The 57,671-nt window shown below is 40.6% G+C and carries 51 protein-coding genes (1 of these 51 running past the window's edge); 8 read left to right on the top strand and 43 right to left on the bottom strand.

The features are described 5' to 3' along the window. A protein-coding gene (locus PGP85_RS16690) for a LytR/AlgR family response regulator transcription factor (RefSeq protein WP_270328512.1) crosses the window boundary here: on the top strand, positions 1–403 show its 3' portion. 290 nt of this gene lie to the left of the window's left edge; only the last 403 of its 693 coding nucleotides appear in the window; the start codon falls outside the window, past its left edge; the stop codon is at positions 401–403. A gap of 8 nt (positions 404–411) precedes the next feature. Then, positions 412–1,671, top strand: a complete 1,260-nt coding sequence (locus PGP85_RS16685) for a sensor histidine kinase (protein WP_270328511.1) — start codon at positions 412–414, stop codon at positions 1,669–1,671. Positions 1,672–1,714: 43 nt separating this feature from the next. Here the strand turns inward: PGP85_RS16685 and PGP85_RS16680 are convergent, their stop codons facing one another. The 12 genes from PGP85_RS16680 to PGP85_RS16625 form a co-directional block, all read right to left on the bottom strand. After that, complete coding sequence (locus PGP85_RS16680; RefSeq protein ID WP_270328510.1) at positions 1,715–2,686, bottom strand: diaminopimelate dehydrogenase; 972 nt, start codon at positions 2,684–2,686, stop codon at positions 1,715–1,717. A gap of 149 nt (positions 2,687–2,835) precedes the next feature. Continuing rightward, on the bottom strand, positions 2,836–3,864 hold the full coding sequence (locus PGP85_RS16675) for an NAD-dependent epimerase/dehydratase family protein (RefSeq protein ID WP_270328509.1): 1,029 nt from the start codon (positions 3,862–3,864) through the stop codon (positions 2,836–2,838). A gap of 116 nt (positions 3,865–3,980) precedes the next feature. Further along, positions 3,981–5,753, bottom strand: coding sequence for an oleate hydratase (locus tag PGP85_RS16670; protein WP_270328507.1), 1,773 nt, complete (start codon positions 5,751–5,753; stop codon positions 3,981–3,983). A 296-nt stretch (positions 5,754–6,049) separates the two neighbouring features. Further along, entirely contained in the window at positions 6,050–7,207 is a 1,158-nt protein-coding gene (locus PGP85_RS16665) for a hypothetical protein (protein ID WP_270328506.1), read from the bottom strand. Between the two features lie 227 nt (positions 7,208–7,434). Then, on the bottom strand, positions 7,435–8,187 hold the full coding sequence (gene map / locus PGP85_RS16660; protein ID WP_010743008.1) for a type I methionyl aminopeptidase: 753 nt from the start codon (positions 8,185–8,187) through the stop codon (positions 7,435–7,437). 264 nt (positions 8,188–8,451) lie between these two features. Next, positions 8,452–9,105, bottom strand: a complete 654-nt coding sequence (locus tag PGP85_RS16655) for an endonuclease III domain-containing protein (RefSeq protein WP_270328505.1) — start codon at positions 9,103–9,105, stop codon at positions 8,452–8,454. Positions 9,106–9,152: 47 nt separating this feature from the next. Beyond that, positions 9,153–9,662: a hypothetical protein gene (locus tag PGP85_RS16650; protein WP_270328504.1), complete on the bottom strand. Its 510-nt coding sequence runs from the start codon at positions 9,660–9,662 to the stop codon at positions 9,153–9,155. A 346-nt stretch (positions 9,663–10,008) separates the two neighbouring features. Next, positions 10,009–10,866, bottom strand: a complete 858-nt coding sequence (locus tag PGP85_RS16645) for a PTS system mannose/fructose/sorbose family transporter subunit IID (RefSeq protein WP_010743004.1) — start codon at positions 10,864–10,866, stop codon at positions 10,009–10,011. Then, positions 10,866–11,633 (bottom strand): PTS mannose/fructose/sorbose/N-acetylgalactosamine transporter subunit IIC, encoded by a 768-nt coding sequence (locus PGP85_RS16640; RefSeq protein ID WP_010743003.1) that lies wholly within the window; start codon positions 11,631–11,633, stop codon positions 10,866–10,868. The genes PGP85_RS16645 and PGP85_RS16640 overlap by 1 nt, the downstream gene beginning before the upstream one ends. A gap of 29 nt (positions 11,634–11,662) precedes the next feature. After that, positions 11,663–12,136 (bottom strand): PTS sugar transporter subunit IIB, encoded by a 474-nt coding sequence (locus PGP85_RS16635; protein ID WP_010743002.1) that lies wholly within the window; start codon positions 12,134–12,136, stop codon positions 11,663–11,665. Positions 12,137–12,155: 19 nt separating this feature from the next. Beyond that, positions 12,156–12,587, bottom strand: coding sequence for a PTS sugar transporter subunit IIA (locus PGP85_RS16630; protein WP_034708493.1), 432 nt, complete (start codon positions 12,585–12,587; stop codon positions 12,156–12,158). A 38-nt stretch (positions 12,588–12,625) separates the two neighbouring features. Beyond that, positions 12,626–13,699, bottom strand: coding sequence for an alcohol dehydrogenase catalytic domain-containing protein (locus tag PGP85_RS16625; RefSeq protein WP_010743000.1), 1,074 nt, complete (start codon positions 13,697–13,699; stop codon positions 12,626–12,628). 380 nt (positions 13,700–14,079) lie between these two features. Here PGP85_RS16625 and PGP85_RS16620 point away from each other — a divergent pair, with 380 nt between their 5' ends. Beyond that, complete coding sequence (locus PGP85_RS16620) at positions 14,080–14,853, top strand: DeoR/GlpR family DNA-binding transcription regulator (RefSeq protein ID WP_010742999.1); 774 nt, start codon at positions 14,080–14,082, stop codon at positions 14,851–14,853. Positions 14,854–14,938: 85 nt separating this feature from the next. On the opposite strand, the gene PGP85_RS16615 is transcribed toward PGP85_RS16620, so the two are convergent. From PGP85_RS16615 to PGP85_RS16605, 3 genes are all read right to left on the bottom strand, one after another. Continuing rightward, on the bottom strand, positions 14,939–17,080 hold the full coding sequence (locus PGP85_RS16615) for a MucBP domain-containing protein (protein ID WP_270328501.1): 2,142 nt from the start codon (positions 17,078–17,080) through the stop codon (positions 14,939–14,941). A gap of 270 nt (positions 17,081–17,350) precedes the next feature. After that, positions 17,351–17,863: a DNA-3-methyladenine glycosylase I gene (locus PGP85_RS16610; protein WP_010742997.1), complete on the bottom strand. Its 513-nt coding sequence runs from the start codon at positions 17,861–17,863 to the stop codon at positions 17,351–17,353. Between the two features lie 69 nt (positions 17,864–17,932). Continuing rightward, a complete protein-coding gene (locus PGP85_RS16605) occupies positions 17,933–18,289 on the bottom strand; it encodes a VOC family protein (protein WP_010742996.1) in 357 nt (118 codons plus the stop codon). Between the two features lie 614 nt (positions 18,290–18,903). Here PGP85_RS16605 and PGP85_RS16600 point away from each other — a divergent pair. Further along, complete coding sequence (locus tag PGP85_RS16600) at positions 18,904–20,370, top strand: helix-turn-helix domain-containing protein (RefSeq protein WP_010742995.1); 1,467 nt, start codon at positions 18,904–18,906, stop codon at positions 20,368–20,370. A 39-nt stretch (positions 20,371–20,409) separates the two neighbouring features. Here PGP85_RS16600 and PGP85_RS16595 read toward each other — a convergent pair whose 3' ends face one another. After that, positions 20,410–21,111 carry a DUF975 family protein gene (locus PGP85_RS16595; protein WP_010742994.1) on the bottom strand — a complete coding sequence of 234 codons (702 nt, stop codon included), beginning with the start codon at positions 21,109–21,111 and terminating at the stop codon, positions 20,410–20,412. 82 nt (positions 21,112–21,193) lie between these two features. Next, the gene (locus PGP85_RS16590) at positions 21,194–22,060 is read right to left on the bottom strand and encodes a LysR family transcriptional regulator (RefSeq protein WP_010742993.1); all 867 of its coding nucleotides are present in this window, start codon (positions 22,058–22,060) and stop codon (positions 21,194–21,196) included. 111 nt (positions 22,061–22,171) lie between these two features. Here PGP85_RS16590 and PGP85_RS16585 point away from each other — a divergent pair, with 111 nt between their 5' ends. Continuing rightward, entirely contained in the window at positions 22,172–22,732 is a 561-nt protein-coding gene (locus PGP85_RS16585) for a chromate transporter (protein WP_270328499.1), read from the top strand. Between the two features lie 2 nt (positions 22,733–22,734). Continuing rightward, complete coding sequence (locus PGP85_RS16580; protein ID WP_270328498.1) at positions 22,735–23,283, top strand: chromate transporter; 549 nt, start codon at positions 22,735–22,737, stop codon at positions 23,281–23,283. Positions 23,284–23,337: 54 nt separating this feature from the next. Here the strand turns inward: PGP85_RS16580 and PGP85_RS16575 are convergent, their stop codons facing one another. The 10 genes from PGP85_RS16575 to PGP85_RS16530 all read right to left on the bottom strand — a co-directional run bounded on the left by PGP85_RS16575 (position 23,338) and on the right by PGP85_RS16530 (position 37,208). Beyond that, a complete protein-coding gene (locus PGP85_RS16575; protein WP_010742990.1) occupies positions 23,338–24,048 on the bottom strand; it encodes a winged helix-turn-helix domain-containing protein in 711 nt (236 codons plus the stop codon). A 43-nt stretch (positions 24,049–24,091) separates the two neighbouring features. Beyond that, positions 24,092–24,511 (bottom strand): hypothetical protein, encoded by a 420-nt coding sequence (locus PGP85_RS16570; RefSeq protein WP_010742989.1) that lies wholly within the window; start codon positions 24,509–24,511, stop codon positions 24,092–24,094. A gap of 35 nt (positions 24,512–24,546) precedes the next feature. Beyond that, positions 24,547–24,900, bottom strand: a complete 354-nt coding sequence (locus tag PGP85_RS16565) for a LytTR family DNA-binding domain-containing protein (protein WP_270328496.1) — start codon at positions 24,898–24,900, stop codon at positions 24,547–24,549. A 120-nt stretch (positions 24,901–25,020) separates the two neighbouring features. Next, positions 25,021–26,112, bottom strand: a complete 1,092-nt coding sequence (locus PGP85_RS16560) for a class C sortase (RefSeq protein ID WP_270328495.1) — start codon at positions 26,110–26,112, stop codon at positions 25,021–25,023. An 88-nt stretch (positions 26,113–26,200) separates the two neighbouring features. Continuing rightward, the gene (locus PGP85_RS16555; protein ID WP_270328494.1) at positions 26,201–27,910 is read right to left on the bottom strand and encodes a SpaH/EbpB family LPXTG-anchored major pilin; all 1,710 of its coding nucleotides are present in this window, start codon (positions 27,908–27,910) and stop codon (positions 26,201–26,203) included. A 180-nt stretch (positions 27,911–28,090) separates the two neighbouring features. Next, complete coding sequence (locus tag PGP85_RS16550; protein WP_270328493.1) at positions 28,091–29,644, bottom strand: SpaA isopeptide-forming pilin-related protein; 1,554 nt, start codon at positions 29,642–29,644, stop codon at positions 28,091–28,093. Beyond that, positions 29,641–33,030, bottom strand: coding sequence for a SpaA isopeptide-forming pilin-related protein (locus tag PGP85_RS16545; RefSeq protein ID WP_270328492.1), 3,390 nt, complete (start codon positions 33,028–33,030; stop codon positions 29,641–29,643). The genes PGP85_RS16550 and PGP85_RS16545 overlap by 4 nt, the downstream gene beginning before the upstream one ends. A gap of 478 nt (positions 33,031–33,508) precedes the next feature. Continuing rightward, entirely contained in the window at positions 33,509–35,167 is a 1,659-nt protein-coding gene (locus PGP85_RS16540) for a MutS-related protein (protein ID WP_270328491.1), read from the bottom strand. Between the two features lie 122 nt (positions 35,168–35,289). Continuing rightward, positions 35,290–36,231, bottom strand: coding sequence for an NAD(P)H-binding protein (locus PGP85_RS16535; protein ID WP_270328490.1), 942 nt, complete (start codon positions 36,229–36,231; stop codon positions 35,290–35,292). Between the two features lie 101 nt (positions 36,232–36,332). Continuing rightward, the gene (locus PGP85_RS16530; RefSeq protein WP_270328489.1) at positions 36,333–37,208 is read right to left on the bottom strand and encodes a LysR family transcriptional regulator; all 876 of its coding nucleotides are present in this window, start codon (positions 37,206–37,208) and stop codon (positions 36,333–36,335) included. Between the two features lie 278 nt (positions 37,209–37,486). Here PGP85_RS16530 and PGP85_RS16525 point away from each other — a divergent pair, with 278 nt between their 5' ends. Continuing rightward, positions 37,487–38,404: an ABC transporter ATP-binding protein gene (locus PGP85_RS16525; protein WP_010742979.1), complete on the top strand. Its 918-nt coding sequence runs from the start codon at positions 37,487–37,489 to the stop codon at positions 38,402–38,404. Beyond that, the gene (locus PGP85_RS16520) at positions 38,397–39,167 is read left to right on the top strand and encodes an ABC transporter permease (RefSeq protein WP_270328488.1); all 771 of its coding nucleotides are present in this window, start codon (positions 38,397–38,399) and stop codon (positions 39,165–39,167) included. The genes PGP85_RS16525 and PGP85_RS16520 overlap by 8 nt, the downstream gene beginning before the upstream one ends. Before the next feature lie 55 nt (positions 39,168–39,222). Here the strand turns inward: PGP85_RS16520 and dagF are convergent, their stop codons facing one another. The 16 genes from dagF to PGP85_RS16440 form a co-directional block, all read right to left on the bottom strand. Beyond that, positions 39,223–39,963, bottom strand: coding sequence for a 2-dehydro-3-deoxy-phosphogluconate aldolase (gene dagF / locus PGP85_RS16515; protein ID WP_010742977.1), 741 nt, complete (start codon positions 39,961–39,963; stop codon positions 39,223–39,225). A 12-nt stretch (positions 39,964–39,975) separates the two neighbouring features. Next, a complete protein-coding gene (locus PGP85_RS16510; protein WP_010742976.1) occupies positions 39,976–41,067 on the bottom strand; it encodes a DgaE family pyridoxal phosphate-dependent ammonia lyase in 1,092 nt (363 codons plus the stop codon). Positions 41,068–41,087: 20 nt separating this feature from the next. Next, positions 41,088–41,939: a PTS system mannose/fructose/sorbose family transporter subunit IID gene (locus tag PGP85_RS16505; protein ID WP_010742975.1), complete on the bottom strand. Its 852-nt coding sequence runs from the start codon at positions 41,937–41,939 to the stop codon at positions 41,088–41,090. Next, entirely contained in the window at positions 41,939–42,688 is a 750-nt protein-coding gene (locus PGP85_RS16500) for a PTS mannose/fructose/sorbose/N-acetylgalactosamine transporter subunit IIC (protein WP_090406762.1), read from the bottom strand. The genes PGP85_RS16505 and PGP85_RS16500 overlap by 1 nt, the downstream gene beginning before the upstream one ends. Before the next feature lie 347 nt (positions 42,689–43,035). Further along, a complete protein-coding gene (locus tag PGP85_RS16495; RefSeq protein WP_270328487.1) occupies positions 43,036–43,533 on the bottom strand; it encodes a PTS system mannose/fructose/N-acetylgalactosamine-transporter subunit IIB in 498 nt (165 codons plus the stop codon). A gap of 12 nt (positions 43,534–43,545) precedes the next feature. Continuing rightward, complete coding sequence (locus tag PGP85_RS16490; protein WP_090406758.1) at positions 43,546–43,953, bottom strand: PTS sugar transporter subunit IIA; 408 nt, start codon at positions 43,951–43,953, stop codon at positions 43,546–43,548. Between the two features lie 90 nt (positions 43,954–44,043). Then, positions 44,044–46,863, bottom strand: a complete 2,820-nt coding sequence (locus PGP85_RS16485) for a sigma 54-interacting transcriptional regulator (protein ID WP_010742971.1) — start codon at positions 46,861–46,863, stop codon at positions 44,044–44,046. 135 nt (positions 46,864–46,998) lie between these two features. Next, complete coding sequence (locus PGP85_RS16480; protein WP_270328486.1) at positions 46,999–47,610, bottom strand: Type 1 glutamine amidotransferase-like domain-containing protein; 612 nt, start codon at positions 47,608–47,610, stop codon at positions 46,999–47,001. A gap of 122 nt (positions 47,611–47,732) precedes the next feature. Further along, positions 47,733–48,470 carry a tRNA pseudouridine(38-40) synthase TruA gene (gene truA / locus PGP85_RS16475; protein WP_270328484.1) on the bottom strand — a complete coding sequence of 246 codons (738 nt, stop codon included), beginning with the start codon at positions 48,468–48,470 and terminating at the stop codon, positions 47,733–47,735. Between the two features lie 147 nt (positions 48,471–48,617). Beyond that, on the bottom strand, positions 48,618–49,778 hold the full coding sequence (locus tag PGP85_RS16470) for a MalY/PatB family protein (protein ID WP_270328482.1): 1,161 nt from the start codon (positions 49,776–49,778) through the stop codon (positions 48,618–48,620). After that, entirely contained in the window at positions 49,771–50,838 is a 1,068-nt protein-coding gene (locus tag PGP85_RS16465) for a M24 family metallopeptidase (RefSeq protein ID WP_010742967.1), read from the bottom strand. Before PGP85_RS16465 ends, PGP85_RS16470 begins: the two co-directional genes overlap by 8 nt. A gap of 16 nt (positions 50,839–50,854) precedes the next feature. Further along, positions 50,855–52,180: a PTS sugar transporter subunit IIC gene (locus tag PGP85_RS16460; RefSeq protein WP_178982959.1), complete on the bottom strand. Its 1,326-nt coding sequence runs from the start codon at positions 52,178–52,180 to the stop codon at positions 50,855–50,857. A 419-nt stretch (positions 52,181–52,599) separates the two neighbouring features. Further along, entirely contained in the window at positions 52,600–52,986 is a 387-nt protein-coding gene (locus PGP85_RS16455) for a C-GCAxxG-C-C family protein (RefSeq protein ID WP_270328480.1), read from the bottom strand. A gap of 20 nt (positions 52,987–53,006) precedes the next feature. After that, positions 53,007–53,444, bottom strand: a complete 438-nt coding sequence (locus PGP85_RS16450; RefSeq protein ID WP_010742955.1) for a GNAT family N-acetyltransferase — start codon at positions 53,442–53,444, stop codon at positions 53,007–53,009. 58 nt (positions 53,445–53,502) lie between these two features. Continuing rightward, on the bottom strand, positions 53,503–55,647 hold the full coding sequence (locus PGP85_RS16445) for an ATP-dependent helicase (RefSeq protein WP_270328478.1): 2,145 nt from the start codon (positions 55,645–55,647) through the stop codon (positions 53,503–53,505). 123 nt (positions 55,648–55,770) lie between these two features. Then, positions 55,771–57,354 carry a carboxylesterase/lipase family protein gene (locus PGP85_RS16440; RefSeq protein WP_270328476.1) on the bottom strand — a complete coding sequence of 528 codons (1,584 nt, stop codon included), beginning with the start codon at positions 57,352–57,354 and terminating at the stop codon, positions 55,771–55,773. Positions 57,355–57,671 lie beyond the last annotated feature (317 nt).

The raw sequence follows: 57,671 nt of genomic DNA, 5'->3' as shown, positions 1-57,671 counted from the left end.
GAAAGCCTTAAATTATATCTTGAAGCCTTATGGTGAGAAAAAAATCGTTGAGGTCCTACATAAAGCATTAGATGAGCTGGAAACGGCTCAACCGAAGTATTTTGTGATTGAACAAAAATCAGGCATCACTCGAGTGGCGCTAAAAGAGATTTGCTATTTTACCAGTGATCGCCGCATAGTAACGATTGTGACTGCCAAAGATCCCATCACCTTTTATGAAAAATTGAATGACTTGGTTCTGCCGGACCACTTTCTTCGCATCCATAATCGCTATGTCGTCAATCTGCATTATGTGGATCAAGTAGAAGCAGGGTCTCTGACCTGCAACCAAGAGCAATTGCCCATCAGTCGAAAATATCGCCAGTCGCTCATGGTCAGCTTTGCTAAAAATATGTTAGGTTAGGTGGTTCAATGAATTTTGTAGTGGGCGTACTCAACCAGCTCTTCGGTGTAATCGGCACGTACTTTTTGTACCAATTAATCAGACAATTCATTGCTGTTAAAAAGAATTCTTTTTTTAAGCTGATCTTTATCTTCATACTTTTTTGCTCCATCGCGCTGCCGATTTACCCAAATGATTTGTCAAATGTGACTTTTCTTTTTCTCTTTTTTTTGGTGTCTAACCTGCTCTTTTTGCAAGGTCCGTTCATTCATAAAGCCTCCTTGACCCTTATTCTATTTCCCTTTATCATCGCACTCAATTTTTTGGTGGAAGATATCGGCTTAAGACTTTGGCAGGCTGGCGGCGAGGGATTTGCGCTAGACTTCTTTCTACACGGCAGCATGCATTTGCTGCGCGGGCTTATTTGGTTTGGAATGTATCAGCTCTTTCGCTTTGCCGTTCCATATTCAAAGACCCAGATCACTACGAAGCTGTGGGTGGTCATTGACTTAATTTGTTTGACCCCGTTATTTGCTATGATTAGTTTCATCATTTTTACCCCAGCGGAGACACGAATCGTGTATCCTACTGCATTTGCTTGTATCCTAACAAGTATTTGCAGTCTCTACATGACCGGTCATATTGCGAAAAGTTTTCGTTATAAACTAGAAAATCAAAACTTGCAGCTGCAAAAGGATTATTATCAGGAGCTGGAAGGCAATCAAAAGCAATTGCGAAAAGTTCACCATGATATGAATAATCACTTTGGTGTCATGTTGAATTTGATTCGTGAAAAGCAGCCGGAGCAAGTAGAGAATTATCTGACAAACTTAACCGAGCAGCACATTCTCTCGAATCACATTTTCTGTAAAAATACGATCGTCAACGCTGTTTTGAATGCCAAATACCAAGTGATGCAGGACTATCAGATCGACTGCTCGATGCAGTTAGACATCGACACCCTGATCACGATCGATGACATCGATTTGTGTTCCCTCTTTGGCAATACCCTAGACAATGCGATCGAGGCCGCCAAACAAGCGCCGATAAAAGAAATCACAATGAAGGCTAGATATTATAACGGGTTTCTGAGTTATGAGATTACAAATACGAAAAAACATCAGATAAAAAAGAATGGTTCCCGTTTCTTCTCAACGAAAGCAAAACCGCAGGAGCATGGCATCGGCTTGCAGGCTGTCCGTTCCATAGTTGAAAGCTACAATGGAACCTTAGATATTCATTATGATGACGAGCTGTTTTCACTAGTCGTATTAATCAGTGATATTTAAAAAGCGAAGCACCTCTGTTAAAAGAGGTTACTTCGCTTTTTGCTTACAATAATTCTTTTCTCAAGGTCGCATCATCGACGGGAGATAGATATTTTGGTGCAATATCTAATACCGTAAATGCCCCGAATTGTTTTTCTGCGGCCAAACGAGCGCAGGCTCTAGCATAGGCTACAAGAACACTGGCAGTGAATTCAGGATTGCTTTCTAATTGTAAATTGTATTCAATCACTTGTTTCGTATTTTCGTGGGTAGTTCCCGTACGCAACACGGTTCCGCCGTGAGGCATCGCGTGATGATCCCGCTTTAATTCTTCAGCTGAAATAAAATGAACGATCGTATCGTATTCATCAAAGTAGTTCGGCATCGTCACGATTTCTTCTTTGATCGCCGCTTCATCAGCGTTTTCTTCTAAGACTACAAAGCATTCCCACAGATGTTTGTCTCGAGTCGTCAACGTCATTTTTTCGCCGGCCTTCAATTTCTCGATCACTTCACTTTTAGGAATCGTGTATTGGATCGCATCGGCGACGCCATCGATTCTTCGCAACGCATCTGAATGTCCTTGGCTGACACCCTTGCCCCAAAATGTATAGGTCTCGCCTTCCGGCAAAATACTTTGCGCGTATAAACGATTCAAGCTGAATAAGCCTGGGTCCCAACCGGTCGAGATAATCGAAACCGTCTGATTTTCTTTAGCTGCTTGATCGACATTGGCGAAATGTTCTGGGATTTTCGCATGGGTATCAAAACTATCGATCGTATTAAAATTCTTGGTAATCGCAGGCGTTTGAACCGGTAAATCCGTCGCTGAACCACCGCATAAAATACACACATCGATGTTTTCCTTTTGCGCTTCTAACTCATCTAATACATAAACGGACGCGCCATCGGTTTGAACCGTTGCCGGGTCTCTTCTAGAGAAGACTCCCACCAATTCCATATCCGCATTTTGTTTCAATGCTCGTTCAACGCCGCGTCCCAAATTTCCATAACCTACAATCGCAATTTTGATCATCCGCAATTCCTCCTAATACTATTTATTAAAATTATACTACAAAAAAATAGCGAATATTAAGAAAATCTCATTCTAATATTTTTACAGCTTGATAACTTAGAACCGACAATGAAAAAGACCAAGAAACTCTTTGTTTCTTGGTCCGCCTTTTAAATTAGGTTGTATTCAATCAAACTGTCAACGGCTGCCAATACAGCCTCTTCTTTGGTTCCAATCGGTTTCCAGCCTAAGATTTCTCTCGCTTTGGCGTTGCTGACATTACGGTTCATCTCAGCCATGAATTGTCCCTCTTTGGCCGTTGCATTTACGTAAGATGCCGTTTTTAACATCCAATTGGGCATGACTCTTTTCGACAAAGCAGCTGCTAATTGAGGACGTTCTCTACGCAACAGCTCCGCGATTTCCGGCATTGAGATCATTCCATCCGTTGAGGCGATAAAACGCTGGCCCGCAGCTTCTGGTATGCTCATTGCTCGAATATGCAGATCAACGACATCCCGCACATCCACCACATTCAACTGAATATTCGGTATTACTTTCATCGAACCGCTGGCAATCCCCTTCAATAAATCAAAACTGCCGGAAACGTGACTATCTAAGGAAGGGCCAAAAATAGCTACTGGATTGATTGTCGCAAATTCCAAGCCCTTACCTTCCGTTTCAATAAACCGCCATGCGGCTTTTTCGGCCAGCAGTTTAGATTTTTCATAGGCGGAAAGACCCTTGGCATTTTCATCAGTCCAATCTTTTTCAGTCGTTACCGAATGCCAATCCTGATTAGTAAATCCTACTGCACCAAAGTTTGATGTCATAACGACTCGTTTAACTTTCGTACGACTAGCCGCTTTCAAGATGCGAAGGATTCCTTCGACTGCGGGACGAATCACTTCTGCTTCATCCTTAGGAATTTCAAAGAACACGGGAGAAGCGACACTCAATACGTAATCGCGATCCACCATCGCCTCAGTCCAATTGTCATCCTTTGAAAGGTCTGCTTCGATAAATGAGAGCTGTTCAAAATTTGTGACACCGTTTTTGCGTAAGGTATTGATTACCTTGTCCTTGCTTTTCAATGAACGGACCGTTGTTCGAACATCATAGCCTTTATTTAATAGTTGTAAGAGCATTTGCATGCCTAAAAAACCTGTTCCGCCTGTTACCAATACTTTGTCTGCCATAGTGAAGACCTCCATCAATTTTTCTTTACTTTAAACCCTAAACTATGGTTTAGGGCAAGAGGTTTGATAAAAAAAGAACGGACCAAAATTAATTGATCCGCTCTTATCAGAAGCTATTACAACAAATGATTCTCTTTCAATACATCACCAATATACGTATCTTCGACTTTCTTCACAAAGTGTTCCAACACTTTTTTCTCAACAAAAGGCAGATCCATTTCGGAAAGTTTTTTGCGATCGCTTAAATAGTAGACCGAGTTAGCTAAAGTTCTTAGATCATAGGCGGAAGCATAAACTTCTGGTACGCCTCGTTCAATATCCAAGAATGAGTAAACAGCTTCCATCGCTGTCCGAACAGAATATTCTGTGGTGAAGACCGTATCACGTTCTGTCTCGGCAAAGTTTCCGATGAAGGCTAGATTTTCTGAACCATTCGGAATCACTAAAGGACGATCGCCAGGTTCGCGTAGCATAAAGTACGATGTGATAAATGGCATGTAGACAGGAACCACTACACAAGATTCTTCAGAGAATTTCTTAATGTCGTCTTCTGGGACACCTAAGTGATACATCAATTCTTGAACGATTTCTTGTCCGCTGCATTGTTCGATCGGTTTCTTGATATAGTTTCCGGGTGTGTTAGACAAAAGTCCGTAAACCCAAGTTACTGTTTGTTGGTCTTTTTGTTCTTTGAAATGCGGTTGACGATGTGTCGCGAAGCTCATCATCCAATTGGAATCCTTGATCGTAATGATCCCGCCGGTCACAACTTTACCTGTCCGTAGTTTCCGTTTAGTTAAGCGTGAGATATACGGTTCAATGTCAAAGTTTTCCCAAGTTACAGTCGCTGAAACAAACCAGCTTTCGTCTGGCAAATTATCGCAAAAGACTTCTGGATGACCAAACTCAGCTGATTGTTTCGCTAAATTTTTCCATAGGTTCCAGCTGCCGCCCAATTCATGAGTGATCGGTGCTGGTGTATGATGGTCGCCTTCAGTAGAACTTTCCGTGATTGAGCCGTTTGTAACAAAGACCAAATCCTTTTCTGTCAACGCGATTTCTTCTGCTTTGCCTGCACGCGTCAGCAAGATCTTTTGCGCAACCTTTTTATCTGGTGTTGCTTCAACTTGAATATTGTTGATCTTCGTTTCGTATTGGAAATCCACTCCGTGATCATTTAAGAATGATAATAGTGGTTTTACTAAGGATTCATATTGATTGTAACGAGTGAACTTCAATGCCGTGAAGTCTGGCAGCCCTTTGATGTGATGGATAAAACGCATCACATAACGGCGCATTTCGATCGCTGAATGCCATTTTTCAAAGGCAAACATCGAGCACCAATACAACCAAAAGTTTGAGGCAAAGAATTCATCGCCAAAAACGTCTTCGATTTTCTTGCCGATCAATTGATCTTCCGAAGTCATAAAGAGTTCGACTAGTTCTTTTTGCGCTTTTTTCGATAACGTGAAGTCGCCATCATCCGCCGCACGTTCACCGCGGTTATGAATGATCCGACAATTTGATGAGTTGGGATCATCATGGTCCAACCAATAAAATTCATCTAAGACTGAGGCATCTTCGACTTCCAGTGATGGCACAGAGCGGAACAAGTCCCATAGACACTCAAAATGATTTTCCATTTCACGTCCGCCGCGTGTAACAAAGCCATCGTGAGGAATAAATTTTCCATCCAATGATCCGCCGGATAAAGATAGTTCCTCAAAAATGTGGATATTTTCACCCTTCATTTGGCCATCTCTGATCAGAAAAACTGCTGCCGCTAATCCAGCTAAGCCTGCACCCACGATATAAGCGCTCTTCTCATCAACGCCCGCTGGTTTTCTCGGTCTAGCAAATGCTTCGTAATTTCCATTCGTATATCTCATGATGTTTCCCCCTTCAATTTACTATCTTCAGCTTACCAATTCAAAAAAATAATTGAAAACAAGACGCCTCCTGCCGGTGCAAAAGTTAGACTATTTAAGTGATTTGTCTAAAAACCCTGACTATTACGCGCAATAGCATATTTTTTCCGAAAAAAAAATACTAAATGCTGGATTCCTCCTAACATTTAGTATTCATCATGCCGTATTCAGTTCACCTCAAAGAAACTCTTTTGTTTCCCTCGATTCGTTTCCACGCTAAAGAAGCCTGACTATATCCGTGTTTCGTCATGCCTTACTTAAGAGCTCTTATCCCAAAAAGGACAGCTACTTCTTTTTTTCTTTTTCTTCTTTTTACCGTTCAGCCTGTCCACTTCTCGCTTAATCCGTTTATCTTCCCTCCCTTTCGCTATTTGTTCCGCCGTTTTCCCTATACGTTTATAAGCAGTATCTGGCTTTTGGATCAATGTGGCTGCGTTAGTCGATTTTTTCTTTGAGTCGCCCTTGATTGATTGGGGCTTAGGCAAATTGCTATTATCAGATAAATCATCTTTACTTGAAGAAGTAGATTTATTGCGGGTTCGTTTTGTATCTTGACTTGTTGGTGATGCGACGCATTCAGTCAAAGGAGTCTCTGGCAGCCCTTCATTTACAGGAGTTATTTCAGCATTTTGTTTCTTGTCAGGATCACGCTCAGCTAATAATGTTTGACCCGCTCCGCTTTTCGCTGGTCCGTTTTGAACGGCTTGTTTCTCTATTATTTTTCGTTGTGAAACTTTTGGTGAAGCCTCAATAGAGTCCTTTTCATCTAAGGAAGCTTGAGCCGCTGCCTTCTCTTCTTTTCGGCAATTGTATGCAGTTGCGATGACCACTTCTGGTGTTTTATAGCTGATCAATTCGACAAATTTTCTTACTCCGGTATTTTCAAAAATGGTCAGTGTCGTCAAGGTTCGCAAAATATTCGCAGTCAGCTCCTCGTCTTTTGTCGGATCCGTATCACGAAGGGTTAATTTATGCTTTTTACCGCTGGCATCCTCAAAGATAGATTCCACATGATAAACAAGACCCTCTCTGCGATTATCGAGCGTCCCTTGTTTTTCTAAATAATTATTATAAAAACGCGCTTCCTCTGTAGCAGCGTAATAATTTGACTCTTTCTTGAATAATCTTTTAATGATTGTCTTCCATTCGCCTCCGTTAAAGCAAGTCTTGAAAAATGGACTATACTGACGCATCGTGTCATTAGGCTCCGTTGTAAGATACACTTCACGAATTAGATCCTTCAGCTGCTCAGTAAATGTACCTTGACTAAGTGCGTTGCGTACAAGAATAGCCACCATATACTGAATCAAATGCTCACTATTTTTATTCGTTTCATAAAAATTCTGCACCCTTTTAGCTAAATTCTCCTTTTTCATCAAGAATATCTGTCTTTGCCCTAAGTCCGATCCACCCATATTTCCCATCCTCACCTTTTCTGGAAATCGCTTCCATAAATTTATATGCTTATAATATAACTAAAATAACTAGAATGTAAATAGTTTATCGAAATACCTTTATTTTTAATAAGTTATTAACGCTTTGAATAAACCAGATGATTCATCTAGCTAATTTTCCTCGATCTCAAAAAAAATAACAAAAAAGAGGATTCAGATTTTTTCTGAATCCTCACTGATAAAAAATACTAGGCGTCTTGTTCCGTCATGATGATCGGACCTTCTTTAGTGATCGCAATCGAGTGTTCATATTGTGCACAGAAGCTGCCATCTAAGGTACGAGCAGTCCATCCATTGCCATCGATTCCAGCTTCCCATGTTCCTGTGGTGATCATCGGCTCGATCGTGATTGTCATGCCTTCTTTCAGTCGCGGACCTTTGCCTGCTGTCCCAAAATGCGGGAAAAAGGGTTCTTCGTGGATCGTTGGTCCAATGCCATGTGCTAGAAAATCTTGTACGACGCCATAGCCTTTGCCTTCCGCATATACTTGGATAGCGTGACCGATATCTCCTACTCGGTTGCCGACTTGAGCTTGTGCGATCCCGATCATCAACGCTTCTTTGGTGACATCCATCAAAGCTTGATGTTCAGGGGTAATCTCTCCGACTGCATAGGTCCAGCAGCTGTCAGAAATTGCTCCATGATAATCAACACAAAAATCAACCTTCAAGACATCCCCTGATTTTAAACGATAGTTTGACGGAAAGCCGTGACAAATCTCATCATTAACACTTGTGCAAGTCGCAAATTCATAGCCCTCAAAACCAATTTGTGCGGCAGTTGCTCCGGCCGCTTCAACCTTTTCTTGAACGAATTGATTGATTTCCTTCGTCGTGATTCCCGGAACGATAATATCCCGTAATTGCTTATGGATACCAGCTAAAATAGCGCCGGACTCCTTCATTTGATCAATTTCTCTGCTTGATTTCAATGTGACCATTTAATCGCTCCTTGTTCGTTTCAATGTATTTATTTTTCTTCAAGAAAAATAAGTTAGATTCTCACGCCGTATATCATTCCTCTAAACTTTTCTGGCTTCGGTTCTGAAAATCTTTATGTGTCAACTTTGAGCCAAAATATCTGCGAAAAGAGGGACTGACATCTTTTTTTGTTTCATTTTTTCTTCTATCTATTATTCACTCACAACACTGAAATGTTATACCACGAAATGTTTTTGAAGGAAAGTGTAGACACTTTTAGGTCATTAATCGCTCGTCGTTCTTAATTTCAGCTTAAAATCTTTCAAAGGTCCGCTCTGCCAAAGCTCGTCATTTTTTAAATAGACTTGACCATATTCGATGATCCAGCCGTGAAGATTTTGCGCTTTGAGTGTATCCATCGTCTCGGGCCACATTATCTGACTCTTTAATTGCTTATAGCCTGCAGCAGCAAAGCCAAATCTTTCAAACATTCGCTGGGCGTACTTATCGGCGATAAAGGTCGAGTGGTCAAAAACATAGACTAATAATGCATCGGCGGTCTCTTCACCGATACCCTTGATTGCCAACAGTTCCTTCCGCAGCGCTGAAAATTCTTTGCGCGCTACCTGCACCAAATCAAAGTGATAGCCCTCCAGCCAAGTTAATAAGGCCATAATCGTATTGGCTTTTCCTTTGTAAAAACCGCTTGGTCGAATTAAGTCCTGCAGCTGTTCCTTATCCAATGCCAAAACCTTTTCCGGCAGAAATTGGGTTGCTTCCTCTAAATTGACCAACGCGTAATCAACATTGCGCCAATTGGTATTTTGAACCAGCACCGCACCAAGCAGAATCTCCCATTTATTATCTGTATCCCACCAGCGTTTATGTGTCATTATCTGACTAAACGCTGTATATAATTCTTCAATGTTTATGATCATTTTTTCCTCACCAGTAGTTGATTTGCTTTTCATCGCTATCAATTATATTAGAAATCATTCAAATAAGCTTGTAGAGCATCCGCCAATTTCCCGATATGCAGACCATCGACAAATTGAGTAGTAAAGGTATCACCAGTCTGATAATCCTTATTTGAGAAAGAGAACTTCAGTGCTAATTTTACCCCTGTCATATTCGGCAGAGTATCATTCGGCTGTACTTCATCGCCATTGATTTTATACATTTTTACTGAACTGAAAATATTGTCAGCAATTGCCCCGCGTGCTTGTCGTTTCGGTGTTTCTTTCTTTTCCGTCTCTGTTGTCGCCTTCGCAGATTCACTAGAGGCTGTCGTTTGCGTCTCCTCCGTTGCTTTTTTCTCGCTGCTTGAAGAAGAGATCGCTGGTACTAACGGTTTTGCTGAAGAAGACACTGCTTCTTTGGCCTCCGTAGAATTTATTGTCGAGTCTGTCGTGCCTTCTGCATAGACAAAAGCAGGACTGAGAATTTGTAAAACAAGTAACGCAACCAACCCAAGAACTACTAATTTGTTTTTCATAACCACTAACACCTTTCCTGATTTCTTAATGAACGAAAGCGATCACAGCAACACCGATGAACACCTTCTCGTTATAACAGTTATTTATGGCTTAATTTTATTTATATAAATAATTAAAATATAACTGTTATCAATCAATACATTATAAATTAATGTTAATTATAAAACAACATTAAAAAAGAAAATTTATTTTTAAACCTCGCAATCCTACTCAAAAAGCTGCTAAACCCTTTGGTTAATTGATGTTTCTCGCACAAAAAAAGCTGACCGCAAAGTCAGCCTTCTTCCTATCTATTAGCGAATACACAAAAAAGCGACGCCAGAATTTCTCTAGCGTCGACTGCTTTTATATCGAATTGACGATCAGCCCAAATGCAGCTAAAATCGCGCCACCGACAATTTGAATGACCAATACTTTGGTCGGTGTATATTTTTTATGCTTCAGCAAATAGTACGTTAACAGGGTTACGCCTAGTGGTAAGATTCCTTTTACCAAAGCATCCAGCACATCCGTCTGAATTGACAAACTTTCTTTTCCGCTCAGATGGACACTCAGTGGCGTGGCAATCTTAACGAAATTCGCGGCTAACGAACCAATGACGATCGCACCCAGCGTTTGCGAAAACGTCATGATATACGACAACCGTCCGCCGGCCATCATTTTCTGAATGCCTTCTTTGCCTTGCTCGTACCCTTGAATCCATAAGAAGTACGCGATAACAGTCATAATGATCCAGTGAAGCGCAAAGAATAAAACGGGCCCCATAAAAATATTTCCTTTAGCCCCGAATGGCAGAGTAAACGACAGCAGGATCGGAATTAATGTTCCTTGCCACAAGGTATCCCCGATTCCGGCCAACGGACCCATCAGACCTGTTTTTAAACCGTTGATAGTTTGGTCATTAATATCCGCACCCGACGCCCGCTCTTCTTCCATCGCAATCGTCATAGATAAGATCGGACCGCCAAATGAGGGTTCGGTATTGAAAAACTGCATATGCCTTTCCAACGCGGCCTTCATCTCAGCCTCGTCTTTGCCGTACAGCTTTTTCAAGATTGGACTGAAGGCATGGACGACCCCCGTAGCCTGCAGCCGTTCGTAGTTGTAGTTTGCATGAGAAAAGAAGGTCCAGCGCCAAAACGCTTTGACGATATCCTTTTTAGTCAACAGCTTATCTTGTTTTACTTCCGCAGTCTGCTCCATTAAATTAACCCTCCATTCTTGTCTTTCAAGTACAATTCAGTGAAGACATACCCGATAATTAGGGCAAATACAGCGATCGGCACAGATGGCAGACCGGAATAGATAGCGAACATGAAGCCAAAGGTAAAGAATAATAATGTCCCCTTGCCATTCATTGCGCGTAAGTTCATTGCGATCCCTAACGCGGGCAGAATCCCTCCGATTGCTGAAAGAACATCCAGCGGACGACCGCTCAAAGCATCAACGATTCCTTCGACTGCATCGGCGCCTAAATAAGCAGCCAATGCAACAGGCACAACTGTAATTAATAGTAAAAATAATTGCGGCGGTACGATGTGCAGCCAATTGATCCGATCAATTTTTCCTTCTTCAGCAGCTTTATCCGCCATATGAACAAAGGTGATATCGACCGTCATATGAGCTACCCAGATTAATGTTCCCAACAAACCGATCGGCACGGCCAACGTTACAGCAACCGCTGGTTCAACCTTCGCAGCCATTGCTAAAGCGGTTCCAAGAGTTCCCGCAAGTGCCGGATCCATTGCGACTGTTCCTCCGGCTGAAATAAATGCTAAATACGGTAAATTGATTGCTGCACCAATGATACATCCTTGCACCGGATCTCCCAAGATCAACCCTACAACAGTCCCATTCACTAACGGACGCATCCAACCATGTGTCCCGACTAACGAAAGCCAAGGCGTTCCATTGATCCCAAGATAGTAAACGACACCGATTAAAATTGCTTGGATTAGGCTTATTTTCATTCCTACACTTCCTTTGCTAAACTATTTTTTTAAAGCAATCCTTCAATTGCTTGCGAACCTTGGTCAGGAATTACATGGATCTTCATTTTGACATTTTGACCAACAATTTTTCGGAAGGTCTCTTTTTCTTCTTCTGAGGCCGAGATATTTTTATGGAAGGTTTTACGATCCTTTCGTGCACCCATTCCGCCAATAATGATCTCATCAAACCTCACACCTTTTTCAATCAGCTGCCAATATGTCTGCGGCTCCTTTGCTAGCACTATGATCTTATGCCGCTCTGGAATATCAGCAAGCAGTTTCGCGCCATCATCAATCCCTAAAATAGACAATTTGATCCCATTCGGCACTGCCATCGACATAATTGATTTAGTGAATTCATCCCCCGCTGTCGCATCATCCACAATCACGATATGATTGCCTCCAGTAAATTGCAGCCAAGCCGTCATGACCTGACCATGAATCAAACGATCATCGATTCTTGCTAAAACGATTTGTCCCATCTCTGCACACTCCTAATTTTTATCTGTTCGAATTATTTTGCAGCTTTGCCATTTCTTCTAAAAATTCTTTGATGCCTTCTTTTCCAGCAGCCATTGCCGCTTGGTACATCGTCTCCAAATCCGCACCGATCATCCGCTGATTAAACGCTTCGATCAGCATTGGCAGATTCACGCCTGAAATCAAACGATAGCTATGATCCTTCAATTTGTTAAACGATAATGCCGTTTGGTTATAAGGACTTGCCGAAAATAGATCGACTAAAACCAAGACCCCATCACCCTTATCCAATTGACAAATACCCGCCTGAATCTTTTCACTAAATTCAACGATATCGTCGCCATGCTTCAACCCTAATGTTTGATAATCTTCCTGCTCACCCATAATAAGACTCAAACTGTCCATCAAGCCCGTCGCCATTTCACCATGAGTGACCACTAGAATTCCTGTCACATTCTCCACCTCTTTCTGTAATTTGAACATTCCGACCCTTACCAATGAAAATGCATTACGGTCTTATTCCAGCCAGGATTCTCTACAAATTTTTCCATAACTGCTCTAAAATCATCACCAGTCGCGATCTCCACGATTTGTTCCGGCAAGATTTTGCTCAATGCTGCTCGATATTCTGGTTTCTCCATCCCAGCGACAACGGCTTCAAAATCAACGGTTGATGAACGACTGCTTCCATGGGCAGTGATTCCCTTTTCCAAAATATCGCGTGTATCGATTGGAACCAGCTCTTCTGTCACACCCATGAAAATAATATCTGCTAACGAATCCGCACTGTTGATCGCCTGATTTAATGCACTCTCGCTGAATTTTCCGCCCGTACATTCGATCAAGACATCAAATTTTTCCTGTGAATGATCAAAATCATAAGTCAATACATTCTCGGTTCGAGCAAAATCAAAATGAGCTAGCTTGTCATCCGCCGCACCAAAAACGACGAAACGTTCTGCATCGACACCATACAAATATTTCAACATAACTGCGGTAAAGTAACCGACAGGTCCATCGCCAAAAAGAGCGACCCGAGTATCCGCTTGTTTCAACTTGTCTTCCACATGACTAAGCGCGTGATGGGAAACGGAAGAAAGTTCTGCCAAAACAGCGATCTCATTCGGAATCTCATCCGGGATCTTCACCAAACATTCCTCTGGATGAACCAGACGGCTCTGAGCCAGTCCATCATACCCGCTGCCTAAGAAGGCATTTCCTTTTGAATAGTTCACGGGAACATCCGGTTTCTGATCAATCTCTGGATGTAAGATTTGCCCGGGGATATTCGGAACAACGACAACCCGATCGCCTACCGAAAATTTTTCTGAACGCGTCTCTTTTACAATTCCGATCCCTTCATGTAAGAGTGCCATTGGTAATTTTTTAGCCAATGCTTCTGGACGCCGCAAGCCAGCGAAATATCTTAAATCAGCGTGGCAGATACTTGCATACGTCGACTCTACCGCTACCCATCTATCTGGAATCGTTCTGGTTTTATGAACTTCTTCAATGACACCTGGCTTAACAAGACTAAAAACTCTTGATTCAACCGAATTATTCATTTCATTTTCCTCCTCATTTTCGAGCGCTCGTTTACACTCTTTGTTGCTCGTTTACGAGTATATCACCACGAAACACTTTTGTAAACGCTTTATTTTTAAAATAGCATTCGATTCTGTTTTATATCGCTAGACATGATACCTTTAACTAGATTAAAAAAACAAAGTTCTTCATTTCTTCGAGTTTATTATGGTACTTTATACCTAATAAACCTTAACTATCGTTGCCCTTAAACAAAAGCTCGAAACAGCTCGTTTATGCACGAAACTTAGCTGTATATATTGACACTTCCAGCTATTTTCCCTAGACTAAAGGATGAGAACGCCTTTCAAGAATGTTGATATAGCTCTTATTAACTGAGAAAGTGAGAGGGTGAAATGAAATGTTAACCGAAGAACGAAGAATGAAATTATTAGAAGCCATTGAAAACAAACAATTTATCTCTGTAGCCCAGCTATCGGAGATCTTTCAAGTCCATGAAACAACGATCCGCAGAGACCTCGACGAATTAGAATCTCAAGGTTTAGTAGTTCGAATTCACGGTGGTGTTGTTCCAGCAAGTATTAAACATGACGAACCAGTCTTCGAAGATCGAGCCACTGAAAACATGCTTGAAAAAACTCGGATCGGTAAATACGCGACTAAATATATAAAGAGCGGCGAAGCGATCATTTTAGATTCGGGAACCACTACCTTGCAGATCGCTAAAACACTAAATGATATGCCGCAGCTTCAAGACATCACGATCATTACTAATGATGTTAATATCGCTTCTGTTCTGCGATCCAACCGAAATATCACGACAATCGTGACTGGCGGAACGCTTTTTCACGACAGCTACATGCTAAATGGGCAGATCGCCAATGAAACACTGCACCAGCTGAGTGTTGATAAGGCTTTTATCGCAACGCCGGCTCTTAATGTGGAAAAAGGGTTGACCCACTTCAATGAATTACTGATTGCGACCAAAAAAAATATGATCGATGCCTCCGTTAAAAAAATCGTCGTTTCCGATCATACAAAAATCGGGCGCCGAGCCTTGTACACCTTTCTTCCGATTGATCAAATCGACTTGCTTATTACGGATAATCAAACAGAGCAAAAATTGATTGATGAGATGTATAAAAATGGAATCAAACGGATCGAGAGTGTTTAATCCCGTTTTCTAAAATCAGCAAACGCAAAAAAGCAAAGAGTTCAGGACTAGTCCCAACTCTTTGCTTTTTATTTTTCGATCTATTTTAGACTTTGCGCCTTCTCACTAAAACCATCAAGGCTGAAACAAGAATAACGCTGCCTAGCAACACCAAGATATTTGCCAAGAAAGTTTCTTCACCTGTTTTTGGTAAATTTTTCTGACCGGCTGCATGTCCTCTCGCTGCTACTGAGCGTGTGCCATAAATAGAATATTTAGTCGATGTAATAGCTAACTTCCCAGTCTTTTGGTAAACATACGTCACTACCTGATCGGTTTCACTAAATTGACCTTTGCCATTGCTTGGTAATTTGTCTTCATTTAACTGATAATCCTCAATTTGAATTAGTTTATATTTCTCAGTCGTGGCATCATAAGCTTCGCCCGTTTGCCCTTTGATGGTTTGAGCATCCCGAATTTCTTTCCCTGCTTCATCAACATATTTCACAGTCACATTCTTCGCGGCTGGTACCACGTTCTTCTTATAATAATGGTAGGTCACGGTTTGATCGGCTGCGGCAAACGTTCCCTTTCCATTGGTCGGCAGCTTATTTTCATCTAAAATGTACTCTTTGATCGCGGCCAATTTGTATTCCGCGGTCGTCGCATCATAGGTTTCCCCTGCATTGCCGCTGATCGTTTTCGCTGCTTGAATTTCTTTTCCGGCTTCATCGATATAGACCACGCTGACTTTGCTGGTAACCGGCTTGCTCTCTTTCTTATAATGATAAACGATTGTTTTCGCTGTATCATCCAATGAACCTTGAGCATTTGCCGGTAGTTTACTTTCATCTAGGACATACGCATCGATTGTTCCCAATTTGTATTCGGCGGTCGCTGCATCATAGCTATCCCCAATTTTCCCGCTGATCGTTTTCGCTTCACGAATTTCTTTATCTGCTTCATCCACATATTTCACGGTAACGTCTGCAGCTGTTCTTTTTTTGTAATGATAGACAACCGCTTGGGCTTGAGCACTAAAATTTCCCGCAGCGTTCGTCGGTAATTTAGTCGTATCCAACTCATAGTCACCAATCACATCGAATTTGTACTCGGCGGTCGCTGCATCAAAACTGTCGCCTACATTTCCGCTAATGGTTTTCGCAGGACGAACTACCTCATTCTTTTCATTCAGATAGCTGACAGTTACATCTTCCGCTGGTGTCGCCCGCACAATCGGGATCATCGCACTCAATAAATAGCTTGTTTTTGGTATCGCTGATCTGATTGGCGGTGCTAAATAGTTAAACACAATATAGGCAACATTTTGAGGAAATTGAGCAAAGGTGATCCCTTCGTCCGTTAACTGCCATTGACTATCCCCGACAGATTGCATGTTTTCATCAACAAATCGCACATATAATGGATTACTCACACTCACTTGATTAGAAATAAGCGGTGCGCCATCATACGCTTTTAAAACATCCTGCGTATACGAAACTTCTCCCGTTTGTCCTTCAACGATAGTCAACGGCGGAAGCTGATACGGTGTTTGAGCATTGTAACTCAAACTGCTGAAAACCCCCGTCTCGGTCTCAGTTGTTATTCCCAAAGTCGAAAAATCCAGCATATCCGCCGAATAAACACGAATGACATCAGTCGGATTTAAACGATTGATATCTGCTGCAACCCCGGTCAGCTCAGCGGCAGGAATTCCAACACCATAAGCAGTTCCCAAGGATAATTGTTTCAACCGGCCATTCACTTTAAGATAAGGGAGCACATTGGGCTGCACAGTCGCCGTTCCGCCATCCATCATTTGAATAGTCGGGGTATTTTCAGCAACTATATTGCTGCTGTCAAAACTTTCAAGCGTCCCAGCATATTCCAGTCCGGTCAGATCGACCACCGTTCCACTATCAATATTCAATAAATACAAATTGAAATTCAAGTTTTTCAGCTTTGCCATGGACTCCTTCGTAATGTCCTCTGGATTGATGGTATTGACTTTATCGCTAAGATAATAAGCGACTGCCTTACGTAAATTAGCATCAGGCATCCAGGTTTCTACAGCCGCCGCTTGATACGAAGCCATAGTCTTCTGCTCTGAATAATTCGTTTCCTCACCGGTAGTAGTTGATTGACCTGCTGCAAGAACTTGTCCAGGAAAGACACTATTCAACACCATTCCTGCAACAAGTACTGGCAGCCAACGATTGATTTTTTTTACTCTTCCTAATTTATCCACTTTCTTCCTCCCAAAACAACTTTCTATAACATTTCATTATTATAGCAAGCATATTTTACTGGATGTATATTATTACGAGTGAAAATAATTAGAATATATAGTAAAAAGTTTTTTTGGTGAGGTTTATGACAAATAAAACGTTTATCATTCTGCCTACGCAGGATCATAAACGTTTTTTTTAATAGCTATTATTACTTATATTTTTAATCTCTATAGATAGAATTAAACTGCGAAAAAGTCCCTAAAAAGAACCACACTCGTAAATCCTTTTTAATTTTTACTCCATACTTGGTCTTGAATGATCCCGGCTGCTTTCAAAAACATACAGGTGACTACAGGACCAACGAAAGTAAAACCTCTTTTTTTCATATCTTTAGCAATCACAGTGGCCTCCGGCAATGTGTTCGGCACATCTTCCGCCAGCTCATAATCCCGAACAATAGGCACTCCGCCCACAAAGTCCCAGAGATAATCAGCAAAACTATCATAATCCTCAAGGAGAGTCACGATTGCGCGGGCATTTTGAACGACCGCTTTGATTTTCCGCGGATTGCGAATCATCTCAGGATCTTTAGCGATCCGTTCGATATCCTCCGGAAACAAAGCCGCCACTTTGCGAAAATCCATTCCGCAAAAATTTCTTTCAAAGGCTTCCCGTTTACTGGCTGCTGCTTGCCAGCTTAACCCCGCTTGAAATACTCCTACCGTCAGTAATAGGAACAGCATCTGATCATCCTGCGTTTTTGTCCCCCATTGATCGCTATACCATTGAGATTTACTCATTGTCCATATCACCTCCTTTTTTCCATTCCTATCATACAAATAAAGCTGGCTTTTCAGCCAGCATTTACTCTAACTTTCTTTGCGGCAAACCGCCTCAACATTGTAACCATCAGGATCGAAGACAAAAGCTCCATAATAATTTTCATGATACTGGGGTCGTAAGCCCGGCGCTCCATTGTCCACACCATCAGCCGCCATCGCTGCTTGATAAAATTGATCGACAATCGCTCGTTCCTCTGCGCGAAAAGCCAGATGGATCTTGCTTGGTTCACTTTTTATGATCCAAAGGTCACCATCGTCAGAACCAAAACAAACACCATGATCCATTTCAAATTTCACCTGATACCCCAGCGGTTTCAGTGCTGCTTCATAAAACTTTTTGCTCTTTGCTAAATCGCTGACACCAATACTCAAATGATCAATCACACACTGCACCATCCCTTCAATTAATTAGTTTTAGTATAGCCGAAAAAACGTTTGCATCCAAGGAAATTTAGGAGCGATTTCTCTTATATTACTTGTTCAAAAGAACCCCCCAGTCCTTTCTGGATGCTTTGAAAAATCCCTTGGCAGACAATACAGCCTATCCTGAAAAACATAACAAAAGAAACATCCATACTTATCATAATTATCAAATTATTATCATTTCCAGAAGCACAAATCGACTGACAAACACGCTGTTAGCCGTAATAAAGGCTGATATCATCACTTTTCCAATAAATCCCATATTTCGAACCGAACGTAATGTTTTTGGGTTCATTTTTCAAATCCGAACATTTAATGATTTAAAACGATTTTTTTATTGAAAAATGACTATTTAGCCCCAAACAAGTTTCGATATTTATAGATTATCGAGCCAATTACCGAATAATCACTGTTGGCATGACCATTTCCATGAAATTTCAATCATTAAAGCTATGCTAAAATCAACTTATAAATAACCTTTCTTTATTAAGAAATAGTCACTTTGTAAAAACAACGCCACTGAATCTCTCAGCAGCTTTCATCGGAAACCATCAAAATAGAAAGGTGTGGCTCGTATGTTTAGAGAACTTTTCTTGACTAAACGGCAACAGAAAAAAATCCATTTTTTTAAATTAATGGAAGGATACCCCGCAGGCGAATACTCAGTCCGTACTCTCAGTCAAAAACTAGATTGCAGCTATCAGTCTCTCTTGCAAATGCTACAGGAGATCAATGAAACGCTCATTAAACTGAACGAAACACCCCTGTTCGTCACCACCTCAGACATTTATTGGGAAAGTGATTCTAATCGGTCCAATAAATTTTTGATCACACAAGTGAAACGTTCCCTTCCTTATCGCTTCTTATTGACTACGCTATATCGGCCCGAGCAAGAATTAGCCGACTTTTGTAAAGAAACCTTCGTCAGTGAATCCACCGTTCTACGCAGAATGCGCCCAGTAATCGATTATTTAGCAGAGTGCAGTATTCGAGTCAACCTGTCAAAAATGGAACTCACCGGTCACGAAGCAGTCATTCGTTTATTCTATATCAAAGCACTTTGGTCAGCATCCTTAGGTGACGATCTGGTAAAATGCGAGTTGGATTTCACAGCTGAAGAGAATCTGCTCAGAGACTTGATGTCGGTTTTTCCTTTGCCAATCCACACAAAATTGATTCGCCTGATGCTTTGTGTCTGCAGATTGCGTAATGATCAAAAAAGATACCTCAATGAGGCACCTTTTGATGACCTGCTATTTTCGCAGACAACGCCGCTGCTTGAGGTTTATCTATCCAAGACCTTGGAGTCCTCTGTACAGGTTAAAAGGAATGTCGAATTTTTCAATTACCTGTTTTATTACTATCCATATTGTATCAAGAAAAATCCGCAAATGATCAATCCTTTGATGCTTTACTATTCCAAAAATGTCGAAGAACGCGACCCCCTATGCTTAGCGATCGACAGCTTCTATCGTTATTGTTCAAGGGAACTGCTGCAGAATATTTTAGGTGAGCAGGAGGAAAAAATATTACTGAATAATATTGCCCGAACCTTTTTAGGTTACTCGATTCAGAAGAAAAAAATCCCGCTGCTCTTTGAAACAGGCAATAAAGAAAAATTTTTGCAATCGGAATTATATAGTGAACTCTATCCGGCAGTTAAAAAGGCGGTCAAAAAATTGAGCCGGCGAAAACAGCTAGAGTGGTTGGCCCCTGTCAGTGATTCTCTCTCAAAAACACTCTGTTTGAATCTCTTACCTTTGTTTGTCGTCAACGATGAGAAGATTCGCGTCGGCTTATTATCCATACCCAACTACCTCTATTTGCAGCATATCGTCAAATTTTTACAAAGTTTGAAATTTATTGAAATTGTCTTTCAGCCTCAATCAAGCGATAAGATCGATTTATTCATCACGACTTTTAAAGAACTGCTGCCGACACAAAATACCTCCTATTATTTATTAAACATTCTAAATACTAACTATGAAACAGATCTCTTGCCGATACTGCTGTCTCTTCAAAACAAAAAGAAATTCTCCTAAAAAAAAGTCTGACTCAACATTGAATGAGTCAGACTTTTTTTAGATATTATTTTGCAGATCTTCATAGAATGCCGCTTTAGTAGCAGACGTATATGGTGCTACCCATAAGTAAGCAATTCCGAAGGTGATCGCCGTCAATAAATACCAGCCGATAAAGGTCAAGTCAAGCCAGAACAAACGTCCTTTATGACCGTCCATCAAACGGCGGCTCGCTGTGATCGTATCTAACACTTTAGGCTTTTCACCTGTTTTTTGAATTTGATCATAATAGATGAAATAGCTTTGAGAATAGGCATAAGCCTTTACGATCCCTGGAATGATAAATAGGATCATCCATAAAGAAGTGAAGATATTGGTAAGCAGCGACAGCAGAATGACTCCGCCGATAAATACACCTTGAAACCCGCGAAACGCATCCTTCAATGGATCAATTTCTGTCCGTTCTCCACGAATTAAATCCAAATAAGTCCAAGAGATCCCGCTCATAAATAAGGCACTGATAATGGAAGAAACGAGACTTGATCCGCTGCCGCCGGCATGATTTTGCTGATAGTCCGAAACGGAAGCAATCATTCCATCGCCTGACCCATTAATAAAGAACCAAATAATTCCAGATAATACGACAAAAAATAGCACAGCCATGGTCAATAACGTCGGGATAAGATTCATGATGACCGCTTGTCCCCATTTTCCTCTCAGCGCTTCCTTCGCCTCTGCTTTTAATTCAGCAGTTGTTTTCATAACTAATTAACCCCTTTCTATTGAATACTTTATTATATAGTATCTTTTTTCGAAAGTCTTTTAAAAGAGGCTTCCAAAATTGTCACTTCGACTGATTCAACATTTCCCAAAATTCTCTGAGCCAGCTGGCTTGGTAGCGGCTTTTTCGAACTAGAGCCGTAATATCGTTGGTTAACTGCAAATCCGTGATGGTGATTTCCTTTAACTTTCCCTGCACAATTTCTTCCTTTACTAAGCGATAGGGCTGCACGGAAAAGCCGAACCCGGCCTTGACTGCTGAAATCAGCGCCTGTGAATCGACACTTTCCCAAACTGGAAAAAGTTTGAATCCTTGTAAAACGGCGGCTGATTCAAAAGTTTCTCGCACCGCGCTGCCATGCTCTCGCAACAGGAGCGGGCGTTTCAATAGTTCTGGAAAGCTCAATTCTGATTCAACAACACTTGGAGCCGCTACAACACACAATCGATAATCAGTGATTTTTTTCGCGTTGAAGGAAGGCTGCAGAATATGACCTTCAATAAATGCTAAATCGACTTCCCCCGTTTCCAACCGCGCAATAGATTCTGCTGCTGGAAAAACCTGAACATTGAAATGGGCCTCTGGATAGTGATCGTTAAATTTTTGCAAAAGCTGGGGCAATTCCGTTTGCGCATAAGTAATACACGACGCAATTTTTAATGGCGGGCGCTTTTCTAAATTCGTCAAACGAGCCTCGACAGACTCAAACTCCTCCAACACTGGCTGGATCTCTCGTAAAAATAATTCGCCGGCAGGAGTCAGCCTTACACTGCGATGTAGCCGCTCAAAAAGCTGAGTACCTGCTTCAACTTCCAAATCCTTAACCGCATGAGAAACGGCCGATTGAGTTAAATACAAATTATTGGCTGCCTTCGTAAAATTTTTCGTTTTCGTGATTTCACGAAAGATCATACATTGTTTAAAGTTCATAATGGCTCCTTTCCTATGAATTGTATTCATGTCTATGGTTTAATATTATCATTTCACACATGCCAAACCAAACTTTATACTATAGATAGAATGGAAAGAAAGGTTGTTTTTATGACGAAAATCAGGTTTTATTTATGGTTGGCCATGATTAATTTATTCATCAGCACATTTACCTTTGGCGGTGGTTATGTCGTCGTCCCGATGATTCGTAAATACTATGTAGAAGGAAGATCCTTGTTCTCCAATGACGAGTTGATGGAAATGTCCGCAGTTGCTCAATCTTCACCCGGTGCTATCGCGATCAATTTGAGCGTCCTAGCGGGAAAAAGAGTCGCAGGAATACTGGGCATACTGATCAGTGTCGTTTGTTCGATCCTTCCACCTCTAATAATCTTAGGACTAATCTCTAACTGGTACGAAGCTTTTGCCGCAAACCAAACAGTGATGGCCGTTCTGAAAGGCATGCAGGCCTGTGTAACTGCCTTGATCATTGATCTTGTCATCGACATGTATCAGCTGATTCGGCAGGAAAACTCGAAATTATTAAGCATCCTCGTTCCAATCGCATTTATCGCTAATGCATTTTTTAATCTAAATGTGATCTACATTTTATTTTTTAGCGTTGGTGTCTGTCTTATTCAGACCTACTTTCGACACACAAGGGAGGTTTAAGGATGCAGCTATTTTGGACATTCCTAAAAATCGGACTATTTAGTATTGGCGGAGGCTATGCCATCATTCCTTTGATCCAAGAACAAGTCGTCTATCAGCAAGGCTGGCTGACTGAAAAGACCTTTACAGATATTATCACCATCTCACAAATGACTCCCGGACCACTGGCAGTTAATACCTCGACCTTTGTTGGTATGCAGATAAATGGGGTACCCGGTGCTATCGTTGCCACAATCGGTTGTATTCTAGGTGGCTGTGTTATTTCAATCAGTCTGTATCAATTCTTCCAAAAACATCACGAATCGCTTTATGTCTCAAGCGCTTTAAAAAGTTTAAAAGCTTCATCCGTCGGTTTAATCATGTCAGCCGGCTTCACGATCCTGCTGCTGACCTTTTTTGAATCATCCGATTTATCAACCATCGGACTTGCAGCCTTCGATTGGCAGGCCGCTATCTTATTCGCGATATCCTTAATACTCTTACGAAAATTCAAGCCCAATCCAATCTTATTAATGGTCATAACCGGTTTCATCGGCTTCTTTTTATACTAATAAAAGGTCACTCTCAACTGAGAATGACCTTTTAACTAATTCAGGAAATCTAGCTTACGAAAGAAGTCTTTCCTGCTCTTTCTCCTGTGCGTAATAATCCAGTGCCGTCGTGGTTAGTAGATATCCTTCTCCCCAAGAGGTCTGGACGGTCTCGCCGGCTACACCATCTTTTTTAAAGGCGATCCGCAGCTTCTTGATCAAGATCGACAGCTGTGCCAGACGAGATTTTGTTGCCCCATCCTTCCACAAATATTCACATAAATCCTCGCGGGAAATCACTTTTCCTTCAGCTTGATACAGTTTTTCTAGCGCTCGACGCTCTAGTTTTGACAAGGTCAGCGATCCAGTTGGAGTGCCTTCCCCTTCACTACCAATTCTGTTTCCTACAAGAGAGAGAATAACTTCTTGAGATATAGGACGTCTTTCCCATTGACAAAGTCCTTCTCGCAGCTCTTCAACCGTGGACTCTTCACTGATCCAGCCATGAATTCCCTCTAATTGCCTTTCTGGATCTTTCTCCAGTTTACGCAAAACAATTTTTGACTCCGGCAGAACGGCTAAGATTTGCCGCATCTCATTTTCAGTGATCGTCTCACTAAGAATGATGTAATCAAAATAATTGATCATCGGCAGCTTTCTTGTTTGCTGAGTCATTAAATAAAACATGTTTGAACAACAAAAAACTTCATAGTTTAATCGTTGTAATTTTTCTTGGAGTTTCTGTTCCACTAAAATATTCTTCGTTAAAAGTAGTACAGATATCATTCTTTCACCTCTTCTTTGGTGTATACCTTGAGTTCCCATTGATTTACTCATTATCCCGTTTTTGAAATTTCTTTTTTAGTTGTCTATTCATTTGCTCGGTCATTTTCACACTGACGCTGAACAAAATTGTTTTTCCGATAAAAAAGCCAACTACCATTACGACAAAAGCCAATCCTATGATCATCGGCGGAACATTCCAAACAAAAACCTGACTGCAAACGATGAATGCCGTGAAGATCAAAGAGAGATAGACTACTTGCACCCAAAAAATCCCTAAGAAATCCACTAAAGGATCAATATAAAAGATCGTGCAGCCGATACCTAATACTATTGAGAAAACCAGGATGGAAAAAACACTTTCGCTTGTTAGATTCGCACCGGTAAAGAGCGCAAATATGATACTCAAGCTAAATATGAAGGAGAAAATGATCGTTATTTCCCGAATAATTACCCATTTATTCATACTCACTCCTCCATCCCTAATTGACTTTTTAAGTTTCAAACATAGTTTCTTGAAATAGAAATTTTTTCATTGTTCTTCAACTTTACAATCAGTCGGCCATTAAATGTCGGACTGATCAGCTCAATTTTTTCAATATTAAGAATAACAGACTTAGAGACTCGGATATACTGCGTATCTTTATATTTTTCTTCTAGTTGATAGAGTTTTTCTTTGATTTCGAAGACTTCATCTTTCGTGTATAAAAAAACCTTTTTCTCTACAGCCTCAAAGTAATACACATCCTTCAATGTGATCTTATGCAGCTGTTCATCCTTATTTACCCATAAAAAAGCATTTTTCACCTGCAGAGAATTGATTAAGCGCAGCAAATCATCATCTAGTGATTTCACTTTTAGGATAAGTTCTTCCTCTCCTTGATCAATGATATCTACTTTAATTTTGATAGAAAAAACCTCCCAACCTTACCAGAATATTATACATAAAAAATAAATATTATTCTTTTAATTATTTTAGTTATTTATTTTATATGAAAAATCCGCTTGATTGATTTTGTCTATCCAGAGCAGATACTGTTGATTTTCGCCTTTTAATACGTACTTCCCGCCCCTTAAACCGGGCTTAATCAACATTGATTCAGAGTTTGATTGTAATATAACTGGTTCCTTATTTTCAAGAACTAATTTATTTCTTTTTTTATAATACAACTTATAATTATCATTTTTGGCATTATCAATTGAAACATCGTAGTAATGATGTGCAATAATGCGTCTTTTGATACGCCGCCAAAAAAGATACAAGATGGCTAAAAGAACAATAATCCCTGCAATCACAACCACAAGTAACAGCCACTTCTGCTTTTGCTTCAAGCCAGCAAGCTCTTGTTTCGCCTGATTTGGCAATTTCGTTCGCTCACCGGTCACCAATAAACGATGTGAGTTGACCATATATGGCGTGCAGGTAAGCAGCGTCACTAAATCTTTTCCCTCTTCGATCCGCAGCTGTTCGGTTTCTTCCGGTTTGACCACTTGAACATTCATGACCTTGTACGCGAAGGTATTCCCGCCAATCTCAATATAAAAAAGATCCTTCTTTTTAAGTTCGGGCAAATCCGTAAAAAACTTAGCCTTTGACAGGCCTCGATGTGCTGAAATCACCGAATGGGTATTTTTCCCGCCGATCGGATATGAGGTTCCTTCCAACAAGGAGGACCCCCGCTCAAGGAAAAAATCGCTGGTTCGATCAAAAATCGGCAGGCTGACATCAATCTTAGGAATCGAGATCGTACCAATCGTATGATCCGTTAAATAATCAGGATTTTTGGAAAAATCCTTTTCTTCCTCTTTTCCGGAAAATGGGTCGCCGCCCGCATTGATTCCCTCTAAGGCCAGCTTCGCATTTTTCTCCTGCATCTTCTTTTGAGCCGACGCCAAGTTTATTTGATCTTCCCGGTTTGCCTTATCCTGTGCCTCTTCAATGATTCGCTGATCAAGATAAGACATGACGGTATTTCCGACAAAAGGATACGCAATGGCTCCAATCCCAAAAATTAGAATCAACATCATAATGACGTCGATGATGATTTTTCTCTGCCATTTTTTCATTGAGCCATTCCACCTCTTTTAATACAAAGACCGAGATTCAAATCACAAGTGATTGATATCCCGGCCTATGACTAATCAGTTGTTCGTTTTAATCTTCAACTGTTTCTTTGTTGCGCAAGAAGTATGCACCAACTGCAAGCACGGCTACAGCGCCGACTGCGATAATCGCGTAAATGCCATTGCCCCCTGTACCTGGTAAAGTCCCTTTACGTTTATTTTCTACTTCAGTTTCATCGCCAACTTTGATTGTTGCGGTGTATGTTCCATAGTCAACAGTGAAAGGAATATCTCCGGTAATTTTTACATAGTTGTTATTCGGTGCTTTTGTTTCTTCTAACCAGTATTGAACCAATGGTTTTCCTACAGTTGCTGGATGTGATGGATCACCAACAGAAGAGCTGCCTGGTACTGTTTCTAATGGTAATGCTGTCCCTGCTGAGTCATGACTAACTGTTCCTTCAAGACCTTCAACTGTGAATAGACCGCCACCTGCAGAAGTTAATACTAAAGCATCTGTTTTCGTCGTAGACCAGCGAGATGGGCTTGTAGTTGTCGCTTTAGCGATCATGTATTCAGTCACGCCATTGTTTTTACGTTTTACGATAAATTCTGCGCCATCCAGTGAAGAGCCATTATCTTGATCAACCTTTTCAAAACGACGACCATAAGTGATCACGTCGTCACCAGTCCAAGGCAAAGTTTCTAAACCATTGGTTGGATTGTTTTCATATTGCAATGTTGCTTGGTTATCGATCCATTCATCCGGAGTTGTATTTTCATCTAAATACATACGGTATTTGAATACTAATTTTTTCCCAGCGTATTTACCAAGTTTTGCTACATCTGGTGTTTGGTTTGCCAAACTATCTTTATCATTGAAGAATACATGGAAAATATTGTCATAACCTGTTTTGATTGGTGTGCCGCTTGGATCAGCTACTACCGAGAAATCAACATCGCTGATTGCTGTCAACGATCCGTTTGTTTCAACAACATACAACCCTTGATTATCTAAATAGTGCAAGTTCGGCTGTGATTCATCGCGTAAGAAGAATTGCGTATAGCGATATACAGGATTCAAAGGATCATTATTTGCCAAACCATCGATTCCTACTGGTACATCAAACGTGATTTTGTATTCGATTGGTTCGCCGACAGTGAAATCATCTTTAATTTCTTTTTCTTTCTCTACATCGATATCATCTGTTTGAACGTTCTTTGGATACAAGAAAAGTTCAGAAAGTTTATCATTCGTAGGCGTTCCATCTGCATTCATCTTGTAGACTGGGAAAATCACTACCATATTATCCGCTTTTGTAGTGACATTGTTTGGTGCGGATGTTTCCACAAATAGATAAACCGCATCTTTTTCTACTGCTCCGACAGTCACTTTATCTGGTAATGTAAATTTCGTGTGACCGCTCGCATCTGTTGTTTGTTCCGCCTTCGCTTCAGTTAGCCCAGCAGAACCAGCTGTTGCAATTGCATCGCGCAATTGATTGACTGTCCAAGATGGATTTGCCGCAGCTAATGTATAGAAAGATTCAGTCGCATCATAAACCGTAAAGCCAACGTCTTTCAACGGACGACCACCTTGACTAGTATGCCAAGCTTCATTCTTTTCCCCGGTATTCTGAATATCCGTAGGTTTTGTATCATAAGCCCCTTTATAGATATTTACATCGACATTTGTTGGTGCCGCTTCTGCAACAAGCCCATTGCCTAATAATCCAGCAAAACTGCTTGCCATGAAGATAAGAACACCCAATAACCCCAAAACTTTTCTCTTAAAATTCATGCCTCATACTCCTTTTTCATTTTAATGTATTTATTTTTCCTTTCAGAAAAATAAGTCCGATTTTCAAGCCGTATACCATCCAACTAGGTTTCCTAGCTTTTTATACTCATTGTCTCTTTTGTTGCTTCTGTATAATATGAACTGGGAAAAGTTGGACTGGCATCCTTTTTCATTCATAAGTTAGATTCTTATTCTTTTTCTTATAACCATTACTGCGAGCACACAGATGAAACCGATAACTAGCAGATACATCGAATGTTTCATCCCAGTTTGCGGCAACCGTCGACTAGGCAGATGATAAGCAATCTGTTCACTTGTACGAGTAGTCGGCAATTCTCTATTTTCACCTTTTTTATTAACGATTTTCAGTGGTTCTTTGGTTCCGCCGCTGGCCTCATTAATCTCAAAATCAATAAAATGATTTTCTGGTAAAAAGTAGTCTTCTGGTGCCTTAACTTCTAATAAGGAATAACTGCCGTATTCCATGTCGGCTAATTCAAAAATTCCTAGGTCATTGGAAGTCAAAACTAACAACTCATCTGGATGCGCATTGCCATACTCGGCCGTGACCCATTGTTTTTGTTTCGTTAGATAATGCGTGTCTTTATTTGAGACGACAAAGTTCGCATCTTTTAACGCCTCGCCGGATTTTTCATCGACTTTTTGGAAGTTTTTCTTTCCTGCTGCGCGTTGGTTATATACGACTGGTAATTTGTCTTTTTGCGTCAGTGCCCCTACTTCGGTCCCATTGATCAAAATCAGTTGCCGCTGATCTTTAGGAATCTCGACCGTTATTTGACGCGCCTGCTCAGAAATTTCATACCCCTCTGCAGTGGCGACCTCTTCAAAGAGATAGCTGCCGCTTTTTAGTCCTAGATTGGTTCTAACGATACCTTCCTGATCAGAAACCATTTTTTTCACACGTGAATCTTTTAAGGGTGAATCGCTGATCTCTTTTTCGGAAAGCCAATCGCTGACTGAACCTGCCGTAGTTCTCAAATAGAATTTTTCACCATTCTCATTCTTCGATAAAACAAAGCTGGCACCAGCTAATGGTCTCGTGGACCCGTCACTTTCTTTTGCCATTTTGACGAAGTAAGGCTCACGAACATAACCTTTATTTTTGGTATAGACGTGCGTTGTTCCTGCTGTGAACAGTCCACTATCCAAAACCAGGTAATTGGACAACCCAGCTTGATCAACTGGTAAGCTGTCACCGCTGTCTAACTCAACAATGAGATAGATTTGCTGCTTATCCGTTTTTAAAGAAACCGTCAGCAAACCGTCTTCAGTCACCATATTGCCAGTACTATCATTAAAACTGCCAGTGGCTGTCTTTTTCGTTTGAACAAAATTGATGCCTTGATAACGTGCTTGCATGGCTGCAAGTTCCGCATGTCCAGGTGTTGCCAAAACCTCCAGCTCACTGCGTAAAACGGTTGCCTCATCAGCAAGCATTTCCTTCGCTTGATCCAAATTGGGGTTCAAACTCCGAAGATACTCGCCAACCTCAAAGATCGCAAAGGTTGAATCATTAACTCCATAAGAATCTTTCAACAAAGCGGCACTTCCTACTTCTCCACCTTGATTGATCTGACTCGGCGCTTCTTGATTCACAAACAAACGTTTATGGAGATGGACTTGTGTTTCCGCTCCTGCGGCGTCAGCTGTCTGTGTCCAGAAAATGCCGACCACACACACCAGCAGCAAGGAAAGAAGATGCTTCATTTTCATCGTCCATCACCCACCTTTTTTTGCTTAAATTGTTCGAGCGCAAAATAGATGATAATAATTAAGAAAGAAGCGACGGCTGAAGCGAAAATCAACGAATGACCATTGCCGCCTGTTTCTGGCAAGGTTCCTTTGGGATCATTTTTGACTGTTACTACATTGACAGCTGCCAATTGTCCGCCAGTGATCGTGAATTTGACTGTTGTTGAAGGTTTTACATAACCCGTTGGCGCTTGGGTCTCTACGAAATAGTAATCCCCTTCCGGCATACCAGTAATCACTAATTTTCCGGCAGGTGTCACGACGTTTTCAAGTTGGAAACTCCAATTGGCACCCGTTTTGACTGCTTTATAGGTTCCTTTGGCAGCTGTTCCATCGCCAACTTCCAATTCTTCGGGAGCAAACCAAGTAATTCCCGCGTTGTCCGTGGCTACTTTAAACTTCGCGCCTTTCAAATTCTTATCATTCGTGGCATCCTTTTTCTCCAGTGTCACGCCGCCTTCAGCTCGCTCATTGACAGCTTCATAAGTAATCGTTAAGCCCTCATCAGCAATTTCACCGACTGTCGTTTTGCCGTCACCGACAATTTTGTGACCATCTGGTGCTTTCGTTTCTAGCATGTAGTACTTTCCTAAAGGCAATCCGGTAATATTGATTTCTCCTTTAGTCCCTGAGCTTTCGATAAACTCATATTTCTTATTGGTGGTATTGTACTTATACTCATAATCCTTACCAGTAATAAATTTCGTGCCTAATTTGCTTTCTGAACTATCTGGATTAACTAAATAGAGCTCAAATTCCGCACCATCTAATTTTTCACCATTCGGATTTTTCTTGGTCAATTTTAGTTTTCCGACTTTTTGCCGGTTTTCTCTTGTTACACTGACCGTGTCCCCGTCTGCGGTAATTTCTGCAGGATCAGATTTTCCATTGTCGTCGTACAAATAGCCATCTGGCGCTGCTTCTTCTTGGAAATAATACTCTGCGATCGGCAGACCTGATACGGTGATTTTTCCTTTTTGCCCCGTTGATCCGGTGTCTTCTACCAACTCGTATTTCTTGTCTGTTGTATTGTATTGATAAAGATAATTTTTGCCTGTTTCCAATACGACTCGCGGCGTTACCAGCTCGTCCCCGTTTTTCTTACGCAAGGTGAACTTGGCACCGTTCAATTTCTCACCGGTATCTTCATCTTCTTTGATCAAAGTAATTTTCCCTTTGGCCAAATGATTGTAGGCACTGACTGCAACGCCTTCTTCCGCATTCTTGTTGATCGTGAAGTAATATTTCCCTGCTTCATTAATCCCATCTGGTGGAATGATCTCCAGCTTGTCTGTGTAGCGTGGATCAGGATTATTCAACTCGACCAAACAATATTTTCCATCGGTCAAGTTCTCATAGAGCAAGACTCCGTTACTATCCGTTTTCTTTTTTCCGCCTGAAATTGTGACATACGTATTTGAACCAGCGGGTGTTTCTTTCTTTAGCTCAAACTCAACATCTTTTAGCGCTACTTGGGTATCCTTATCCATCTTTTTCAAACGGAACGTGGTTGGCGGTACGCGGGTTGCACCGCCGCCCCAGTTGCTGACAGTGACTTTACTGATTTCACTATCTTCACCGGCCGTATTGGTCTCCCAGTATAGTGTCGCTTTGTTTTCGATGATCGAGCCCTCTCCTAAAGTGGTTCGCGCATAAATTCGCGTAACCAAGTTAAATGGATAATTATCATAGGTCTGTCCACTATCGTGACTAAAATATTTCTCGTAAGCTTCTTTGGTCTTATCCCCACGCGAAGCAGTCATTTTCCCTTGATCAACCGCCGCTTGGATAATATCCCAAATCCGCTCTTTCGCATCTTTCGTCCCATTACCGAATAAAAGCAGGCCGTTGCTTTTATCATTGGTTAAATTTGGCAGATCTCTAAAGTTCATAATTAATTTATTACCTGATGTTACCCCATAGCAAGGATAATTATGACTTTCAATTCGTGCTTCAAAATCATTATCAGATTCAGAATCACCTTGTTCCAGCAATTTTAAAGGCATCGTGCTTGGCGCATTGTCTTGGCCCATCATCTGCATTTGTCCGATGGGATCTTTTGTCATTTTCCCATCGTCATTCACCGCATAGATATTCATGTAAATACCATAATTGGATAATGTCAGCGATGGATCAAGCTGGTCTTTTAGGACGACTTTTTTGTACAACGCAGGTGTGTCGCCTTCAAGAGCCTTTTTGTAGTTGTCCATCATCAGCGGCATATTCCAATAGACTTCATTACTATTATTCGTAGCAGAGCCGTTTTTTGTGAACGTTTTTTGATCACCGATCGGTGTATCGGAAACCGATTCCGATGGTTTAGGTTCGATCTCGATTGGAAAACGCCCTGTTTCGGTATTTCCCGTAGATCCGCCGCTGCTTTCTAAATTCGCCGTTCCATAAGCAGTAGCAAAACAATCTTGCAGACCGTTCCAATTTTTTTCGACCGCGTTGTTAAAAGTGATTTTCAAAAATTTCTTTCCTGAAATCGTTTCTAACGTCATATCCCCAATCTTTTCGCCAGAATTCTCATAGAATGGGACCGAATTACTCACACTAGAAAAAGTGAAATATTCTTCCGGCAAAGCAATATAAATATAGTCGCCTTCTTTTAAGTTTGCGGCCGACGGAACGGAAAAGGTGTAATCAAAGTACACACCGTCTCCAACTTTTACGGTCGGTTGCGGATTTTGTTTTACGCCATTCTGCACAATGTAGGCTGGCGGATTACTTCCGTTCTTGATATAAATATCATTCAACTTCATATCATCGATTGCACTAGTTTTATCAGTGGCCGCAAAAGGTGTGATCTCACCATTTGACCCCTTCGACTGTTTTCCGCTCTCAGTTGAATTTTTTTTACTTACTGCGTCTTTTGCTGCAGTTGTCTGTTTATTGTTCAGCTTGAACTCAAACTCATCGAAAAAGTTCAACGTTACCTCAGCTAGCGAACGTGCCGGCTCAGCCAATTTAAACTCAAAATTCACTCCTTCAAGTGAAACTGGCTGGTCGCTGTCATTCACAATCTTTAACTGATTTTCTTCAATCGAAACGATGGTCTCGTTTTGGTGATACAGTTCTTGATTATTCGCTGTAATTTCTGCAGGAAGTCCGAATGTCGTCTTCTCATTTTCAGGAACTACTAAATCAAACTGTGCCACAATTGAAGCCTTTGGATCATTTTCTTGCGGAAGTGCTTTTCCCTCAAGCGTCGTTAGCTGCATATTATTGACGCGGCATTCCTCTGAACTTGATAAATTTTCAGCAATTGTTTGAAGCGGAAAACTGGATAACACAATCAGCAAGACTGAAAGAAGCGACCACCAATGTTTTTTGAACTTATTCATATTACCCTCCTTTCATTTATAGCTTTTTAAATCCTTCGATCAGCACTCCCCCCCACCCCATCTCCTAATGCATCCATTTCAAAGCCATTAACAATAAAATGATTTTGATTATTCATTAATAGGAATATTCAATTTTACGGCTTACGAAAATAAATACAGAAAATCATTTTAGAATCATTTTTATTATATTTCTACTATTTTTGTAAGACAATATTTTTGGAACAAGATGCGTCAGAACAGAATAAGAGGTTAAAATTAAGTCATAAAAACATTCTTTTTTGATTAAATTTAAGAATAAACTCTTAAAACATTTATTATGTTGATGAATATATTTCTATTCAAATTAATTTTTAATTATCTTGACGATGTAAAGATAATTATGTAGTTTGCTTAAAAATAAATAATAGTTCTTTGAAAATAAACTGTTTTTAAAAACAAAAAAAGCCGTATCCTTTTATTGGATACGGCTTTAGTATTTCTATAGAATTTTCCATTCTCCGGAAGCCCGATATTTTTCGGCGTATGCCTCAGCTTGAGACACAATTTCCTGATCGTAGTGACAATAAGCCAATAGTTTGATGGCGTTACTGCCGGTTGTCACACCTTCACGCAGCGTAAAATCGAATAGAATATCCTCCGCTGTAATCACTTCGCGAAAATGATAGTTTTCATAACGATCGCCTAAAATTCGACTTAATTCAACGTCATGTGTCGCTAAACAAATGAAACAATTTAAAGCGGCAAATTTTTGCAGGATAATTGATGCTGCAGCTATTCGTTCGATCATATTGGTGCCCTTAAACATTTCATCCATAAAAATCATGGCATATTCGGTCGATTCTGCTATTTTTAATAAACGCTTCAGTGATTTTATCTCCGCCATATAAAAGCTGTCACCTGTAACGATATCATCCTTAAGATTCATGGAACTATAAATGGCACAGGGCTTAAAAGAATATCTTTTTGCCAGACAAGTATTGAAAAGCTGTCCCAAAACGGCATTGACTGCCAAAGTTCGAGCAAAAGTCGACTTGCCGCTTGCATTTGAACCCGTGATCAAAATTTTATTATCCATGCGGTGCGTATTTGGGACGGCTTCTTTTAACAACGGATGAATGATCTCTTCAAACTCGATTTGATTCTGATCGGTAAAATCAGGCTGGCAATAATACGTCAGACTGTTTCGATAAGAAGCAATCGCAATGCACAGTTCGACATACCCGATAGTTTCATACAGTTCCAGCGCTTCACTTCGATATTTTCGAAACAGCTTGACCATCGCAAAATAAGCATACCCATACAAAGAAAAATAGGAAGTGATGATCATCATTAAACTGTTCGAAGATCCAGAAACTTGAATGATGTAGTCGGCTAAGGCGGTAATATTCTTAAACACATTAAGATTTTTACGCATCTGCTCCGTTTCTTTCTTAAAAACAGGAAGATCTAGTTTTACCATTAATTTTGCCGCGCGAACCATCCGGGTAAACATTCCCAGCGCTTCGAAAGCCTGATAAATTTTTCGCAATACGATAGAAAATAGAATCATGCCTAAACAAAAACTAAGACAAACAGCTAAAATTCCATAATCAATATTAATTGCCAGCCAGATTAGACTTCCAATACTTATGATCGTCGCTAAAAAAATCAGCAGCATCGATATTTTAGGAAACTTGCTTGGATCTACGAGTAAATCAATCAATTGATTATTTGTTTTGCGTCCAATTCGATAAAAGGCAAACTGCAGCCGTTCACGCGCTTCGGCCTTTTCATCCATACTTTGGATAGCTTCTTCAAAATGTTGCAAATCTGGATTTTTCTGTCTTCTAAAAAAATAATAACTATATTCGTCGCCAATACTGGACTGTGTGTTTTTCACCTGTTTGAAAATCTCGTCCATATTCAAATCTGTCCAGGTAATATCATCAAGCACTGCTCCTTCAAACTGCTTTTGATGATAGTACTTTTTCATACTGGCATAATCCCGTTCATCCAGTTTCCACTCCGGTACTTTCCCATACTCAGCTCTGATCTGAGCTTTGATTTTTTGATTTCGCCGATACACATAATAAAAATAGAACAGAAAAAAGAGCCCAACAATCCCAAAAACAATTCCATAAACCCCGATAACTCCCACCAGCTGACCCTCACAATCTACTTTATTTATAAAGTAATCTTACCATCGAAAAGGGGTAGTTAGAATATGCGTAAATAAAAAATACCTCACGACAATCACGCCGGAGGTACTCGCTTTACTAATTAAACATCTTTTGAATGTCTTTCGCCGATTTGAAATTCTTCGGCGTGTTCAAACATGTAGCGGACAGAGACTGGCAGATCTCCAGTCAATTCTTTAAAGTCATTCGTATGTTCGGCCATTTTATTTTCACGGATAGCCTGCGCAAAGGTGACCATTCCCTCGGAAGAGAACGGTGCTTCCGAATCTTCTTTGAATTTACCTTCGGTTGTTCGAGGCACGCCCATCGCATCGAATACAGCATAGTTTTCTTCGTCTGATATTTCTTTATAAGTCACATGGTTATTGGTTACTTCATTTCCGATAGCAACAAACTCGCTGATCGTCATCAAGTCTTTCCCATTGATATTCAAAATCTTGTGATGCAAGGTTTCATTGATCAATGCATAGGCGACTGCTTTGGCACAATCTTTTCTTGAAATATAGGCCATTTTCCCGGCACCTTGACTGTTAGTTAGGATACCGTCGCCTTTAACATAGGTGAAGTAATTAGTGATCATCGCTTCTGCATATTGAGAATTGCGTAAGAAAATATAGTCAAGTCCACTTGCTTCAATGTATTTTTCAGTATACGCATGATCGATTTTTTCAATACTGGGATTACTTGGGTCTGCCGCATTAACTAACGAGGTATAAATGATTTTCTTTACTCCGGCTGCTTTGGCCGCATCAACGACATTCTTATGGGCTCTTTGCCGTCTTTCTCCAACGAAGGGCATAGAGATCAGTGCCACTGTTTCGCCGCCAGTAAATTTTTCAGCTAAACCGTCTAAATGATTGAAATTGGTTTCGCGGGTTTCAATACCGCTAGCAGAAAACTTTTCTAAAGATGCTGCATCGTACCCGCAAAAGACTAAACGTTCTTTTTCCGCTATCGTTAATAGGTACTCAGCCGCTTGTCCGCCTAAGTTCCCATCTACACCAGTCAAAATTAACTTATTCATTGAATGAAACCTCCTCATCTTTGATAAGTTAATCATATGTGATTTATTGATCAAGTTCCAATACATCTATTTAATAGCCCATAAGTAAAACTTATTAGTGCCTACTTTAACAATTCTAGTAATCGCTGCACCGTTGAATTCTGCTCGGTGTTTAAATACGCCAATACAATTTCAAATTGGTGATGCGACTCTTTGATCGGTAAAGCCTTCAAATCCATATCATCCGCAATTCCCGGATAATTTTCTGGGAAGAAACCGACCAACTTGCTATTTTGAATCATAAAGATTTCGGTCTCGACATCATCGGTCACCTTCGAGATATTAGGCGCGTAGCCATCCTTCAAAGCATTCTCCAACATCAAATAGTAGGATTTTCCGATAGTCTCCGGTGACAGCATAATAATCGGTTGGCTATACAGCTCTTCCATTGAAAGCATCTCTTTTTCAAAAAAAGGGTGCTCTTTACCAACGACTGCACAATAATTCCCATAGTATAAAGGCAATGTGCTGATCTGCTCCTCTTCAAAAAATTCCGAGTCAAAACTAATCGCCAGATCATAGCGCTGGTTCCTAAGATTTTCTGCGACTCCCTTTAATGGCACCTTTTCCACATCTAATAAAATATTTTCCTGTTCAATCTGCTGCTCCTGAATGATCTGGGAAAACAATTGGATATCCATAATGGAGGTATATTCGATCCGAATACGATTTTGCTGCTCTTTATAATCAGACATCCGCTGAGTCAAACGATCGTATTGCTGCACCAAATGAAGTGCTTCTTGATACAATATTTTTCCAGCATCCGTCGGCTTTACGGGAATTGTCGAGCGGTCGACTAATTGACAGCCAAAATATTCTTCTAAAAAATGAATCTGCTGGGTAATACTTACTTGAGAGACAAAATTCTTTTTGCCCGCTTTCGTAAAGCTGCCTGTTTGAACCAGATCAATGAAGTATTTCAACTTTTCTAAATACATGATTTCCCCTCCGCTTCTTATTCTCATTCTAACAAATGTGTCCAGCGAGTCACGCTAAACAGCTCTACTTATTAAACGGCACGTCTGTCGAGGGTTATTTACAAAAAAGAATCGGGGAATAATAGGCTTTTCCAGTTGTGCTCATGAAAATGAATGATAAAATAGGTGAATCACACTAGATAAGGCTGACCGTTTACACGTTCTATTGTTGTTTCAATACGATAATGGAACGTGCAAAACGAATGGATAAATAAATAAGAACGAGGAGAACATCTTAAATGACCTACGCACTCGAAATAAACGATTTAAAAAAGGTATATGCTACTGGTGTCGAAGCTTTAAAAGGCATTGATCTATCTGTTGAAGAAGGTGATTTTTATGCCCTTTTAGGACCAAACGGTGCTGGAAAATCCACCACTATTGGGATCATCACTTCGCTTGTTAACAAAACTTCCGGCAACGTAAAAGTTTTCGGCTATGACTTGGACAAAGAACTAGTGATGGCCAAACAGCAAATTGGGTTGGTGCCGCAGGAATTCAATTTCAATCCGTTTGAAACGGTCCAACAAATCGTCGTCAACCAAGCTGGCTACTACGGCGTGCCGCGAAAAGAAGCATTAGTCCGCAGCGAAAAATACTTAAAACAATCCGACTTGTGGGAGAAACGTGATGTAAGAGCGCGGATGCTTTCCGGCGGTATGAAACGGCGCTTGATGATTGCTCGAGCCTTGATGCATGAGCCACGCCTGCTGATCTTAGATGAACCAACGGCTGGAGTCGATATCGAATTACGCCGCGAAATGTGGAAATTTTTAAGAGAATTGAACGCGAATGGCACGACGATTATCTTAACGACCCACTATTTGGAAGAAGCTGAAATGCTTTGCCGCAACATCGGCATCATTCAATCGGGCGAATTAATCGAAAATACTAGTATGAAGTCTCTATTGGCGAAGCTGCAATTTGAAACATTTATTTTTGACTTAGAGCCCTTTGATAAGGAACCAGACATCACTGGCTTTGCCCATACTTTTACAGATGAGCAAACGCTGGAAGTCGAAGTTGTTCGCGATCAAGGAATCAATGAACTATTCGAACAGCTAACGAATCAAGGAATCAAAGTGCTTTCCATGCGAAATAAATCCAACCGCTTAGAAGAACTGTTCCTAAAAATCACGGAGGAAAAACATGTTTAATCTATATTTTACCGCGCTTAAAAGTCTGGCGGTCAAAGAAACCAATCGCTATATGCGCATTTGGGTTCAAACCTTAGTCCCGCCAGTTATCACTACTTCTTTATATTTTGTTATCTTTGGAAACTTAATCGGCGGACGAATCGGTGATATGGCCGGCTTTTCTTATATGGAATTTATCGTGCCTGGGCTGATCATGATGTCAGCCATCACGAGTTCTTATGCGAATGTTTCCTCTTCGTTTTTCTCGCAAAAATTCCAAAAAAATATCGAAGAGATCTTAGTCGCTCCCGTCCCAACGCACATCATTATTTGGGGCTTCGTAATTGGCGGTGTCGGCCGCAGCGTCTTAGTTGGAACATTAGTGACGATCATCTCACTATTTTTCGTTCCACTGCATGTGTACTCATGGTTTATCGTTGTCATCACCTTGTTAATGACCGCTATTTTATTTTCTTTAGCCGGTTTACTGAACGGAATTTTCGCCCAATCATTCGATGATGTCTCGATCGTTCCGACCTTTGTTTTACAGCCCTTAACTTATCTCGGCGGTGTTTTCTATACGATCTCTATGCTGCCGCCATTCTGGCAAGGCGTCTCAAAAATCAATCCGATCGTTTATATGATCTCCGGTTTTCGGTATGGCTTCCTTGGTGTGATGGATGTATCGATCGTTGTTTCGATGTCTATTTTAGTATTATTCATCGTCGTTCTTTACAGCGTCTGCTGGTATTTGATCGACCGCGGTCGTGGATTAAGAAGCTAAAACAAAAACAGAGTTTGAGCAATTGACTGCTCAAACTCTGTTTTTTTATTGTATGCTAATTCAATATTTTCTTCATTATCCCCAACAATGTTTTAACATCTTCTGTTTTTGTATCCCCTGTCTCCGCATCAATGATCGAGCTATATACATGCGGAATGACCTTTTTGACTCCCGCATCGACAGCGATTTGAACGATCTCTTCAAAATTAGCTAAATCAATTCCGCCAGTCGGCTCTAAATAGAAATCATACTTCGCACATGCTTCCGCCACAGCCTGGTATTCTGCTTTATGTGCCAGACCCTTCATAGGAAAATACTTCACCGAACTACCTCCCATATCTTGCAGCAGCTTGATGGCTGTCTCAATCGGTACGATTGCTTCTGGTGCCGACGAACTTAATGGCCCAGTCGCAATATTGACATACCCGACTTTTCCAGTCGGTGAAACTAACCCGTTGATAATTGTTTCATTCTGTCCTAAAAGTGCGCGCGAATTCCCCACTCCGGTAAAAACTTGATTGACATGCTGCGGTTGTAAAATAGCTGAAATCCGCGAAACCATTTGACTTTGATTCGGATCGCCCGCTCCTAAGCCGACGGATAAGGCATTATTTGTTGCCGCTTGATACCGTTTCATATCTGCGATTGCTGCTGCATCCGTCGCGTACTTTTTCGATAATACTCCTAACACAACATGTCCTTCAGCCGCCTCGTAACATTCTTTGGCATTTTCAACTGAGTTTGCTAACACATTCAAACAGATCCGATTTTCTAAATAGCTTGGTGTTAATGACATACCGTCTCTCCTCTATTTCATAATTTCTTGCAGACGCCGAACAATTTTTTCTAGTTCCTGTTCATTGACTGAACGAACATCAAATTCAACGATGCCATTATTCGCTTGGTACTCACGCGTATAAATGGCGGGATTTTCTGCTTTCAGTTCAGTAATGACCGTCTGCGCACTTTTTTCTCCAGTAATTTTCACACTTGCTCGGTAAATATCTCTGCCAGCACCATCTTGTACGATTTTCGCTTCTAAGCCGGCAATTTGATTCACACTTGCTATGAGTGGATCCAATCGCTGCTGCATCATTTCGCCAGACTCGCTTCCAAGAGCTAAATAATCCGCCACTGCCTGCGTAAAGCCTAAAACATTGTCTTTGCCAATTTTCATTGCGCGGCCGATGCCTTTACTTTGCAGCCTAGTCCACTCTACATATTGCTTTTTGCCGATAACCAATCCAGCACTAGGTCCTTCGATCGCTTTTGCTCCAGAATAGATAACCAAATCCGCACCTGCTTGCGTATAATGAAACAGATCTTCTTCTGCCGCTGCATCGATGATCAATGGCAGCTTGTACTTCTTAGCTACTTTCACTGCATCTTCAACACTCAACATACTTTTTTGAACGGTATGATGACTTTTTACATATAGAATCGCCGCTGTTTCTGGTGTTATCATCAACTCAAGATGCTCCGCTGAACACATATTAGCGTAACCAGTCTCGACGACTCGGCCGCCGCCTTGCTGGATCATAACTTCTACCGGTGTGCCATAATCAACATTGTGCCCTTTAGGAATGACAATCTCTCTTTTGGCTATTCTATTCGTATAGGGATGGTAGGCATGATACAGACTCCCTTCCCCAATCACAGCCGCAACGGATTGCGCAATTCCCGCCGAAGCAGAAGAAACGATTTGTGCGTCTTCCGTTTGCAATAATTCGGCGAGATATTTACCTGTTTGAATCATCAAGTCGCTCATCTCAAAAAAATGTTCCCCGCCAAAACGTTGGGCAGCCAATACATTTTTCGATACTTTGGAAACACCTAAAATCGTCATCCGTCCGGAAGCATTGATGACTTCCTTTAAACCAAATTTTTCATAGCTGATCATTTTTACACCTTCAATAATTTTTATAATAATCCAAAGAATGACGCGACAATACTGATTACAACAATCGTTCCAATAATGATCCCATATCTCGGTCCTTTTTTGACCATGAAGAAGTAGATGGCAAATACCGCAGCTAACGGCAGTAATCCCTTCACGATCTGATCAAAAATATCCTGTAAAATAATCGTAGCGCCACCTGGAACTTTGAATTTCATTGGGCTGGTGATATTTACATAACTCGCACTCAAAGCACCCATCATCATCATCCCAAGAACATTCGCAGCATAGATCACTTGCTTGATTTTCCCGTCCTTCAACAAACTTAAAATAGAGTTACGACCTAACGTATACGATTTATTAATCAAGAGCCAGCTGATATACATTGTAACGGCTGTATAAATCACAATCGGACCAACCCCGCCGATCGCATTCCCATTAGAAGCCATTGGAATAAAGATGGAAATGATCAACGGCATAACTGCTGCCCAAATGATCGAATCACCAATTCCTGCCAACGGTCCCATCAAACCAGTCTTAATCGAAGTGATCGCTGTATCGGTAATCGCCGCGCCGTTCGATTTTTCTTCTTCCATCGCAATAACGATCCCTTGGATAGAGGAGCCGATCGTTCCTTCCGTATTAAAGAAATTCAAATGACGTTTCAATGCTTCTCGCTGTGCCTCTTCATCATCTGCATACAATTTCTTTACAGCTGGAATCATTGAAGCACAAAAGACCAAACTCTGTAATCGTTCATAGGAATTGGATAATTCACACCCTAATTGATAGATCCAAAACGAGCGAGACAATTCTTTTTTGGTAATTTTCTTTTGTTCCAATTGCTGTTCATTTTTTTCTGTCATTTGTTCCATTACGCTGCCTCCTCTTCTAACGCCTTGTTTCTAACCAAGAATGCTACACAAATACCAATAATTGCTACGGCCATAACTTCTGCCCCAAAGTAAACAACAGCCACAAAACCAATTAGGAAATAAGGAATCAAATGCTTCTTGCCAATCACCATGATCGTTAAAGCAAATCCAAGTGCTGGTAAGATGCCGCCCATTACTTCAAAGCCATGCATCAACCATTCTGGAATCACATCCAAAACTTGATTGACGATCGATTGACCAAAGAAGTTCGCAGCAAAGACTAGCGGAAAGCGAATAACAAAACCTGCAATTGCTGGATAAAGAAAAGCTGCACGATAAATCCCTGAATAATTTAAATCCTCCGCATATTTGTCTGCCATATGAACCCAAGTCGCATTGACTGTCCGGCGTAGTTGATCCATAAATACGCCTAATACACCGAATGGAACAGCTAAAGCAATCGCTGCTTCTGCATTCATGCCGACACCCAAAGCGATTGGAATCGCAATAGCTGAAGCCAGCGCTGGATCACTAGGGACATTCCCGCCTGGTGTAGACGTTACTCCTAAATAAACCAACTGAATCCCCGCACCGATCACCATTGCTTCTGATAATTTGCCCGTCGCAATCCCTGCAACCAATGCCGCAGATAACGGTTGAGACAGCATTCCCGAGAAAGTATAACCAAAACGCAGCCGAGCAAACCAATAGTACAACCCCATCACGATTGAAATACCTAGAACACCCATAATTCAAACACTCCTTTTTCTTTTTAATGTATTTATTTTTCCTGCAGAAAAATAAGTTTGATTTTCAAGCCGTATATCATCTAACTAAACTGTTCTTCTTTTGTTTTGGTTCAATAACTTCATTTCCAGTTCTTACTAGACTGACTGCCAAAAGTTAGACTGACATCCTTTTTCTTTTTATTGTATTTATTTTTCTTGTAGAAAAATAAGTTTGATCTTCAAGCCGTATATCATCTAACTAAACTGTTCTTCTTTTGTTTTTGATTGAATAATTTCAATTTCAGTTCGTACTAGACAGACTGCTAAAAGTTAGACTGACATCCTTTTTCTTTTTATTGTATTTATTTTTATAATATCTTATACTTTTCAATCAATTTATGAATTGGGACTGGTGTTTCTTCTGGGATGGCTTGGAAATAAACCTCCATATTTTTCGCTAAGAGTCCTTCTAAAATCTCGACGTCATCTTCGGATAGATTAATATTTTTTACTACGTTTTTACGACTGGGACCACCGCCAAGTCCGCCAACTTGAATCGCTTCTTTGACAACTCCCGCTTCGACCATTTCCCGCAGCGTTGTTAAATCTGGTACTAGAAACAGCACTTTACTATTTTTGGCCGCCGCTTCATTTTCCCAATAGGCTTTAACTGATTCGGTTCCTTTGATAATGACTTCCACACCGGGAGGCGCCGCCATCAAGTAAATACTTTGCAAAAATTCATCCTGCTCCAGCTCATCACTTACTACGATAATTTCATTGGCCGCGGATTGCTGCAACCATTTAGTAACAACTTGACCATGGATCAAGCGACTATCTACTCTAGCTAATACGATTTTTGACATTTTCCTCATCCTTTACTTTTTGATTGGTAATTCCAATATTTGGCAGCTGTCGATGACGGCCGCATGAATTTCTTTAGCTGTTTCTCGCGTAAATCCTCCGACGCCTTGTTTCATTACTGCTTCTAGCAACATTGAAGCACATAATCCCGATATCGCTACGACTTCATAATCTTTTGATAAACGTAATGCGACATTACTGGGTGTTCCACCCTTAATATCCGTTAAGATCAATAATTTATCGTTCCATTTTAATTGGTCAATTTGTGCCTTGACTCGTTCTAAGTACTCAGGCAACGAATCTTCCGCATTCAAAGCAACTTCATAAACATTGTGAATCTCCCCAACAATCATTTGAACACTTTTTAAAAGCTCTCTTCCCCATCCATTATGAGTCAAGATTAAAATCGGTTCTTTTTCCATACCCTCACTCCTTACATTGTTTTCACCTTTCAATAAAGCAAGTGCTGTGCCAAAAAAATAGCCCTTTAAAAAAGGGCTATTCTTCGCGGTTTACACGTTGACCTCAAACAACAATTCATAAATATATTTCACTTCCAACGGCGGAATGATGACATTATATGACACTTCGATCGGTCGGAAGGCCATTTTGATGACAGATGCCAGCTCCGGCAGCTCACGATATGACAGTTCATAGGAAGTATGATCATATTCTGGATGTTGGATTTGCCGTTCGATCATACATGCGCAATGAATGATGAAGCGCAGCAGTCGTTTCTCATCACTTTTCTTTTTAGTCTGCATACAAATATCCGAATAAATCTTGGATAATTCGATCGTGATACTTTTAGGATTTAAAATACTCAATAGATCTGTAATTGCTTCGATCGACAATCCTTGGATATATTTGGCTGAAACTTTTTTTAGCACCGCTTGATTTTCATCCTTGGCTAGATCGAAGCCTAACATCTGGAACACCAGCCGAATTCCTTGATCAGACAATAAATTATCCAGCGAAACAAAAGGAATATCAGGAATCTCCGTCTTCACAGTCCCAATAATACCCACTAACTTCTCATCTTCGTGAACAAAGGAAAGCAGTCGACTAAGATTTTCCAATTCTTTTTTCTCAAGCGTGATGATTCTGACGTTGGTCAATAATTCTTGCGGGAAAGTATTTAACAATAGTTTCTCAATTTTCAATGCTGTTCCTAAACCGGTTAAGCAAGAAATAACTAATACCTTGGAGTCCTCAAAATTCCCTCTGCGGCAAATGAGCGCCTTATGATTTTTCTCCTTTAGAACCGGCAGAAGATACTCAAAATTAGTTGATTCATAAATGGCTTCGCGAGCCACCTCCAGTAAAGTCAGCAAATTGATATTGCTGATCAATAGCACTTCTATCTGAAATTCTTTACTGATTACATTACCGAAATAAACCAATGAACCAATATCAACCATCAAAATCAATTTGCTGTAGCCATTATCTCGTACGACTTGTCGAACCTTGTCTAAAGTTTCCTCCACGGACTGATTGATCGGCATATTAACGGAGTTCATTAAACTCGTCGAAAATAATACATTCGTATACTCTACCATACTGGATGCCGTTGCACTTCCATGAGCGACCACAACAATCCCGCATTTTTCATCTAACTCATAGCGGCGATCCGTCGCTTTTATTTTCCGTATAAACAAATCATAAAAAATGATTTCTGTATTCGGCAGCTTCAAGGCAAAATAGTCTTCAATGTAATCCACGATTTTCTCCGCAAGCTGATAATTTTCTATTTTGCCGGAGAAAATATTTTTCGTCAGATCAAAAAAATCTTCATTTATCTGTGCCGAATAAAATACACTAGAGTAAATATGCGCAGCTAAAACATCTTTCAAATTCTCAGGCAGAAGAATGCCCAACTCCTGTTCGATATAATGAATAATCTGATTGATCTGTTCATAGAACTGCTCGTCTATATCGTGATCTTCGGAAAAGGATTGATTGAAAAGATCCATATCGTAGAGCTGATCCAGTTTATTTTGCATCATGGCTACTGCATCTTTGGATGAAATATTTACATTCTTAAGATCGGCATATTCCTTTAACAAGAAATTATAAAAACGATCATTTTGCTTGTCCTTCACCTGCAGCAGCTGCTCCACATGAGGATAAAAATAGTCATGCTGGATTTTGATCCCTCGACTAGGAACATACTCATTCAATACAACGATATCCTTCGTATCCACCGTGTTTTCGTCCAGCATCCCCAACGGTACCTCGATGTTCAATTCTTGGATCTCGTAGTCGATCGCATCAAGATACGCCTGCGCACAAATAAACTGGATCTCTGACTTCAATTCACCGACATTCGCTTTGTACTTGGAGAAAACGAGATATTTCAAGGTATTATAAGAAATAGAAATATCCTTTTGAATTCCCTGACTCTCTTCCATGAAAAAGGTCAGGATCAGCTGGATTTTCTCTTTGATCGAACGTTCGGACAAGCTGGGAATATGTAAATTTACCGGTATTCGTCGCAAAAACGTTTTTAGAAACGTTTTTTCCAATTCTTCTGTTGTGGCAAAAATGAATTTAATTGAAACATGCCGCTGCTTTTCAGCCTCGCCCATTCGGGTAAAATAGCCCTTATCCAGCAACGTAAATAGCTTTTCTTGTCCCTCATTAGTCAGTCGATGAACCTCATCTAAAAAGAAGAATCCCCCATCCGCCAATTCGACCAATCCCTGATGATCGTTATCCGCACCAGTAAAACTTCCTTTTTTATAACCGAATAAATGGGAGGTCAGCAGTTCTGGATTATTGAAATACTCCGCACAGTTAAAATAAATAAAAGGAACTTTCTGCGCTGTTTTGGCTTCAAAAAATTCATGTAAATGTTCCGCCAATAACGTTTTTCCTACTCCAGATTCACCTGTCAGCATAATATTCAAGCCTTTAGGTGGATACAAGACTGCTGCCTTCAGCTTTTTAATACTATCTGCCAAGCTGCCATCGTAGCCGATTACTTTGGAAAATGGATTGTTTCGGAACTCTTGCTTCTGCTGCTCCTTTTTCTCCAACTCTTGGCGGATCTCTATTTCCAATTCTTCAAGTGAAGCGTACTCATCTTTTCGCGGAGAAAAAAAGAAAGTTTTTTCTAAAGCCGAACGAGCAAAAAATAAAACTGGACGTGATTTAACTTTGATTACCTGATGTTTATTGGTTAATTTTGATAAATCTTCACTGACCGCAGTCCGAGCATAGTCGGTCACCTCGCAAATATCTTTTACGGTGCAACCCTTTAATTGGCTTAAGGCTAATTCATTCTGCTGATGGAAGGTATACAGACATTCAAAAATAGTATCAATTCTCATAGTTTTCTCCCCCAAAGAGTCGTTAGCTTGTTTTTATCATCTCCCGAGTCATAAAGCAACACAATCTTTTATAAGCAAACTAAAAAAAGAATGATTGCTCATTGTATTAAGAACTTTAAAAATGATAACTGTGTTTCATTCCCCTAAAATTTTACGTTCATCATCATTGATCCAGATTGCCTGATGATCCTTGATCGCCACTGTTTCTTTCTTGTCTTCATTTGATTGAACCATTTTATCCGCCGCGTCTTTGAATTCTCGACTTTGATAATGTGGAACGACATAAAAATCAATCAGGTCTAAACCAGCATAATCCGTCAAATCAGGCGCCTGTTTTGGATCGTCCATTACAGCCGAGTAACCTATATCTGGACAAACTACGATCGCTCCAGCAGATTCTCCAATGTAAAGTTTTCCTTTTCTTACTTCTTCAATAATGAGCTGATCCGTTCTTGTTCTGCGTAATTCTTGCAATAAGAAGAATGTATTTCCACCAGCTATATAAATGATCTCGTTCTTGGCTAATGTAGCTTTACTCTGTTCATACGTCACTTTACCAATATCCAGCTCCTCTACCTTCATTCCGCTGAAACGCAAAGCCCATTTTCCGATTCTGACAAAAAAGCCCAGCTTTTCAACTTTGCTGGCAATTGGAATATAGGTGACTGTTTGTCTTTTAACGTCCTCAACCGATTTTAGCAGCCCCGAAACATTTTGAAACATCGACACTAAAAACATTCGTTTCATCTGCGATCCCCCGCTTCTTTTCCGGTATCCATAACTTTATTATAAACGCTCTCGGCTATCGAAAGAACAAATAAAAAAACTAGCCCTGAACGTTTTTCCGTTCAAAACTAGCTTTATTCAATCTAATAATACACTTCATCTAGGAACAGACCATGCGCCGGTACTGTTTCTCCAGCATTTTCCCGAACCTTTGTCTCAAAAATTTCGTCGATTACTATCAACTCTAATTTTCCCGCACCAATTTCTAAAATCGTGCCCATCAGAATTCGAACCATTTTATGCAGGAAGCCGTCGCCGACAAAAGTAAAATGCAGCATGCTGCCTTCGCGTTCGATTGAAATGTCATCAATCGTTCGAGTCGTTGATTTCTTCGTTTTTTTCAATGCCGAAAAACCAGCGAAATCATGCTTGCCAATCAGTTTCTCACAAGCCGCAGTCATTTTGTCCATATCCAACGTTTGCGGAAAGTAAAAACTATGATACCGTTCAAAGGCCGTTGGAATTGGATCATTCCAAACATAGTAGCTGTATTGTTTGCCCTTCACATTATAACGTGCGTGGAAACGTTCAGGCATCTCTTCTACTTTTTTCACCACGATATCACCCGGTAAATAGCGATTGAAGAACGCCAGCATTTCATTTCGTGCCATTTCTGAATTGGTTTTGAAATTCGCTACTTGACCTTTCGCATGTGCACCGGCATCTGTTCGACCAGAACCGATAATCTCGATTTTTTCATTAGTCATCTGCTCGATCACACTTTCGATTTTCCCTTGGATCGTTTTCTCTGAATCACCCAGCCGCTGCCAGCCAAGGTAACGCTTGCCATCGTATTCGATGGTTAATTTAATATTTCGCATAGGATAAATCCTCCTCTAAAGTTTCACACTGAACCAATGTACCACAGAACGCTGAGATGCTCTAGTGTAGAGGATAAAAAGAAAGCCAGAACACTCCGAAAAGTGGTCTGACTTTTAAAGTTAAACAAGTTCGACGCTCTTGTTGTATTATTTTTTTATTCGACTTAAAGCCTCTAGCAATAGCTCTCTTGGCATTCCGATACTCAAACGGACAAATCCTTCGCCATCTTGGACAAAGTAGCTGCCGACCACCATTGTCAAATTAGCCCGACGGAAAAATCTCTGCATTTCTGCTTCATCCTTGAACCAATCACGCACATCGATCCATGCTAAGAAGGAAGATTCTGACGGCATCACTTTAGCCTCTGGAATTTCTGCAAAGAAATCATCAATGATCTGCATATTTCCTTCTACATAATCAATCATCTCATCCAGCCAATCTTCACTCTCGTTATAAGCCGCCACGATTGCAGGTACAGCAAACACATGCGGAGAAGTAATCGAATTTTTTTGCAGTTGCAGCAGCAACGTTTCTCTGATCGCCGGGTTTGGAATCACGACATACGACGTTTTTAATCCGCCTAAATTAAATCCTTTATTCGGAGAAAGACACAACACGCTATGCTGTGAAATTTCTGGGTGAGCGTTCCAGATCGAAGTAAAGGTTTGATTTTTATAAACAATGTCACGATGAATTTCATCACACACCAAAAGAACGTTGTGCCGAATACATAATTCCGCTAATTGAAAAAGCTCTTCCTTCGTCCAAATTCGACCAGATGGATTCTGCGGACTACAGAAAATGAACAGCTTGATTTCATTTTCTATCATCTGCCGCTCCATATCTTCAAAATCCAAATAGTAGCGATTGTCGCGATTGATCAGCGAACTGCAAAATAATTTTCGTTCATTATGTTCGACCGCCTCAGCAAAAGGATCATACGCAGGCGTATTGATCAAAACCCCTTCGCCTTTTTCCGTATAGGCTTGCACAATATAATGCAATGTTGAAACTGTTCCAAAGGTCAGCTTAATCCAGTCTTTTTCGATGTACGTATCATAACGACGTTGATTCCAATCAATCACCGCCTCATAAAACTCATCCGGCACATAAGAATAGCTGTAATCCCCAATACTCGCACGTTTCATCAAAGCTTTTTGGATCGCTGGTGCGACTTCAAAATCAATGTCCGCTAAATCCATCGGGATCGCATCCTCATTCAAGCCAAATTTTTCTTTCAACACCTGATTGCTCCACTTCCGCGCATTTCCCTGTTTGCGGTCGATAACCTTATCCAAATTATACATAGCATTCACCTACTGTTAACAGTTCTTTTGTGGTTTGATTTAGCGGAACCCCAATACCATTTCGGATCACGACATCATCTTCAATTCGCACACCGCCGACACCCGGAAGATAAATTCCCGGTTCAACACTCATCACCATATGTTCTTTTAAGACCATTTGACTCTTCGGATTCAAAATCGGCACATCGCCGCCCATTCCGATCCCATGTCCTAAGCCATGACTAAAATAATCACCGTAACCAGCTGCGCTAATAATCTTTCGTGCCACCGCATCAACTTCTTGACCCGTTACACCTTCACGAATAAAATCAGAAGCAGCTTGCTGGGCTTCTTTTACTACTTGATAGATCGTTCTTAATTCTTGGGTTGCTTCACCTAACGAAACAGTTCGAGTCATGTCCGACTGATAGTCATCCAGCACGATCCCAAAATCAATCGTAATAAAATCACCTGCTGTAAACACCCGCTGCGTCGGACGACCATGAGGCAATGCGCTTCGCGGCCCACTGGCAACGATTGGATCAAATGCCATCGCGGTAGCACCCTTTTTCAATGAAAGATAATGGATCAAAGCTCCAAGCTCATTTTCCTGCATCCCAACCTTAATTTCAGGAATGAGTTCGGCGAAAATTTCATCCGTGACCACACAAGCATTTTGGATCAGTTGGATTTCTTCCTGTGATTTGATTGCACGAAGTTCTTGAATTTGGCTCGACCAAATCTCAACGTCAAACGAATCAGCCAACGCACGATATTCTTGAATCGACAATCCATTTGGTTCAATCGCCAAATCTGTCATTTTCTGTTGATTCAGCCAATCGAAAATTTTCGGCAGATAACTGCCTTGCGGTACTTCAACATTTTCAAAACCGTTTGTTAAATCTTTTATCTCTTGGCGGTAACGCCCATCAAAAAACTGAACTTGAGAAGAAGGCGTGACAACTAAATAGATGCCACTGCCTCCTAATGAACCAAAGTATTTTTTGTTCTCGCGATTTTTGATGATGATTGCGTCCTTACCCGACTCGTTTAAAAGTTGCTGTAATTTTTCAATTCTCATCTGACACACTCCAATTTTAGAAATCGAGATCCAAGCCATCCAGGATATCCGTATCGCCTTGGTCGAAGATCGTTTTCTTTTCCTTTTTCTTCGCTTCATCTTTCAACTCGTTGCGTTCCATAATCTTGAAGAACGGTACATAAATAGCTACTGCAAGAACCAGCTGCAAAGCATTGACTAGGATCGTTCGCCAATCCCCATTCGTCAGGAAGCCCTCCAAGAAGACACCCACATACGGCGGATCAAAGATTGGTTTATTCAACCAGCCCCAATGCATGAAGAACATCGGCAAGGTTCCGATGATCGCTCCGCCAAACACATGTGGAACGAACATCAACGGATTTAAAATGATTGGTGCACCAAACAAGATTGGTTCATTGATCCCAAACAAGGCTGGGAATAAAGAGACCTTTCCAATTTGACGATACCGTTTTGATTTTGAAAACAAACAAGCCACGATACAGCCGATCGAAATGCCACAGCCAGTAAATCCGAAGAATGCACTTGAAGCGCCCGCTGTATAGAAATGCGGAATCGGTTGACCTGCTTGGAAAGCTGAGATATTTTCTGCAATAAAAGCTACCATGATTGGACGCGTGATCGGACTGAATACTGACGAATGAATCCCAAAGAAGAAGATCAGACAGATACAGAAATTCAGCGCCAATACGGACCAAGGATTGTCCATCGAACCAACCAGCGGTGACAAGAAGCGCGTCAAGATTGTTGGCGGCAATTCTCCAGCCGTTTGCATCAACGCAAAGCGCCCAATGATAAAGGTTCCACCGACGATCAATGTTACTGGAATCAATTCAAACGATTTCGAAACAAAATCGGGAACGCCATCTGGCATTCGAATCGTCATATTGTGTTTTTTACAGAAGTTGTATAATTCTACGGTGATCAAGGCGACAAACATTGATGTAAACAATCCTTTAGCACCAAAATTAGTAATATCCAGCATTCCATTTTTATCAAAGGTCGCTGTCATAAACAAGAAACCAAAAAGTGATAGCGTCACAGCACCGGGAATATATAATTTGTAATGATTTCCTAGATTATACGAAATCGCCGCACAGGCATAGAGACCGATCAAGCCTGTCGATAAAGTTACCGGGAGATTAAATAATTCCGCATTATTAAGAATAAACTGACTAAACGCGTTGGATTCTCCCAACATGTTTGGCAACGCCGGCAAGATAGCAAAGAAACTTCCTAAAATAGTAAATGGTGTCATAGCAACCATCCCGGCTTTGATAGCACTCAAATGTCGTTGATTATCAACTTTGTGCGCCAGCGGGACGAAGAAACGATTCATAAAAGCCTCGAATTTTGCGAACATGGTATTCCTCCTAGTTCATATTAATGTATCTATTTTTCCAAGAAAAATAGGTTTGTTTTTCTCCACGTATATCATTCCACTAAAGCCTTAAGTTTTATGATTCTGCGAAAAGTGGAACTGACATCCTAATGATGGTTAGTAATAGGAGTATACCAATAATCATCAAGGCTGCCGCAATTTTTTTTTTCCATTTAAACAAATAGTCCACAAGTTTTTCTTTAATTTTTTGAATAGTTTCCTTGTCCATTCTATGTACTAACCCCCACGATCCAGAATTGTCAGTCAATTTTACTATCTGGATAGTGAAAATCGTAACATAGAGCTTTGTGCTTTACAAACTCTTTTTTTAACCAATTCATTTTGATTTATGAATAAAATAAAGATCAACCACTCTGCTAATGATTGATCTGCTTGTCTTTTTATTCTGGTAGATTTTCCTCAAGAATCGCTAAGGCTGCACGGACATATTCAGTGCACGGACGCTTTCCAAAGAGTTTTGTACAATAGAGTGAGCCGCATGTCTGCTCAAAATCTTGCGTCATTGCCACAAGTATTTTTCCAGCATCATCATCTTTACACTTGGCTGGATCAGTCGCTTCCATTGTTCCCTTTAAGGCATTAATCACCATATAGTTTCCTACTAATGCCCCGCATAAACCCTGATAATTCCCGCCACCATACTCGGCAGCAAGCTCATGTGCCTGCTCCTCGGTGATGCCCATTTCAGTACAATAGGCACAGACAATCGCTTGACAACAGTTTCGACCGGCTTGAAAATAAGTCATCGCTTGCTCCTGATGATTCATGATTCGCTCACCCTTTCAGTTTACAGTCCTTTATCCAGTGTAATACAAGGTACGCCATCTTCCTCATAAGGCTGTCCAACTCTTAAATAGCCCAAATTTTCATAAAATTCGGCCGCTGTCAATTCTGCATGGATCACAATCTGTTTGATCTGTTTCTTCCTTGCCAAAGCTTCTAGGGCTTTAACTACCTGACTCCCCAATTGCTTTCCACGATACTCCTTCAAAGTCGCTACACGTCCGATGCGAGCAACTTCGTCTGTTTCGAATAAAAACCGGGCCGTCGCAACGGGAAGATTCCCATCAAAAAGAACGCTGTAGATTGTTTCAGCAGTGTCATTTTGATCAAACTCATCAGTCAATGCCAATGATTTTTCCAAGACAAAGACCCTCATTCGAATATAACTACTTGCTGCCCGCAAGTGAACCGCAGTGCCCACTTCTAATCTTAAGTCCTCCATATGCCCTCCTGTTTAACTCATTATACTATTTTGACTGAAAACTGAACGAGTATAAAAGTTATTTTGTTTTTTGATAATCCTTCACAGGCAATCCAGCCTCTTTTATAAAGGGAGAAGGCTCTGTTACTTTATTGTTGACTGCCTTAGGAAAAGTCACGTAGAGATTTTCCTTTGCACGCGTGATCGCAACGTACATCAAGCGACGCTGCTCTTCCATCGTTGTTGGCGGATCTGCTTTTTCTATCGCCGCCTGGATATCACAATCTGCTTTTTTCACCGTATGATGATTAGGCAACGCATCATTATAAACACCTTTGATAAAGATATTCTTTTTGCCTAAACCTTTGCTGGCATGGATCGACAAAAGATAGACAGCATTTAGCTTTTGTTGATCGTAATCATTTAAACGTTGCTTCATCCCTTGCGTCTGTTTGCTGGCATGCTCAAAATTCGCCAACAACCCTTGCCAATCGGCTGCCGCAGATAACTCCTTATTCAACCACTCGGCTTCCTCTTCACTCAAGTCCTTCTTAAATTTTGGTGTTGCCAACAGTGCTTCCGCTAAAGCGACCAGGTTTAGTTGTTTCTGTTGATAAAACAGATAAATCTGCTTAAAAAATTCCTTCGTTAACCTTTGTGCCGCTGAATTCAATTTCTTCTCACCAATCAAAAAATCGACCAGATCATTGATTTTGAACTTGTTTTTACTAAACAGTTCTGCTGTAAATTTTTCACTTGTCCCAAATTTTACATAGTGATAAAAAGCATATTGCTGAATGATGCTTTTTAAAGCATTGTTCTTCTGTTCGACAGTTTTCGCTCCATCGATGGTTCTTAATTGTTCGAATAGATTTTTGAATAACGGAATCCCAAAAATCCCCAACAAATCATCGTTGGCTTGAGTCACAAAGGGTACCTTCTCTTTCGCTAATTGTTTTAACAATGAGCGAAGCTGAACCCGCGTTGGATATAAAATTAACGTATTCGTATAATCTGGCTGACCAGCAGCAGTCGGAGTTTTTGAAGCAAGCTCTTGAATTTTTCTACCGATCCAAGCCGCCTCTTCTTCATCATCTGGAAAACCGATGCTGTAACAGTCATGCTCTCCCGCCGGTTTATAGGCAGTCATCGTTTTTTCCAAACGATCGTGGGCATTGCCTTTGATCAATTGATTTCCAGCCGCGACAATTGGCGCCTCCGAACGATAATTCGTCATCAGTGTCAGTGATGTTTGTCGATATTCTTGATCAAAATCCTTGATGTATTTAGGTTCTGCTCCACGGAAATAGTAAATACTTTGATCGTCGTCCCCTACGATAATCAGCTTACTAGCCGATTTTTGTTTCGTGTTTTTATCAGGTGGACAAATCAGAGCCACGATTTGCTTTTGCAGTGGATTGATATCTTGGAACTCATCAATAAAAATATACCGATATTTTTGTTGAAGTTCTTGCTGCGCCTGGACATCGTTTTCTAAGATCAATTTTAAGTTGAACAGCATATCATCAAAATTAATGAAGTGCTGCTCTTTTTTTATCGCCGATAATTCTGCCATGAATTGCTTGAAGACAACACTTAATTTCTGGTTAGGCAACAAGTCTTTGCTATCAAAATACTTCGCGATAAAGTGAGTCATTTCTTGATCAGAATATCCTAGATTACGCCAATAGCTGATGCGCGTTAAAATACTGCGATCCTCATATTTATCAAAATTATATAAACGATACTTTTTAATCAATTGATTGACTGTCTCCAAGTACAATCCCTCATTGATCGTTCCTTCAATTCCCCAGCGCTTCAATTCAGGCGCTTGTCGAATCAACTCATTATATTCCGCATTGAACCAGCCATGAAAGGTCTGGACTTTGATCTTGGCATAGCCGCCTAAGTATTGATTCACTCGAGCTTCCATCTCTAATTTTGCCTTACGAGAAAAAGTACACATTAGAATTGTTTTGGAATCAACTGATTTTTCCAGCACCAAATAGGCGGCTTTCGCACAAATCGTTTGCGTCTTTCCACTTCCCGCACCAGCAATAATCCGCAAATGCGTCTGCATTGGAAATCGAATCGCCGCCAGCTGTTCATCACTAAAAGAATTACCGCTGTTTTTAGCGATCAATTGCTGCAAAGTATCTTTATCTTCCTCTGGATCTGCTTCGATTAAATCTGATTTTATGTAATTTGAAAGCTTAGTAAGCATCAATAAATGGTCCCTTCTATGTAAAAAAAATCATACTTACCTATTATAACGGAATCATTTATTTTTGATAGTAATTAATGTATAAACGAGCCTACTCTCGTTCGAGCAGGCCCGTTGCTAGATCTACCAAAATTTATTTAAAAAGAAATCAACATCTGCTTGATTCGGACGTTCACGAACTTGGGTGTCTTCATTAAGAACCAGAATTTCTTGTTCTTCTTCAGAATATTTGGGCCATTCAATACTGGTCTTTTCACCCTGATTCGGATCTCCTGAAACAATGAAATTTAACCAACGATTATGCAAGTCTTCTTTAAACTGCTCTTTTTCTGTCGTCAATTCGACTTCTTCTGGAATCGTATCAAAGACAAAAAATAGTTCCATAGCGTGAGCTGTTCCCAGACCCTGTTCATTTAACTTTGGCATATTCAGATCAAAATTATAATAATAAACGTTTTTACCTTGTTTAGCCATTTCATTGGCAAAACTTTCACTGCCTAACCGCATAGCATAGTAGAAAATATCACGCGCACGTTGTGTTGCATTGTGTGTTTCATCTACAGGGTATTTCGCCAGCACTTCCTCCGCTTGGTCTCCAAAGGTCAAGCGAATCGTCCGTTGATACTCCGCTTCGGAAATTCCTTCTGGTACAAAGAGTGTTCCTTCATCTGTATTGTAGCCAGCGAGCAGATCAACTGAATTATAGTCACCCTTTTGCAATGCTTCATAAGGATTTTCTGGAATCACCTTTCCATCAAAAGTAGGCCATAGATTGTAATCAGTCGGTTTTGTAATATCAATACTGAATTGACTTTCTTCAGCCAGTAATTGCGCATCCAATTGCTGAGCTTCTTCTAATGTCCCAACCTGCAGATGCTTACGAAAAAGCTCTGCATTCGCTAATGCCTGTTGCTTATCTCCTGTACTTTTTGGTACTACCATGGGTTGCCCTACAATACCGCCGCTTTCAAGAATGGCTCTTTGGAAAAGTCCCTTTGCTAATGGACTCATTACTAAATTTGAAACGCTGAAGGCACCAGCCGATTCTCCACTAATCGTAATATTTTCCGGATCACCGCCAAAAGCCGCAACATTTTTTTTGACCCATTCTAACGCTTTGATTTGATCTAGCGTTCCCAGATTCCCAACGTTTCCATACTTTTCAGTTACTTCCGGAAAAGCCAAATTTCCAAGCGCACTTAACCGGTAAGGAATATTAATCTGGATCACATTGTCCTTAGCAAAACGAGTACCATCATACATCGTCTTTGCAGGACTTCCTTGAGTATATGCCCCTCCATGAATAAATACTAAAACCGATAATTTCTCTTTTTTCGGTTTAGCAGGCTTCCAAAGATTCAAATAGAGGCAATCTTCATCGTAGGTTATACCGTCCTCCTTTTTTGCTACCTGAATCGCGGAAGGCCGAAATTCAGTGCAGTCTAATGTTTTCGTCCATTTTTCAGGTGTCTCTGGAGGTAAAAAACGTAATTCTTCAACTGGTGGTGCTGCAAACGGAATTCCTTTGAAGCTGATCACATCTGCTTTTTTCCTTCCCTTTACAGGACCATATCTCGTATCAACGACTAAAGCATCTGTTTGATGATCACTTTTCTTGGAAGAATCATCGGCAGATTCTCTTCCACACGCGGAAATTAATAGCAAGACTGCTGTTGTCGCACCAAACCATATCCATCTTTTCTTCATAAGTACCCTCCTCTAAAAAAACTGACAAAGTGATAGTAAAAAATTAAATGACCAATAATTACCCTTTAATTAATAGTTTAACAAAGAATACCTCTTTTCTCGTGTTGGAGACTGAACACATTCTTTATAAGCTATAAAAAAAAGGAGTAATCATTATTTTTAAATAGCAACGAAGATCGACCTTTTTATAAAAAATCATTTCTTTTAAGAAATTATGGTAAAAATTAATCCCCAAAACTTAATTCCAAATAAACAAATCGATAGCGTAAAATATTTTGTGTAAATAGAATTTTTGAGTAGAAAAAAAGAAAGTCCAT

The organism is Enterococcus malodoratus (assembly GCF_027659535.1).
GTDB lineage: Bacteria > Bacillota > Bacilli > Lactobacillales > Enterococcaceae > Enterococcus_A > Enterococcus_A malodoratus.
Note: the sequence above shows the minus strand (reverse complement) of the source record. Positions and strands in the feature narration are given on the sequence as shown.

What these genes read in the sequence shown, in the direction of transcription:
- PGP85_RS16685 (WP_270328511.1), top strand. Translation starts at nt 412, where the DNA reads ATGAATTTTGTAGTGGGCGTACTCAACCAGCTCTTCGGTGTAATCGGC.
- PGP85_RS16680 (WP_270328510.1), bottom strand. Translation starts at nt 2,686, where the DNA reads ATGATCAAAATTGCGATTGTAGGTTATGGAAATTTGGGACGCGGCGTT.
- PGP85_RS16675 (WP_270328509.1), bottom strand. Translation starts at nt 3,864, where the DNA reads ATGGCAGACAAAGTATTGGTAACAGGCGGAACAGGTTTTTTAGGCATG.
- PGP85_RS16670 (WP_270328507.1), bottom strand. Translation starts at nt 5,753, where the DNA reads ATGAGATATACGAATGGAAATTACGAAGCATTTGCTAGACCGAGAAAA.
- PGP85_RS16665 (WP_270328506.1), bottom strand. Translation starts at nt 7,207, where the DNA reads ATGGGTGGATCGGACTTAGGGCAAAGACAGATATTCTTGATGAAAAAG.
- map (WP_010743008.1), bottom strand. Translation starts at nt 8,187, where the DNA reads ATGGTCACATTGAAATCAAGCAGAGAAATTGATCAAATGAAGGAGTCC.
- PGP85_RS16655 (WP_270328505.1), bottom strand. Translation starts at nt 9,105, where the DNA reads ATGATCATAAACATTGAAGAATTATATACAGCGTTTAGTCAGATAATG.
- PGP85_RS16650 (WP_270328504.1), bottom strand. Translation starts at nt 9,662, where the DNA reads ATGAAAAACAAATTAGTAGTTCTTGGGTTGGTTGCGTTACTTGTTTTA.
- PGP85_RS16645 (WP_010743004.1), bottom strand. Translation starts at nt 10,866, where the DNA reads ATGGAGCAGACTGCGGAAGTAAAACAAGATAAGCTGTTGACTAAAAAG.
- PGP85_RS16640 (WP_010743003.1), bottom strand. Translation starts at nt 11,633, where the DNA reads ATGAAAATAAGCCTAATCCAAGCAATTTTAATCGGTGTCGTTTACTAT.
- PGP85_RS16635 (WP_010743002.1), bottom strand. Translation starts at nt 12,136, where the DNA reads ATGGGACAAATCGTTTTAGCAAGAATCGATGATCGTTTGATTCATGGT.
- PGP85_RS16625 (WP_010743000.1), bottom strand. Translation starts at nt 13,699, where the DNA reads ATGAATAATTCGGTTGAATCAAGAGTTTTTAGTCTTGTTAAGCCAGGT.
- PGP85_RS16620 (WP_010742999.1), top strand. Translation starts at nt 14,080, where the DNA reads ATGTTAACCGAAGAACGAAGAATGAAATTATTAGAAGCCATTGAAAAC.
- PGP85_RS16610 (WP_010742997.1), bottom strand. Translation starts at nt 17,863, where the DNA reads ATGAGTAAATCTCAATGGTATAGCGATCAATGGGGGACAAAAACGCAG.
- PGP85_RS16600 (WP_010742995.1), top strand. Translation starts at nt 18,904, where the DNA reads ATGTTTAGAGAACTTTTCTTGACTAAACGGCAACAGAAAAAAATCCAT.
- PGP85_RS16595 (WP_010742994.1), bottom strand. Translation starts at nt 21,111, where the DNA reads ATGAAAACAACTGCTGAATTAAAAGCAGAGGCGAAGGAAGCGCTGAGA.
- PGP85_RS16590 (WP_010742993.1), bottom strand. Translation starts at nt 22,060, where the DNA reads ATGAACTTTAAACAATGTATGATCTTTCGTGAAATCACGAAAACGAAA.
- PGP85_RS16585 (WP_270328499.1), top strand. Translation starts at nt 22,172, where the DNA reads ATGACGAAAATCAGGTTTTATTTATGGTTGGCCATGATTAATTTATTC.
- PGP85_RS16580 (WP_270328498.1), top strand. Translation starts at nt 22,735, where the DNA reads ATGCAGCTATTTTGGACATTCCTAAAAATCGGACTATTTAGTATTGGC.
- PGP85_RS16575 (WP_010742990.1), bottom strand. Translation starts at nt 24,048, where the DNA reads ATGATATCTGTACTACTTTTAACGAAGAATATTTTAGTGGAACAGAAA.
- PGP85_RS16570 (WP_010742989.1), bottom strand. Translation starts at nt 24,511, where the DNA reads ATGAATAAATGGGTAATTATTCGGGAAATAACGATCATTTTCTCCTTC.
- PGP85_RS16560 (WP_270328495.1), bottom strand. Translation starts at nt 26,112, where the DNA reads ATGAAAAAATGGCAGAGAAAAATCATCATCGACGTCATTATGATGTTG.
- PGP85_RS16555 (WP_270328494.1), bottom strand. Translation starts at nt 27,910, where the DNA reads ATGAATTTTAAGAGAAAAGTTTTGGGGTTATTGGGTGTTCTTATCTTC.
- PGP85_RS16550 (WP_270328493.1), bottom strand. Translation starts at nt 29,644, where the DNA reads ATGAAAATGAAGCATCTTCTTTCCTTGCTGCTGGTGTGTGTGGTCGGC.
- PGP85_RS16545 (WP_270328492.1), bottom strand. Translation starts at nt 33,030, where the DNA reads ATGAATAAGTTCAAAAAACATTGGTGGTCGCTTCTTTCAGTCTTGCTG.
- PGP85_RS16535 (WP_270328490.1), bottom strand. Translation starts at nt 36,231, where the DNA reads ATGAATAAGTTAATTTTGACTGGTGTAGATGGGAACTTAGGCGGACAA.
- PGP85_RS16530 (WP_270328489.1), bottom strand. Translation starts at nt 37,208, where the DNA reads ATGTATTTAGAAAAGTTGAAATACTTCATTGATCTGGTTCAAACAGGC.
- PGP85_RS16525 (WP_010742979.1), top strand. Translation starts at nt 37,487, where the DNA reads ATGACCTACGCACTCGAAATAAACGATTTAAAAAAGGTATATGCTACT.
- PGP85_RS16520 (WP_270328488.1), top strand. Translation starts at nt 38,397, where the DNA reads ATGTTTAATCTATATTTTACCGCGCTTAAAAGTCTGGCGGTCAAAGAA.
- dagF (WP_010742977.1), bottom strand. Translation starts at nt 39,963, where the DNA reads ATGTCATTAACACCAAGCTATTTAGAAAATCGGATCTGTTTGAATGTG.
- PGP85_RS16510 (WP_010742976.1), bottom strand. Translation starts at nt 41,067, where the DNA reads ATGATCAGCTATGAAAAATTTGGTTTAAAGGAAGTCATCAATGCTTCC.
- PGP85_RS16505 (WP_010742975.1), bottom strand. Translation starts at nt 41,939, where the DNA reads ATGGAACAAATGACAGAAAAAAATGAACAGCAATTGGAACAAAAGAAA.
- PGP85_RS16500 (WP_090406762.1), bottom strand. Translation starts at nt 42,688, where the DNA reads ATGGGTGTTCTAGGTATTTCAATCGTGATGGGGTTGTACTATTGGTTT.
- PGP85_RS16495 (WP_270328487.1), bottom strand. Translation starts at nt 43,533, where the DNA reads ATGTCAAAAATCGTATTAGCTAGAGTAGATAGTCGCTTGATCCATGGT.
- PGP85_RS16490 (WP_090406758.1), bottom strand. Translation starts at nt 43,953, where the DNA reads ATGGAAAAAGAACCGATTTTAATCTTGACTCATAATGGATGGGGAAGA.
- PGP85_RS16485 (WP_010742971.1), bottom strand. Translation starts at nt 46,863, where the DNA reads ATGAGAATTGATACTATTTTTGAATGTCTGTATACCTTCCATCAGCAG.
- PGP85_RS16480 (WP_270328486.1), bottom strand. Translation starts at nt 47,610, where the DNA reads ATGAAACGAATGTTTTTAGTGTCGATGTTTCAAAATGTTTCGGGGCTG.
- truA (WP_270328484.1), bottom strand. Translation starts at nt 48,470, where the DNA reads ATGCGAAATATTAAATTAACCATCGAATACGATGGCAAGCGTTACCTT.
- PGP85_RS16470 (WP_270328482.1), bottom strand. Translation starts at nt 49,778, where the DNA reads ATGTATAATTTGGATAAGGTTATCGACCGCAAACAGGGAAATGCGCGG.
- PGP85_RS16465 (WP_010742967.1), bottom strand. Translation starts at nt 50,838, where the DNA reads ATGAGAATTGAAAAATTACAGCAACTTTTAAACGAGTCGGGTAAGGAC.
- PGP85_RS16460 (WP_178982959.1), bottom strand. Translation starts at nt 52,180, where the DNA reads ATGTTCGCAAAATTCGAGGCTTTTATGAATCGTTTCTTCGTCCCGCTG.
- PGP85_RS16455 (WP_270328480.1), bottom strand. Translation starts at nt 52,986, where the DNA reads ATGAATCATCAGGAGCAAGCGATGACTTATTTTCAAGCCGGTCGAAAC.
- PGP85_RS16450 (WP_010742955.1), bottom strand. Translation starts at nt 53,444, where the DNA reads ATGGAGGACTTAAGATTAGAAGTGGGCACTGCGGTTCACTTGCGGGCA.
- PGP85_RS16445 (WP_270328478.1), bottom strand. Translation starts at nt 55,647, where the DNA reads ATGCTTACTAAGCTTTCAAATTACATAAAATCAGATTTAATCGAAGCA.
- PGP85_RS16440 (WP_270328476.1), bottom strand. Translation starts at nt 57,354, where the DNA reads ATGAAGAAAAGATGGATATGGTTTGGTGCGACAACAGCAGTCTTGCTA.